The sequence below is a fragment of the Streptomyces sp. 891-h genome (genome assembly GCF_022760275.1).
Taxonomy (GTDB): Bacteria; Actinomycetota; Actinomycetes; order Streptomycetales; family Streptomycetaceae; genus Streptomyces; species Streptomyces spirodelae.
In genome coordinates this window covers 4836625-4892632 of the sequence record NZ_CP050693.1, presented here as the reverse complement: position 1 = coordinate 4892632, position 56008 = coordinate 4836625, and the positions used below count along the sequence as shown (strand labels likewise).

Genomic DNA, 56008 nt, shown 5'->3' with positions numbered 1-56008 from the left:
GCCACCGGGCTGGCCCAGGGCTGTGTGGACGAGTCGGTGCGCTACGCCAACACCCGTACGGCCTTCGGCAAGCCCATCGGTGCCAACCAGGCGATCCAGTTCAAGATCGCGGACATGGAGATGCGGGCCCACACCTCGCGGCTGGCCTGGCGGGACGCGGCCGCACGGCTGATGGCGGGAGAGCCGTTCAAGAAGGAGGCGGCGCTGGCCAAGCTGTACTCCTCGGAGAGCGCCGTGACCAACGCCCGTGAGGCCACGCAGATCCATGGGGGCTACGGCTTCATGAACGAGTATCCGGTCGCCCGTATGTGGCGGGACTCGAAGATCCTGGAGATCGGCGAGGGCACCAGCGAGGTGCAGCGCATGCTGGTGGCCCGCGAGTTGGGGGTCGGCGAGTGAGGACACCGCGAGCGGCGGCGGCCGGACCGGGGGTGACCCCTGCGCTCTGAGGCTAAATAATCGGAGTATGGCGGAAATCCTCCAGCGGGCCGGGGCATGGACCTTCGACGGGGAGACCGTCAGGATCGTGCCCGGCACCGACCGTCAGGTGCACCAACTGCGCAAGGCCCTGGGAGAGGTCACCGTTCCTCTGGGTGCGGTGGCCGGAATCGCCTACGAGCCGGGCGGACGCAAGGGCGGCAGGCTCCGCCTGCGGCTGCGGGACGGCGCCGACCCGCTCTCCCAGGTGGCCAGCGGAAGGCTGCCGGACGCGGCCGACCCGTATCAACTGGCGGTGGAGAAGGACCGCACGGGGGTGGCCGAGTACTTCGTCGAGGAGGTGCGCAACGCCCTGCTGCTGGCGGAGGTGCCCGACACCCCGTGCGACCGCTATCTGCTGCCGGGGCCGCCCGTCCCGCTGACCGCCACCGGCACGGACGGCACCGCCGCCTTCGACGGGGAACACATCCAGTTGGAGTGGAACTGGATGGCCGAGCAGAGCAAGTCCTCGGCCGGTCCGCGCCGGTTGCTGCTCCAGGAGCTGGAGGGCGTGGAGTGGACCCCGGCGCTCGGCTGGGAGAACGGCAGCCTCCGCTTCCGTCCCAAGGGCACCTACCCGGCCCTCAAGCCGCAGCACGACCCGAACTGTCTGCTGCTGTGGGGCGTGCGGCAGACACGGGAGACGGGCGGCGCCGTGCTGCTGGCCGCCGCCGTGGTCGCCCGGCTGCCGCACCCGCTGGCAGGGCACGCGGCGGAGGGAGCCACCGGGGCGGGTGCGGGGGCCGGAGCGGCGGCACCCGAGTTGAGCGCCCCCACCCCGTTCCCGGCCGCGGCGGACCACGACGGACTGCTGCGGCGGCTGCGCGAGCTGGGTGAGCTGCACAGTGCCGGCGTGCTCACGGATGACGAGTTCGCCCTCGCCAAGAAGGCGATACTCGACCGTTTCTGACAGCCGGCCGGGCGAACGCGGGCCCCGCGCTCGTCCGGCCCGGCAGCAGTTCACCGCGGCCAGGGCACCTGCGGCGACCGGTAGTAGTTCACTCCCATCAGCTCCCAGCGCGGCGCCTGCTGGGCCAGCCGCTCCCGGTAGCCGTCCCAGTCGTGGGTGGCGGCGGGCGACCAGCCCACCTCGGCCACGCCGGGCAGCCGGGGAAAGGCCAGGTACTCGAGCTGGTCGCTGGTGGCGATGGTCTCCGACCACAGCGGGGCCTCCACGCCGAGTACGGCCCGCTCGGGCACCCCCTCCAGATATTGGCCCGGGTCCCAGTCGTAGGCGCGCCGGGTGGGCACGTAGCCGGCCCAGGACAGGCCGAGCGGGGTGTCCTTGTCGTACTTCATGTCCAGGTAGGCGCGGTCGGCCGGGGAGAGCACCAGCTTGGTGCCGCGCCGTGCGGCCTCGGCCACCTGGGCGCGCTCCTGGGGGCCGGTGCGGTCGTATCCCCAGTACTGGGCGACGGTTCCCCGGGCCGGGGCTGCGGTGATCTGGTGCCAGCCGATCGCCTTCTTGCCGTACTTGGCGACGAGGGGCTGTACGCGCCGCATGAAGGTGACGTAGTCCTCGTGGCTGGTGGAGTGCGCTTCGTCCCCGCCGATGTGGAGGTAGGGGCCGGGGGTGAGGGCCGCCAGTTCGCGGAGCACGTCGTCGACGAAGTCGTAGGTGCGCTCCAGCGGTACGCACAGTGAGCTGAACCCGACCTCGGTGCCGGTGTAGCGGGGCGGTGCGACGCCGTCGCAGTTGAGCTCGGCGTAGGAGGCCAGCGCCGCGTTGGTGTGGCCGGGCATGTCGATCTCGGGGACGACGGTGAGGTGGCGTGCCGCCGCGTAGCGGACGATCTCGCGGTAGTCGGCCTTGGTGTAGTGGCCGCCGGGTCCCCCGCCGACCTCGCTGCCGCCGCCGTAGGTGGCCAGCCGGGGCCAGGAGTCGATGGCGATGCGCCAGCCCTGGTCGTCGGAGAGGTGCAGATGGAGGGTGTTGATCTTGTAGAGGGCGAGCTGGTCGATGTAGCGCTTGACCGCGGGGACGGGGAAGAAGTGCCGGGAGACGTCCAGCATGGCGCCCCGGTAGGCGTAGCGCGGCGTATCGGTGATGGTGCCGCCCGTTATCCGCCAGGGGCCGGGCTGCTTGTCGGAGGCCTCGATCGTGGCGGGGAGGAGCTGCCGGAGGGTCTGTATTCCGTGGAAGAGTCCGGCGGGCTCGCGTGCGGTGAGCCTGACGGCCCGTGCGGTGACATCGAGCCGGTAGCCCTCGGGGCCCAGTCCGCGGTGGCCGCCGAGCCGCAGCTGGATGCCGTCGCGGCCGGGGCTGGTGGTGACGGGCAGCCGGTAGCCGGTGGCGGGTCGCAGCAGCTCGGCGAGGTGGTCGGCGACCTGGCGCACGTCTTTGCGGGCTCCTCGCCGCTGTCCGTGCCGGTGGTGGTCAGGGTCGCCGTGCACCCGGATCACTGTCCGGGGGGTGATCGTGTACGGCCGGCCCCGCTCGCGTACCGAGGCGGGTGCGGGTATCACCTGATCGAGTGGCCGCGGGGAACGGGTGGTGGCCGCGTCCTCCGCGCCGGTGCCGGTGGCGGTCACCGGTGCGGTGCGCGGCGAGGCGGTGGCGGGTGGCGAGGCGGTGGCGGCGAGCAGCGAGGCACACAGGACCAGTAACGGGCCGATTCGTCGTCCCATCAGCGCTCCCTCCGGGATCGCTCCGATCCCTTCGAACGAGTGTTCATGGAGGTCCGGGTCGCGCACTCTCAACGAAAGCCATGTTCAGGACACTTCGCCATAATGACCGCCTCGGACCGGGTCGGGAAGACCTCGGCCGGGAGTATCCGGGAGTATTTCTGTGCCGGTTCCGCCACACGGTGCCCGCTATCGGGCAGATTTCTTGCGATCGAGGCGCTGAGACCGCAGTATCAACGGGTGCTCGACACCACGACGCCGGTCCACGAGGACCTCATCGACCACCTGGTCCGCACCACGCCGCTCCAGCGCGGCGAGGCGGCCCGGGTGGTGCTGGACGTGCTGTCGTACTTCGATGAGACGGCCACCGAATTCGTCCGCCGCCGGCACCGCGAGCTCCAGGCCAAGGGCCTGACGAACCCGGAGATCTTCGAGCGTATCGAGGCCGAGCTGCCGCACCGCGCCGTGGCGCCGCCCCAGCTGTCCCTCAGACAGCTCCGCCGCATCGTCTACGGCTGACAGAGCGCAGACCGCGGACCGCAGAGCGCACCGGCATCGAGCGCCCGGCACCGAGCATCGAGCACCGAGCACCCAGAGGTCGGACTCCAGAGAAGTCGGACTCGGAAATCAGAAATCAGCACAGCACGACGGAGAGGCAGGGCATCAGCAGTATGTGCGGAATTGTCGGGTATATCGGTAAGCGTGACACCGCCCCGCTCCTGCTGGAGGGCCTCCAGCGGCTGGAGTACCGCGGCTACGACTCGGCGGGCATCGCCATCCAGGGCGGTACGGGCGGCAAGCCGGGCGGCCTGAAGACCGCCAAGACCAAGGGCCGGGTCCGCGACCTGGAGGAGCGTATCCCCAAGCGCTTCACCGGCACCGCCGGCATCGCCCACACCCGCTGGGCCACCCACGGCGTGCCCAACGACGTCAACGCGCACCCGCACCTGGACGCGGCCGAGAAGGTCGCCGTCGTCCACAACGGCATCATCGACAACGCCGCCGAGCTGCGCGCCAAGCTGACCGCCGACGGCATCACCTTCGTCTCCGACACCGACACCGAGGTGCTGACCCATCTGATCGCCGGTGCCCAGGCCGAGCGCCTGGAGGCCCGCGTCCAGGAGGCGCTGCGGCACGTCGAGGGCACCTACGGCATCGCCGTGCTGCACGCCGACTTCCCCGACCGCATCGTGGTGGCCCGCAACGGCTCGCCCGTGGTGCTGGGCATCGGCGAGAACGAGATGTTCGTCGCCTCGGACGTCGCCGCGCTGGTCTCGCACACCCGCCAGGTCGTCACCCTGGACGACGGCGAGATGGCCACCATCAAGGCCGGTGACTACCGCACCTACACCACCGAGGGCTCGCGCACCTCCTCCTCGCCGGAGACGGTGGAGTACGCCGCCGAGTCCTACGACCTGGGCGGCCACGACACCTATATGCACAAGGAGATCGCCGAGCAGGCCGACGCGGTGGACCGGGTGCTGGCCGGGCGCATCGACGACCGGTTCGCCACCGTCCACCTGGGCGGCCTCAACCTCGACCCGCGCGAGGCGCGCGCCGTGCGCCGGGTGAAGATCCTCGGCTGCGGCACCTCGTACCACGCGGGCCTGATCGGCGCCCAGATGATCGAGGAGCTGGCCCGCATCCCCGCCGACGCGGAGCCCGCCAGCGAGTTCCGGTACCGCAACGCGGTCGTCGACCCGGACACGCTCTACATCGCCGTCTCGCAGTCCGGTGAGACCTATGACGCGCTCGCCGCCGTCCAGGAGCTCAAGCGCAAGGGCGCCCGGGTGCTGGGCGTCATCAACGTCGTCGGCTCGGCCATCGCCCGCGAGGCGGACGGCGGGGTCTATGTGCACGCCGGGCCCGAGGTGTGCGTCGTCTCCACCAAGTGCTTCACCAACACGGTGGTCGCCTTCGGCCTGCTCGCGCTGCACCTGGGCCGCATCCGCGATCTGTCGGTCAAGGACGGCAAGCGGATCATCGAGGGGCTGCGCCGGCTGCCGGGCCAGATCGCCGAGATCCTCAAGCAGGAGCCGGAGATCGAGAAGCTTGCGAAGCAGTACGCGGACGCACGCTCGATGCTCTTCATCGGACGGGTACGCGGCTACCCCGTCGCGCTGGAAGCCTCCCTCAAGCTGAAGGAGGTCTCCTACATCCACGCGGAGGCGTACCCGGCCTCCGAGCTCAAGCACGGGCCGCTGGCGCTGATCGAGCCCGCGATGCCGACGGTCGCGATCGTGCCGGAGGACGACCTGCTGGAGAAGAACCGGGCCGCGATGGAGGAGATCAAGGCCCGCAGCGGCCGCATCCTGGCCGTCGCGCACCAGGAGCAGGAGAAGGCCGACCACACCATCGTCGTGCCGAAGAACGAGGACGAGCTGGACCCGATCCTGATGGGCATCCCGCTCCAGCTGCTGGCCTACCACACGGCACTCGCCCTGGGCCGGGACATCGACAAGCCCCGCAACCTGGCCAAGTCGGTCACGGTGGAGTAAGAGGGAGCCACAGCGCCGCAAGGCGCGAGGATGGGCGGAATCCCACGCGGGCCACCAACCGCGCGGGATTCCGCCTCCCCTGTACCGGCGTCGCCCATTACGCCGGCGGGTGGGCTGCCGTGCGGGACCGTCACCTCCCGTTCAGCAGCGCGCCCTCGGGTCCTGTCCACCCGTCGTGTTGTCTGTATGCCCCTCACAAGCGCACAACCCACCTCTTACGGGTGGGTAGATTTGTCGATGTGCGGAAGCTGAATTCCCCGCAGCCGTAAGGGCCTTGCCCGGCGGAACCCGCCCGGCCCGCCCGACGGGCACCTGCGGGCTCAGGTGGCTGCCCTATGGAACGACGATCACCGGACGCTGGGCGCGCCGGGCCAGCCGGCCGGCCACCGAGCCGAAGATCCGGCCCACCAGTCCGTGCGTGGAGCCGACCACGATGGCGTCGGCCGCGTACTCGCTGCCGACCTCTTCCAGCTCGTGGCAGATGTCCCCGCCCCGCTCCACCAGGATCCAGGGCACTTCGGCGAGATGGTCGGCGCAGGCCAGTTCGAGCCCGAGCACCTCGGTGCGGTGGTCGGGGACGTCGACGAAGACCGGCGGCTCGCATCCGGCCCATACGGTGGTCGGCAGCCGGTTGGCGACATGGACGATGATCAGGCCGGAGCCGGAGCGGTGGGCCATGCCGATGGCGTAGGCCAGGGCGCGCTCGCTGGAGACGGAGCCGTCGAAGCCGACGACGACGCCGTGCTGGAAGGCCGGATCGCAGGAGTGGCGCGTCTCGTCCGCCGCTTCGGGGATCGCCGTCGAGTCGGCGACCTGCCTGCGGTCTGCTGGGTCAGGGATCTCGTGTCCTGCCATGACTTGTCTCGGCGAAGTGAGTCCTCTGTGCAGAGGGATGTCGGACGGCTTGCGCTCTCTGTGATCGGCTCGGTCGAAAACTGCTGGATGCCTGCACGGCCTGCTCGATGAAGACCGGGAATCGTCTTCCCAAGTCCCTTACCCACAGGGTACGGCCGCACTCCCCTCTTGCCCAGGTAATGCGTGGCGGCCGCCCGAGGCGGTTGACCCCGGAGCATGCCTGAGCGCGGGCCACAGCGCAATGCCGCGTTACGCCCCTTACGCGCCTCCTTGACAGGCGCGGAGGGCGGCCCCTGGCCCGGAAGAACCGCTGAACAGGCCGCGTCGACGGCCCGTGCACGCCTCGTACGCCCCTCGCACACCCCTCGTACCACTCCGGTCACACACGGTGGGAACGGTTCAGCGTGGCGGCCGGTGACCTGGGCGGTGACAGGGGGCGCGTCGGAGTCGTCCGGTCCTGATCGTTGCGATGGCGCGAGACGATCGCTCGGGGCGCACACCGGCACACACCAGCGCGCACAGAGTCACAAAAAGTCACGCACTGTTTCCGGCCGCGTACGCCGGGCGCACCTCAGACGCCCCATACACCCCATGGACCTCCGGAGCCCCGGACGTGGGCCGGGCCGGTGACTGGATCGCACGTCTGACCCCCCGCGAATTTCAGCCAACTTGCCGCCCCGCCACAACCCTTGCCCCGCCCAGCACCAACCCCCCTGCCACCAGGGGCGAAAGGAGCGGCGCGCGGGTGTGCACCCTACGTTGATGGGGCAGAGAGGGCATGCGTACTTCCCTGTAGCGCCGTTGAGTGAAACGCTTCGTGATCGAATGCTTCACGCCAAGTTGCCATGTCGACATAGCGCCGGATGCCGAACTTGCACCGCCCACCTCATCCGACGCAGTAGATTCGATCTTGGCTTTCGCTGCGGGGGAGAGCGGGGGAGATCTGCATGGACCGAGAGGAACACAACGATTGAGGGGGGCTTAGTTCCAATGAGCCAGGACTCCACGAACGGCCCAGTCGAGACCCGCAAGCTGGCCGCGCGCCGCCGGCGCGAGATCGTGGCGGTGTTGCTCTTCAGCGGTGGTCCCATCTTCGAGAGTTCCATCCCGCTCTCCGTCTTCGGAATCGACCGCCAGGACGCCGGAGTTCCGCGCTACAGGCTGCTGGTCTGCGCGGGCGAGGACGGGCCACTGCGCACCACAGGCGGGCTCCAGTTGAGCGCGCCGTTCGGGCTGGAGGCGATCTCACGCGCGGGCACCGTCGTGGTGCCCGCCTGGCGCTCCATCACCCAGCCACCACCACCGGCCGCACTGGACGCGCTGCGCCGCGCGCACGAGGAGGGAGCCCGGGTCATCGGGCTGTGCACCGGCGCCTTCGTCCTCGCGGCCGCCGGGCTGCTCGACGGCCGCCCGGCCACCACGCACTGGATGTACGCCCCGACGCTGGCCAAGCGGTATCCGGCCGTCCACGTCGATCCGCGCGAGCTGTTCGTGGACGACGGGGACATTCTCACCTCGGCGGGCACGGCAGCGGGCATAGACCTGTGCCTGCACGTCGTACGTACCGACCACGGGGCCGAGGCGGCCGGGGCGCTCGCGCGCCGGCTGGTCGTACCGCCCCGCCGCGGGAACGGCCAGGAGTCCGGCGGCCACCCCCGTCACCTGGACCGCTCCTTACCAGAGGAGATCGGCGCCGACCCGCTGGCCGAGGTCGTCGCCTGGGCGCTGGAACACCTCCACGAGCAGTTCGACGTGGAGACGCTCGCCGCGCGCGCGTACATGAGCCGCCGCACCTTCGACCGGCGCTTCCGGTCTCTTACTGGGAGCGCTCCACTGCAGTGGCTGATCACCCAGCGCGTGCTCCAGGCGCAGCGTCTGCTGGAGACGTCGGACTACTCCGTGGACGAGGTGGCGGGCCGCTGCGGCTTCCGCTCGCCCGTCGCGCTGCGCGGCCACTTCCGCCGCCAGCTCGGTGCCTCCCCGGCCGCCTACCGGGCCGCGTACCGGGCGCGCCGGCCGGATGGGGAGCAGGGGCACGAGGGCGCGGGCGCAGCGGGCGGAGCCGGGGGCGGAGCGCCGGGCTCCGGTGGCCAGGCGCACGGCCCGGGTCCTGGCGGTCCGGGCGCGGGCGCGGAGAACTCGCTACGGCTGCCGCACCAGTCCCACCAGCCCCAGCAGGGCCACTCGGGACACCCTGGCCATCCGGGTCACCCCGGCCATTCCGGCCAGTCCGGCCCGGCCGGGCACCCCGGGCACGCGTCGGGCGGCCATCCGGGGCCTGCCGGGCACCCGGGAGCCGGCCACGAGCCGGGGGCGGCGAACGGGCCGTCGGCGTACGGCACCAGGCAGGAGACCCGTCATGAGCCGAGGGAGCACAGGAACGCGCAGCAGAACCGCTCCGAACGCCCTGAACAGGGCAAACCGGAGTCGGACACGTTCGCCCCGCGGGTGCCGGGGCAGCGTGGCCGGGGAGCGGGCTGAGCGGGTCCGTCACGTAGTGTGAGGCGCATGAACGATCGCATGGTGTGGATCGACTGCGAGATGACCGGCCTCTCGCTGTCCGATGACGCGCTCATCGAGGTGGCCGCGCTGGTGACCGACTCGGAGCTGAACGTACTCGGCGACGGCGTGGACATCGTGATCCGCCCGCCCGCACACGCCCTGGAGGCGATGCCGGAGGTGGTGCGCGAGATGCACACCGCCTCCGGCCTGCTGGAGGAACTGGACGCGGGCACCACGCTGGCCGACGCCGAGGCCCGCGTCCTGGCGTACGTCCGCGAGTGGGTCCCGGAGGCGGGCAAGGCTCCGCTGTGCGGCAACTCCATCAGCACCGACCGCGGCTTCCTCGCCCGGGACATGCCCGCGCTCGACGGCCACCTGCACTACCGCATCGTGGACGTCTCCTCGGTCAAGGAGCTGGCCCGGCGCTGGTATCCGCGCGCCTACTACAACAGCCCGGAGAAGATGGGCAACCACCGGGCGCTGGCCGACATCCGCGAGTCCATCGCCGAGCTGCGCTACTACCGCGAGGCGGTGTTCGTGCCCCAGCCGGGCCCAGACTCGGAGACGGCCAAGAAGATCGCTGCCCGACATGTGCTGCCTCCGGCCGACTGAGCCTCCGGCTGACCGGGCCCGGCCGACCGGGCTTCCGGCCGGCTGCTGAGCCTCCGGCCGGCCGAGCAGCGCAGGGACCGGGGCGGGTGAGGGGCCGCACCGGAAACCTGGGCGCGAGCACCGCGCCCGACCCTGTACACTCGTAGCGGCCGGTCAGGGAAGATCTTCTCTTCCCCGCCGGACATGGTGGTCGTAGCTCAGTTGGTAGAGCACCTGGTTGTGGTCCAGGATGTCGCGGGTTCAAGTCCCGTCGATCACCCTTACTCGGAGGCCCTGTGGCCGGCGGAAACGCGGACCACAGGGCCTCCGTGACGTATGCACGGTCGGGCGGGGGTTGTTCTTGTGGTCTTGGTCATCGTCTTCGGCGTCGCCCTGCTTGTCGCCGTGCTGCTGTCCGGACTGGCGGCCCGGTCGGTGCTGTCCACCTCGCTGCTGTTCCTCGCGGGCGGCGCGCTGGTCGGGGACGGTGTGCTCGGACTCATCCACGTCGCGCCCGGGAGCGAGATCGTCCGGGTGACGGCCGATCTGGCCCTGTTCGCGGTGCTGTTCACGGACGGCATGCACGTCCGCTTCGCCGAGCTGCGCGAGCGGTGGAAGAGCCCGGCGCGTGCGCTCGGCCTCGGCATGCCGCTGGCCTTCCTCGGTATCGCGCTGCTCACCCACTATCTCGTCGGCTTCGACTGGACGACCTCCTTCCTGGTCGGCGCGGTGCTCTCGCCCACCGACCCGGTGTTCGCCTCCGCCATCGTCGGCCGCCAGCAGGTGCCCGCGCGGCTGCGCCAGCTGCTCAACGTGGAGAGCGGCGTCAACGACGGCCTGGCGCTGCCCTTCGTGCTCATCTTCATCGCGGCTGCGGCCCCGAGCGGGCACAGCGAGCACGCCTCGCTGGGCAGCATCGCCCTGGAGCTGGTGCTCGGCGTGGCCTTCGGCATCGCGGCACCGCTGCTCGTCAACGGCCTGACGCGCTTCCGGCTGCTGGGCGCAGAGCCCAAGCTCCAGCCGCTGGGGCCGCTGGCCATCGGCGTCATCCTGTACGCGGTCTGCTCGCTGACCCACGCCAACGCCTACCTGGCCGCGTTCAGCGCCGGTGCCGTCCTGGCGGCGGTCTCGCCCGAGGCCAAGCACGCGTTCGAGCCGTTGGGCGACTCGCTGGCCGAACTGGCCAAGTTCGTCGCCCTGCTGATCTTCGGAGCACTGCTGACCGGCGAGCTGTTCAGCGACCTGTCCTTCGGCGGGTACGTGGTCGCCGTACTGGCGATCGTCCTGATCCGCCCGGCCTCGCTGCTGCTCTCGCTCATCGGCACCTCCTTCGACCGGCGGGAGAAGCTGACGGCCGCCTGGTTCGGGCCCAAGGGCTTCGCCTCTGTGGTCTACGGGCTGCTGGTGCTCCAGGCCGGAATCCCGCGCGGCGAGGAGGCGTTCACCCTCATCGCCGTCACCATCGCCTTCTCGATCATCGCCCACAGCAGCTCGGACGTCCCCATCGCCCGCCTCTTCGACGTCGAGGAGCTCGTAGGAATCCCCGACGACAAACGCGGCCCCCACTGGCCGTTCGGCACGGGCGCCCGGAAGAACCCGCCCAAGGAACCAGCGAAGTCCGCACCACGCACGGACAACGACGGCCAGACCCCCGACGCGTAGCGTCCGGACGGCAAGCGCCCGGACGCGGACCAGCAGAACGCAGCAGCGGAGGCGGGGTGCGGGATCGGCCTGGGACCTGTCCGGCGAATCTTTTGCTGGGTAGGGGCTGCCCCTGAGTGTCCGCCGCAGGCTGCGGCAGCGTCGTGGCCTGGGGGCACCTCCCGGCCGGAGTCCCCCAGCCTCCGGCCGGGAGGTGCCCCCAGGGGAGCGCAGTTCCCCGCGCCCCTCCGGGGCGCAGCTCCCTGGCGGGGATCGCGGTGGCGGGGGTGGAAAACACTGCGTTCCCGGACTCCCTGGGGAGGCGGGAACGCAGTGCTGACGGGCAGGCAGAGCGGGTCTGCCACGGGAGAATGTTCGGGTCAGTCGAGGATCATCGGCCCGAAGTAGAAGAAGTACGAGCCGCTGATGATGTGGTCGTCGTCGGAGACCTTGACCTTCTTCACCGACTCGTACACCGAGTTGCCGTGGTGCCCCTTCGGCCAGGCGGCGGCCGAGCCCACGCCCGCGCCGGCCAGGCCCAGGACCGCGAAGCCAACGGCGACGGAGCGCGCGAGCATACGCATGCGCATGTGAACCTCCAAGGGTTGGTTGGACGAGACACCACGATGGAGGGTGAAGTGTCACTTTTTGGTACAACACGACAACGCCGCCCGTAATGAACCCGGACGGCGCACCCACCCTCGTAATCGAACTAATATTCGGTACGTGAGTGAGTGGCGCGACCGTGCGGGCCCGTGGGCGCGGGCCCGGATGCCGGACGGACAGGAGCTGGACGTGATCGTCACCGGCCGCTCCCGTACGGCCGACGGCCACTGGTGGTACGAGTGCGAGGCGATCCTGCCCAGCCGCTACGAGCACCCCGACGGGCGCGCCGAGCCCAAGAGCGCGCCGACCGCGATCAGCGTCGCCGCCGAGAACATCACCCCGATCCCCGGCGAGAACTACCAGGCGGTGCCCACGGCCGGGGCCGTGGCGGGCCGCCAGTGGCTGGCCGTCCGGGTGCGGGGCGTCGGCGAGACGGGGCCGTGGTGGTGCGTACACCGCCGGGACTGCTGGCAGGCCAGGGACGGCTGGCTCACCCGGCGCATCACCTCCCGCGAGGCGGTGGAACTGCTGGCGCGGACGGCCGAGGCGCGGGTGTGCGACGTCTGCCGCCCGGACCGGGTGCTGGGCCGGCCCGGGCGCTGAACCCGCGGAGCTGCGGAGCTGCGGAGCTGCGGAGCTGCGGAGCTGCGGAGCTGCGGAGCTGCGGAGCTGCGGAGCTGCGGACAGCCTCGCCCCGCCCGGGTCGACGCCTGGTGTCTCAGCCGAGGCTGACGCCGTGCGCGGCGAGGTAGCGGACCGGGTCGATGTCCGAGCCGTAAGAGCGACCGGTCCGCACCTCGAAGTGCAGGTGCGGGCCCGAGGAGCGGCCCGTGTTGCCGGAGAGGCCGAGCCAGGTGCCGCCGCCGACCGTCGCGCCGTCCCCGACGTAGATCTCCGACAGATGGGCGAAGAGGGCGTACTTGCCGTCGACCATCCGCACCGTCACCGCCTTGCCGTAGGCGCCGGCCCACCCCGCGGAGACGACCGTCCCCGGTCCGACGGACCGCACCGGGGTGCCCACGGGCACGGCCAGGTCGACACCGGTGTGGTAGCCGGCCGCCCAGCTGCCCTTGGCGCCGTACGGCTGCGAGATCCGTACCTGCGACGCGACCACCGGTGTGACCCAGCGGCTCGCCGCCCCGACCCCCGCTCCCTGCCCGGCTTCGGAGGAGGAGGGCGGGGAGGGCGGGGAGGGCGGGGACGAGGGTGAGGGCGAAGGTGGGGACGAGGGCGTGGGCGAAGACGGTGAAGAGGGCTGGGACGAGGGCTGGGGTGGCTCCGGGGCCGGGGGTGAGGACGCGGCAGGAGCGAGAGGCGTTGCCGCGGGCTCCGGGGTGGGCGTCGCGCGCGCCGTCGAGGGGTCGGACGCGGGTGGCAGTGACGCCGCCGGAGGGCCGGGCGCGGGCGTCACCGGGGCCGCCGAGGACGCGGTGGTGTCCGGTTCCGGCGTGGCGAGAGCCGCAGCGGGGGCGAGCAGCAACGCGCCTGTCAGGGTGAGGCCGAGCAGGCGGCGGACACGGCGTCCCAGTGCCTTGCCCGTTCGTGCCGTCGTACCCGTCCCTGCCGTGCCTGTCGGTGTGCCGGTTCCGGTGCGCGCCATGCCTGTGATCCAACGGCCGGTGCGGGCCGGGCGCACCCGGAGCAGGGCTCACGGGGTGACGTGATCCCTCGTCAGGAGGAGCCGCGCCGCACCAGCTCGGTGGGGAGTACGCGGTGCCGGGCGTCTCCCTCTCCCGGCGCCGGCCCGGTACCGCCCGGGGTCCACTTGCCCAGCAGCTCCAGCAGCACCCTGGCCATCTCCCGTCCCATCGCGGCGATCGGCTGGCGGACGGTGGTCAGCGGCGGGTCCATATGGCGGGCCACGACCGAGTCGTCGAAGCCGACCAGCGCCACATCGTCCGGCACCGAGCGGCCCGCCTCGCGCAGCGCTCGCCGGGCGCCGGCCGCCATCACGTCCGAGGCGCAGAAGACGGCGTCGAGTCCGGGGGCGCGGTCCAGCAGCTCCCGCATCGCGCGGTCCCCGCCCTCCTCGGTGAAGTCGCCGCACGCCATCAGTTCCGCGTCCTGGGGCAGGCCCGCCTCGCGCAGCGCCTGACGGTAGCCGTCGGCGCGGCAGCGTGCCGCGTACACGTCCGCAGGGCCGGTGACCGTGGCGATCGTGGTGCGCCCGCGCCCCAGCAGATGGGTGACGGCCGACCGGGCGCCGCCGGTGTTGTCGCAGTCGACGTACGGAACCGGTTCGGACGCGCTGCGGCGGCCGCCCAGTACGGCGGGTATCTCGGCGCGGGCCAGCAGGTCCGGCAGGGTGTGGTCTTCGTGTACGGAAACCAGCAGCACGCCGTCGATGCGGTGGGCCGCCGCGTACTGCGCGAAGCGGTCCCGTTCCTTGCCGCCGTGCAGCAGCGTGAGGAGCAACTGCATGTCGGCTCCGGCGAGTTCGGCGCTGATGCCCCGCACGATGGCGGGGAAGTAGGGCTCGGTGAAGAACCGGGACTCCGGTTCGGGCACCACCAGTGCGACGGTGTCGGCGCTGCCGGCCGCGAGCGCACGGGCGACCCGGTTGGGGACGTAGCCCAGTTCGGCGACGGCTTCCTCGACGGCGGCGCGCGTGCGGTCGCTGACCCTGGGCGAGCCGTTGATGACGCGGGAGACGGTGCCGCGGCCCACCCCGGCTCGGCGCGCCACTTCCTCCAGGGTCGGCCTGGACTGTGCGGTTCCGCGGGGCCGTCCGCCGCGCACTGCTGCCATGGTGCCCTCCCCGTGCTGCGAGCCCCGGCCCCGTGGGGCCCGGGCGAGGAGAACATTCAACTACAACGGCCCCGGCAGCAGGAGGGGCAGGAGCCGAGGCGGCGCGGGAGCCGGGGCCGGTTTGCCGAGGCGGGCCGGTTGCCGAGGCGATGCGGGAGGAGGCGGGGCGCGACGGCGGTGTGGGGGGTGATGGTGCCGTCGCGCCCCGCCGGTGGGGGGTGGCCGGAGGTGGCTGGTGTGGCCGGCCGGTGGCCGGCAGCGGCCGGCGCGGTCAGGTCAGCCGGTGAAGGCCCTGCTGAACTCGTCGGGGCTCTGCTCGATGCTGGAGCAGGTCGGGTCCGCCTGGTCCTTGGGGCCGCCGGGGCAGGGCTTGTCGCGGGTACCGGACCACATGGACAGCCAGCCCAGGCCGTGCTCGTCCGCGAAGGCCCGCAGCTCCTTGGCGTCCTCGGGTCGGAAGACCTCGACGTTGACGTCGTTGACGCCGATCATCGGGGTGACGGCCAGCGCCTTCCAGGCGGCGTCGTCATCGAGGCCGAGGGCTGTCGCGACCTGCTTGTGGGACGCGGTGGCGGCCTTGGTGGCGTACTCGCCCATGTCTCCGTCGTAGGAGGGGCCGTAGTCCATCGCCATGATGTTGACGGCCGAGACCTCGACCCCGTTCTCCTTGGCGTTCTTCAGCAGGGCGACGCCGGGTTCGGTGAGGCCCTCGGGCATCACCGGCAGGGTGTAGGAGACGTCCAGGTCCTGATGGCTCTTCTGGAGCGAGGCGATGGCCTTGGCGCGCCGCTCGTTGGCCTCGGTGTCGGGCAGCGCCGCGCCCTCGATGTCCAGGTCGATCTTCTTGAGGTCGAAGGCGTCGACGACCTTCCCGTACGCCTTGGCCAGCTCCTCCGCCGAGTCGCAGGCCAGTGCGAGCTCGGAGCCGTTGGCGCCGCCGAAGGAGACCCGTACGTCACCGCCCTTGGCCCGCAGCTCGGGTATCTGCCCGGCGACCGGGTTGTCCGTCAGCTCCTGGCTGCCGCCCCACTTGGGCACGCAGCCGCCGCCGCTGGTGACGAAGGCGAGGTTGTACTCCTTGACTCCGGTCCTCTCGGCGCTCTTCAGCAGGTCGTAGGAGGGCTGGAGCGAGGTGTCGACATACGGCGCGAAGGGGGTGCCCGCGGAATCGGCCGGCTGCTCCTCGCCCGCCGTCGCGTTGCCGGCGAGCAGGAAGCCGCCGCCGGCCGCGAGCGCCATGGTGACGGCGCCCAGGGCCGTCCTGGTGGCGCGGCCGGCACGGCGGCGGTGGCCCGCTGAGTTCGTCATCTCGTTGCTGCCTCGTCCTGTGGGGGATGGGAACGAGCAGCACGGTACTGACGGTGAATCGGGCAAACGCCGTGTTGCGGACTTCTGCCGTCGGCCTTAGGGAGCTCTTAAGGAAGCCGAAAGGGCCTCCTCAGGAGACGGCCCCGGACTCCGGCCGCGCGGCGGACGCGGCCCTTCAGCCGTGCTGTTGCTCCATTCGCCGCACAGCCCGGCCACTCCGTGGAGTGAGGGAGCGGCGCTGGTCGGAAAGTCACAACGACCCAGCCCGGACCCCTGTGCCTGGATGGTGGCAAGTTGTCTGTCTCCTGGAGGAAGAACACCATGCTCCGTTACGTGACCACGGCGGCCTGCGCCGCCGCCCTCGCCCTGGGTGGCGCCTCCGCCGCCGTCGCCGACTCCGGTGCCCAGGGTGGCGCCGCCAAGTCGCCGGGTGTGCTCAGCGGCAACGTCGTTCAGGTGCCCATCCACATTCCGATCCAGGTGTGTGGCAACACCGTCAACATCATCGGCCTGCTGAACCCGGCCATCGGCAACACCTGCGTGGCCAAGTAAGCGGCGGCACGCCCCGCGACGCCGCCGGGTCCGGCCCGTCCCACGGTCCGGACCCGGCGGCGTTCCCTGTGCCGCCCGACGGCCGGCGAGGTGCCGCTCAGCGGCGCACCCAGCGGCGGGCCCGGCGGCGCAGACGGTGGTTGCGGCGACGCCCGCCCGTCGGCCGCAGCGCGAGCCACATCCGCACCTCCGTACCGCCCAGCACCGAGCGCCCCAGCCGTACGTCGCCGCCGGTGGACTCCGCGACCCGGCGCACGATGTCCAGACCCAGCCCCGTCGAGCCGGGGCCGCCCGCGCCGTGGCCGCGCCGCAGCGCCGCCTGCGGGTCCTCGATGCCGGGGCCCGCGTCGGAGACCAGCACGATGACGGCGTCGCTGCCGGGGCCGCCGCTGTGCAGGTCGACGGAGAAGGCGGTGCCCTCCGGTGTGTGCCGGAAGACATTGCCGAGCAACGCGTCGACGGCGGCGGCGAGTTCGGCCCTGGCGACCGGCACCCGGGCCGACTGCTCGACCCCGGCGACCCGCGCCTCGCGCCCCTCGTCCTCGGCCAGCGCCGACCAGAAGGCCATCCGTTCGCGGATCACCTCGGCGGCGTCGGAGACGGCCGAGTGCGCTGCGCCCGGCGACTGGGCGCGCTGCTCGCGGGCCGCGCCGATGATGCGGTCCACCTCGCCCTCCAGCTGGGCGACGGCGGCCCGCGTCTGGTCGGCCGCGTCGCCCTCGCCCAGCGAGGCCGCGTTCAGCCGCAGCACGGTCAGCGGGGTGCGCAGCCGGTGCGAGAGGTCGGCGGCCAGCTCCCGTTCGTTGGCCAGCAGTTGGACGACCTGGTCGGCCATGGAGTTGAAGGCGACGGCCGCCGACCGCAGCTCCGTGGGCCCCTCCTCGGGCACCCGGACGTCCAGTTCGCCCTCGCCCAGGTCGTGCGCGGCCCCGGCGAGCCGTTCGGCGGGCCGTACCATCCGGGTGCCGAGCCGGTCGGCGACCGCGACCGAGCCGACGACCAGCGCGACCCCGACACCGGCGAGCACCATCCAGGAGGTGGCCACCCCGCGGGTGACCTCCTTGTCGGGTACGAAGACCTCGACGACCGCCACCTTGCCGCCCGCCACCGCGGTGGGCCGCAGCAGCGCGTATCCGCCCTCGACCTCCACGGTCGAGGCCCGCCCGAGGCGTCGCGCCGCGGCCACCCGGTCCTGTGGCGCAAGACTGTGCCCGACCCGCAGCTCGCCGCCGGAGCCGGAGTCGGAGCCGCCGGACTCGGCGGATCGGCCGGACTCGGCTGTCCTGCCGGACTCGGCGGTCACGCCGGAGGGCAGGTGTACGGCGATGCGGTCCTGGGCGCCCGCCTGGGTGACGGCGACGACGCGCTGGAGCTCGCGGTGGTCGCGGGTGATGGCCAACGCGGGGCCGATGGCGGAGGCCTGCCGCTCGGCGCCCGCGAAGGCGCGGTCGCGTGCGGTCTCCTTGACGACCAGTGCCAGCGGTACCGCGAAGGCCACCACGACCATCACCGTCACCGCGAGGCAGACCTTCACCAGCGCCCACCTCACGCGGGCCCGCCTCGCACGCCGGGGCCTCTCACGCCGGGGCCTCTCACGCCGGGCCGCCGCTCATCGTGGCCCGCCCTCCTCCTGGGGCGGTTCCAGCTTGACGCCGACCCCGCGCAGGGTGTGCAGATAGCGGGGCCGGGCGGCCGTCTCCCCCAACTTCCGGCGCAGCCATGACAAATGCACGTCGATGGTCTGGTCGTCCCCGTAGGAGAGCTGCCACACCTCGGCCAGCAGCTCCCTGCGCGGGACGACGACGCCCGGCCGGCTCGCCAGAAAGGCCAGCAGGTCGAACTCCCTGCGGGTGAGGTCGAGCGCCACTCCGTCCAGCCGGGCCACCCGGCGCAGCGGGTCGACCACCAGGCCGCCGACCCGCAGGACGCCGTCCCCGGCGCTCTCCCCACCGCCTCCGAACTCCCCTGTGCGCGTACGGCGCAGCACGGCAGCCATCCGCGCCGACAGGTGCGCCACCGAGAACGGCTTGACCAGGTAGTCGTCCGCGCCGGCGTGCAACAGCCGGACGATCTCGGCCTCGTCGTCCCGCGCGGTGGCGATGATCACAGGGACGTCCGTGACCCCGCGCAGCATCTTCAGCGCCTCGGCGCCGTCCAGATCCGGCAGTCCCAGGTCCAGCACGACCACGTCGAATCCGACCTGCGCCACCTCGCGCAGGGCCTCCAGCGCCGTACCCACACTGCGGACCGTGTGGCCGGCCTCTGTCAGGTGCCGGATGAGAGCGGAGCGCACGAACTGGTCGTCCTCGACCACGAGCACACTTGGCATGGGCGGAACCGTACGACATTCCAACGGCCTCTAGGCTGACGGGGATGCAGCGCCCAAGTAGCCTCCCCGGACCCCGCTGGCTGCACGTCGGCGCGTGGCTCCTGGCCACCGGCGCCGCGACCACGCTCTCCTGGTTCGGGGTCCACACAGTGCTGAACGAGACCGCCGAAGCGCCGCCCCGGGCCCTGCCCGTCTCCGGCGGGAGCCCCGACCGGGTCACGCCCCGGGCCTCCTCCACCCACCGGCCCAGGCCGAGCCCCTCCCCCTCCCCCACCCCGAGTCCCTCGAAGACGGCCACGCGGACGCCGCAGCACACCGGCTCCGCCGACTCGCGCCCCGGCGCCGAGGAGCCGAGCCCGGACGGCCACCACACCGGGAACGTCAGGGGCGCGACCGTACGCGGCGGCCGGGCTGTCTTCGACCTGAGCGGCCGGGAGGGGGCCCTGGTCTCCGCGACCCCCGATCCGGGATGGGAGATGCGGATCTGGGAGACCCCTGGCCTGATCCGGGTGACGTTCACCAACGGCGCCGTCTCCTCGTCGGTCTTCTGCCGCTGGGACAACGGCCCGCCGCGGATCGAGACGTACGACGGGTAAGGGGTGCCCCTGGCGGGGCGCGGTCCCGCGCTAGTCGAACGTGCCCTCGGGCGGGGGCGGGGAAGCCGTTGCGGTGGCGTCCGTCACGGGGGCGGCGCCGGCCGTGAAGGCGTCCAGCTCGCGCCCCGCCTCGACCCGGCCCGGGTGCGGGTCGCCCGCCGTGCGCCGGGTCAGCTCGGCGACGGGCAGCTCCCCCTCGGCGGCCAGCAGCACGCCGTTGCCGAACCGGCGGCCGCGCAGCACCGCGGGGTCGGCGAGCACGCAGCGCTGCGGGAAGACGGCCCCGGCTGTGGCGATCTGGGCGCGCAGATGGCGCAGTGGCGCTCCGTCGGCGATGTTGGCCGCGTACCACCCGGCGGGCCGCAGCACCCGCCGCACCTCGTGCAGGAACTCGACGCTGGTGAGGTGTGCCGGGGTGCGGGCGCCGCTGAAGACGTCGGCGATGACGAGGTCGGCCCAGCCCTGCGGCAGCCGCTCGAGGCCGGCGCGCGCGTCACCGCCGCGTACCCGGATGCGCCAGCCGCGCTCCAGCGGGAGGTGCTCGCGCACCAGCCGGGTCAGCTCCTCGTCCACCTCGATCACCTGCTGGGTGGAGCGCGGCCGGGTGGCGGCGACGTACCGCGCCAGCGTCAGCGCACCGCCGCCCAGGTGCAGGACCCGCACCGGGTGGCCGGGCGGCGCGATCAGATCCACCAGGTGGCCGAGGCGGCGCTGGTACTCGAAGCCGAGGCGGGTGGGGTCGGCGAGGTCCACGTGGGACTGCGGGGCTCCGTCCAGCAGCAGTGACCAGGAGTGCGGCCGGTCGGGGTCCGGCACCAGCGAGGCGGTCCCGCCGCCGACCCGGGCCGTGACCGGATCCCTGTCACGGTTCCTGGCGCGGTTCCTGGCGCGGTTCCCGGCGCGCTCCGCGCCGCGGTCCCTGGCGCGCTCGCCGTCGCGCCCCTTGTCGCGCGGCTTGTCACGCCGTCTGTCGCCCCGTGCCATACGCCCATTGTCCGGCACCTGGCGCAGGTCACCCACACGGACGGTTTTCCGTCCCGCGCCGCGCGCCCCTCGGGGCAATTGCCCCACGTCCGGTAGGGTCCGGGGCTCTTGCCCGGAGTTCCGTGCATAAAATATGTGAAGTGCGGAATACTTGCTTTCGGCATTTGCTGCCATTGATTCTCTTTTCTGTCGCTCCCGAAGTGGGCGACCGGCTCTGTCGGCCGTGCGACTGAAGAAAGAGAGAAGGAATGAAAGTTCGGAATTCCCTGGCCGCGCTGGGAATGAGCGCGGTGCTCGCGCTCGGCGTGGGCGGCGCTGTGGCTCCCGCCGCCCAAGCGGCCACCCCCGGCACCCCGGTGACCGACGTGGCGGCGAACGCCGACTACAAGAGCAAGGATCTGAAGAACGGCCGTACGAAGACCGGAAAGGCAACGCCTGCGGGCAAGGCCGGGCAGGCACGGCCCCCGGCGCGCGCCTCGCTGCGCTGCTGGAGCCCCTATCTGCGGGGGCGGGTCTTCGCGATCTCCTGCTCGGGAACGGCGTTCCGGGTCTTCGTGGACTGCTCCAACCGCGTCCGCTACGTCACACCCGTGCTGTCCGGCAGCAAGCGCGTGACCCTGGTGTGCCCGTCGGGCACCAGGGCGCTGCGCGGCGGCGCGTTCGGCCGCTGAGCCGACCCGTGGGACCGGGGCTGCCGAGCGTTCTCCCGCACAGGGCGCTGGGCAGCCCTTCGGCATGCCGCACCGGCCCTCGATGCGGCCCCGGCTACACCCGGCTGGCGGCGGCGATGGTGCGGGCCGCCTCACCGAGGGCCGCGCGGAGCTCGGCGGGCTCGGTGGCGCGCGCGTAGGCACCCTCCGGCGGCACCAGCCACCCGGTGCCCGCCACCGGCGGCTCGCCCGAAGCGCCGCGTGCCCCTTGCCCGTTGGAGCCCGCGACCGTCTCGCACGTCTGCGTACAGGCGCTGCCGGGCAGATCCCAGCAGTCGGCCGTGCCGGGCGGGACCAGGAAGCCGAGGGTGTCACCCGCGCGGTCGTGCAGCACCGGGCCGACGCCGTCGCGGAGCCGGAGGATGTCCACGGCCTCGAGCCCGTGCCGGGCGGGCACGGTCACCAGGTCGCAGGGGCCGGGAACGCGCCCGGCCGGAGTGCTGTTGCCTACGCCAGTGTCCAACAACTCAGACCCCTCCTCGCGGTCGCTGTGCAACGTTCAACGGCTGTCCTTGTCAACGGCTACGGTGGCGAACCAGCGCATTGGATGGCGTTTCATGGCAGAAGCAGGGTGAGATATCCCGTTTGTAGCCAAACCCTGGGTGTCGGACCCGTCACAGCCGGTACGTTTCAGCCATGGCGTCGTCACCCTCAACGTCACCAGCACCGCAGCACCGCCCCAACACGGCTTTCCGGGCACTGAGGGGGCATCTCTCTCCGGGGGAGTTCGCGGCGAACGTGCGCCGTTCGGCTCGCGAGATCGGCGAACAGGTCTCGTGCGACGCGCGCTACATCGGCCGCGTCGAGTCCGGTGAGATCAGGTGCCCCAACTACGCCTACGAGCGGGTGTTTCTGCACATGTTTCCGGGCTACTCGCTCACGGACATGGGCTTCGCACCCCGGGAGTCCGTACGCGGTCGTGCGGCGCGCGCTCGCGGGGCGCGCAGCGATGGACAAGCGCCTCAGCAGTCCACCGCGCGCTGTGACGGCCCCGCACTGCCCCAACTGCCCCCGTTCACCGACCATCCCGACAGCCCCGGTCTCACCGCATTCCCCAACTGTCCCGAGTACGACGAGGAGAGCGACGTGCTACGTCGCGCTTTCATGACGGGCGGCCCGGCCGCCCTTGCCACCGCTTCGCTGGGCGGCGCCGCGCCCAGTGCCTGGGCCGCCCACCCGGCACCCCCGGCCGCCCCCGCCCACGCACACGTGGGAGACACCGAGGCCAGTGCCGTCGAGAACGCCGTACGCCGAATCCGGCTGCTCGACGACCGGCACGGCGGGGCCGGGCTCTACCAGCAGGCCACCGGCTCCCTGCGCGCCGCCTACGGCCTGCTGGACACCGGCGCCCACCGCCAGTCGGTGACGGACAGACTGCACTCGGGCGCGGGTGAACTCGCCATCTCCGTGGGCTGGCTGGCCCACGACTCGGGCCGCTACAGCGACGCCCGCTCCCACTACGCCGAAGCGCTGGCCACCGCGCGGGTGGCGCAGGACCCGGCCCTGGAGGCGCACGCCTTCTGCAACACCGCCTTCCTCGCCCGGGACGCGGGCCGCCCCCGCGAGGCCGTACGCGCCGCGCAGGCGGGCCAGCACGCCGCCAAACACCTGGGCTCCCCGCACCTGCTGTCGCTGCTCGCCCTGCGTGAGGCGGGCGGCTGGGCGGGGCTCGGTGACCGCGCGGGCTGCCGGCAGGCGCTGGCGCGGGCCCACCAGCTGTTCGCCAAAGGGCCGTGCGACGGCGACCCGGAGTGGATGAGCTTCTTCGGCGAGGCCGAGTTGGAAGGGCTGGAGGCCCAGTGCTGGTCGGCGCTGGGGTTGTGGGACCGCGCCGCCGAGCACGCGGAGCGGGCCGTTCGGCTGCAGAACCCGCACTTCACCCGGAACCGCGCCCTGTTCACCGCGGAACTCGCGGGTGACCTGGCGGCGCAGGGCAAGCCGGAGGAGGCGGCCTCGGCGGGGTCGCGTGCGCTCGACTTCCTGGGACCGGTCCAGTCGACGCGGATCAGCACCATGTTGGACGCGGCGGCGAAGCGGCTGCGCGGTTTCCGCAGGGTCCCGGGGGTCGCCGCCTTCCTCTCCCGGCACGCGGCAACGGCCTGACCCGGCAGTTCGCGTGCCCCGTAAGGGGCGCGGGGAACCGCGCGAGCAACCACAACGGCGCCGCAGTCCGCGACGGGCGGGCAGGGGCACCCCCTCCCCGCAAGGCAGGGACACCCCCTCCCCGCAAGGTCCGGTCAGTCCAAGTGGCCCGTGTCGTTCCAGCGTTCGACGGCCGGGTCCCCGTACGCCCAGCCGAGAATGGAGAGCGAGGCGGGGTCCAGGCGGAGACGGGCCGCGAAGGAGGGGTCGTAGCCGAGCCACCGCGCACCCAGCACCCGCAGAATGTGGCCGTGGGCGAAGACGAGCACGTCGCGGTCGGCCGACCGCGCCCACCGCACCACCTCGTCGGCGCGGGCGCCGACCTCGGCCAGGCTCTCGCCGCCTGTCACCCCGTCCCGCCAGATGACCCAGTCGTCCCCGGCGCGCTCCCGGATCGACTGCGTGGTGAGGCCCTCGTAGTCGCCGTAGTCCCACTCCATCAACGCGTCCCACTGTTGGGCGCCCTCGAAGCCCGCCAGTTCGCAGGTCTCGCCGGCACGGACGAGCGGACTGGTGCGCACCTCGGCGCCTGGCAGCCCGTTCCACGGCGCGCGGTGCAGCCGCTCGCCGAGCAGCTTCGCCGTCCGGCGGCCCTCGTCCAGCAGCGGTACATCGGTCCGGCCGGTGTGCTGTCCGGTCACCGACCACTCGGTCTGACCGTGCCGGACGAGAAGGATGCGCGCTGCCATAGGGACCTCTCGGACGTGCTCGAGGGTGCTCCGGTGTGTCCGGAACACACCGCTCCATCTTCGCGCAGGCCGTGACGGCGCGACCGGGCGGGGGCACGTTTCGGCAACGGGAGGCGCGTTGTCAGCGGAGGATGCGAGACTTCGGCGGGTACCGCACCCTCCCCCGAGGCCACAGCCGATGACTAGCTCCTCGCTACCGAAGCAGACCCCGCCGCAGGGCACCGCACCGGCCGCCGGGCCGGACGGCCGGCAGGCCACGCCGCAGCGGCTCGCCGAGCTGCGCGGCGGGCCCGATGTGCCGCAGCGCCCCCTCGACGCGCGGGCGCTCGCCGCGCTGGCCGCCAACCCCGGCTGCCGGCGCCGTGCGCTGCTGGACGGCGCGGGTGTCGACAAGGGCGCGGTGGCCGAGGCCCTGGGCTCGCCGGCGCCGTTCGGGCAGTCGCAGTTCGCGCTGGTGCGGGGCAACGCGTTCGAGGCGCGGGTGAAGGCGGACGGCGGCGAGGTGCTGCTCGCACTGCTGTGTGAGCACACCGGCACGACCCCGCCTGATCCGGCCGAGGTCGCCGTCCCCCAGCTGACCGCCGACGGCCCTGCCGGGCGCGCCTTCCGCACCCGGCAGGCGCTGGCAGAGGCGGCGGAGGGCGGATGGACCCTGCTGGACCATCCGCTGCTGTCGCTCCAGGTGGCCGGATCGACGGCGTATCTGGAGCCGGACGCGCTGGCCGTCCATCCGGACGGCACCGTGACCATCATCGAGATCAAGTCCTTCGCGATCCTGGACGGTTCCGCCGACCCGGTGAAGGTCGGCGCCGCAGCCCGGCAGGCGGCTGTCTACGCGCTCGCGCTGGAGGATGTGCGGACGGTGCGCGAGAGTGCGCTGCTGGTGTGTCCCAAGGACTTCTCCAACCTGCCCACCGCAGGGCTGCTGCCGCTGCGCAAACAGATCGCCGCGACCCGGCGCCAGCTGAGGCGGCTGACCCGGCTGGAGGAGATCGCCGCCGGGCTGCCCGAAGGCGTCCACTTCGCGCCGGACCAGGAGCCCGCCGCGCTGACGGCGGCCGTCGAGTCGGTGCCCGCCAGCTACGCGCCGGAGTGCCTGTCCACCTGCGAGCTGGCCTTCCACTGCCGCGACCGGGCCCGCGAGTCGGGCGATGTGGTGGCACTGGGCCGCTCGGTGCGCGGCGAGCTGGGCGGGCTGACGACGGTCTCGGACGTGCTCGCGGCGGCCTCCGGCGACCCGGAGAGCCCGGCCGCGCAGGACCCGGCCGCCACGGCACTGCGCAGGGCCGCCGCGCTGCGCGCCGAGGCCCTGGAGGCCGCACACGACGCACAGGCCGCCGCGGCAGCGCACGCCGCGGCGGCGGAACAGGCCACACCGGCAGCACAGGCCCCAGCAGCCACGTCTGCCGTTCCGTCGGCTCGCCCGGCGGGGACGGAGGCGCGCTGATGTCGCTGCTGAGTGCGCTGGCGCGGATGGAGGCTGCCGCCTGCGGGCGCGCGCGGCCGGTGGCGACCGTGCGCCACCGGCATCTCGCCGAACGCCCGCTGGTGCTGGTCCCGTTGACGACGGCCGGTGAGAACGGAGCGCCCCTGGGGGCGATGCTGGGCACCGACCGGTCGGCGCCCGAGATCTTCACCGTGCCGCAGCCCAGGGACCGCGACCTGCGGTTCGCCTTCCTGGGACGGCTGGCCGAGGCGATGCTGCCGCATCTGGAGTCCTGCCAGGACGAGGTGGAGCTGGTCGAGCGCAAGGAGACCGACCCGGAGACCGGCAAGCGCGTCACCGTCGAGGCGGAGCTGTGCGCCGAAGCGCCGCAGGTGCTGGTGCCCACCGGACCCGGCGTGGATTTCGTACGGCTGCTGGGGCGCTCGATGCGGTTCCGGCGCACCGCCGAGGAGGACCCGGGGGCCGAGCACCCGGTGCCGCCGCGGGTGCCGCTGCTGGGCCGCTGGCTGACCCACTACGGCGAGCGCGCCCGGGTGCCGGGCTCCTCGCTGCTGCTGTCGATGACGGGGCTGCTGTCGCGGCACTGGGCCACGGGCCAGAGCCGGCTGGAGGACCAGCATCTGGGAGCGCTGCTGGCGTGGCTCGCGCCGCCGGACGGACTCGACGGGGCGCAGGCGGCGCTCCGGGCCGAGCTGGGCCGGGACGCGGACGGGCAGCTGCTGGTGCCCCCGGCGGGCCCGGCGACCGACCCGGCGTTCGACAACGACCTGCTGGCCCCGGCCATCGCGCGGTACGACAAGGGGGTGCCGGGCGCGGCGCGGGAGGTGCACGAGCTGGTGGCCGCGCAGCTGCGCCCCACCTGGGAGGCGATGTGGCAGGGCGTCGAGCTGCTGCGGGCCCTGCCCGAGGCGGCGCACGTGCCCGACAGATGGCGGCGCGACCGCCAGTCCTACACCCACCACCGGGACCGGCTGCGGGCCGGCGAGCCGCCGCAGCCACGCCGGGACGACGCGGTGACCGCCGCGCGCAAACTGGCCATGCGCGAGCAGCGGCAGGCGGAGCTGGACGCGCAGGAGGCGCTGGACGACCCGCTGGTGATGGCCGTACGGCGGCTGGCGGGCGAGGCGTTCCTGGCGGAGGTGCTGGAGGTGGAGATGGCGTACTCGGAGGGCAAGCGGCCCTCGCCCCGCCCGCTGGTGACGGTGCACACCCAGGACACCCCGCTGCTCTCGGACGGCGACAAGCTGCACCGGCAGCTGCCGACCGGCACCCAGCAGCGGGCCGAGCTGGCGGAGATGGCAGGCCCCGGGGAGTATGTGCTGCGGCTGGTCAGCGGGATGGGCCGGGCCAAGGAACCGGCGGAGGGGACGGTGCCGCGGAAGGGCGACCTGGTGTCCTGGACGCTGTTCGAACACGCGCCGCGCGGTGGCCCTGGGCTGCCGGAGCCGGAGGAGACGCCCTGGACACACGGCGGTCCGCCGGGCGAGCCGAGCGCCGAGCTGCCCGACCCGGTGACCGCGGAGGACGTGCTGTGACGGCGGGTGTGGAGTCGCCGGAGCGGCCGCCGTCCAGCGGCCCGACCCCCGCGTCGGCGGCTGCCGCGGCCACCGAGGCGATCCTGGCCGACACGCTGGGCGGCGCGCACCGGGGTGTGGTGGTGGACTCGCCGCCCGGCGCCGGAAAGTCCACGCTCGTGGTGCGCGCGGCGCGCGAGCTGGCCGCAGCCGGGCATCCGCTGATGGTCATCGCGCAGACGAACGCGCAGGTGGACGACCTGGTGAACCGGCTGGCGACGGCCGATCCCGAGCTGCCGGTCGGGCGGCTGCACAGCAGCGAGCCCCATCCGTACGACCCGGTGCTGGACGGGCACCCCTCGGTGCGGACGTCCGCCAAGCCCGCCGAGCTGGCCGGGCTGGACATCGTGGTCTCCACGGCGGCCAAGTGGGCGTGGGTGCGCCCGGACGAGCCCTGGCGGCACGCGATCGTGGACGAGGCGTACCAGATGCGCTCGGACGCGCTGCTGGCCGTGGCGGGGCTGTTCGAGCGGGCGCTGTTCGTGGGCGACCCCGGCCAGCTCGACCCGTTCAGCCAGGTCGGTGTGGAGCAGTGGGCGGGCCAGGCGCACGACCCCTCGGCCAGCGCGGTCGGCACGCTGCTGGCGCACAACCCGGGGCTGCCGCAGCACCGGCTGCCGGTCTCCTGGCGGCTGCCCGCCTCGGCGGCCGAGCTCGTCTCGGACGCGTTCTATCCGTACACGCCGTTCCGCAGCGGCACCGGCCCCGGCGAGCGCCGGCTGGCCTTCTCGGCCCCGGCCGACGGTTCGCCTCTCGACGCGGTGCTGGACGAGGCCGCCGGGGCGGGCTGGGGGCTGCTGGAGCTGCCGGCGGCCCGTACGCCCCGTACGGACCCGGAGGCGGTACGGGCGATCGCGCGGCTGGTGCACCGGATGCTGGAGCGGCGGGGCCGCACGCACAGCGAACGGGACAGCGGCGGCGACGGCCGAGGGGCGCCGCTGTCCGCCGACCGGATCGCCGTGGGCACGGCGCACCGCGACCAGGCGGCGGCGGTGCGGGAGGCACTGGCCGAGGTGAGCGGGCCGCAGGGCCCCGCGGCGCAGGTCACCGTCGACACCGCCAACCGGCTCCAGGGCCGGGAGTTCGATGTGACGGTGGTGCTGCACCCGCTGTCCGGGCGGCCGGACGCGACCGAGTTCCATCTGGAGACCGGCCGGCTGTGTGTGCTGGCGTCCCGGCACCGGCACGCGTGTCTGGTGGTGTGCCGGGAGGGGGTCGCCGAACTGCTGGACGACCATCCGGCGACCGAGCCGGTGCGGCTCGGTGCTGTTTCACCCGCGCCGGACGGCTGGGAGGCCCACCAGGCGGTGCTGGCCCGGCTGGCACGGCACCGGGTGCGGCTGGAGTGAGCCGCCGGGCCGCGGAGCTGCCGGGCCGTCGAGCCGTGGGGCGGTGGGCGAGCTCGCGGCCCGTGCGGGTGTGGGGGTGCGGAGCGCACAATGGGGGGCGGCCCACGACCTTGGAGGTATGTACACATGGCTGAGCCGCACTCGGCTCCGGACCCTTCGCGCTCCTCAGCCCAGGGGAGCGGTGCCGGTGGCCCGCACTACCGCCGCCCCGCGCCGCTGCTGTTCGAGCCGACCGAGGCGGCCCCCGACGACGAGCACTTCTTCGGTCTGGAGTCGCTCACCGACCCCAAGGAGCTGCTGGACCGCGCCACGGAGCTGGTGCACGCCTTCCGGGCCGCAGCCGACCGGGCGCAGGAGTATCAGGCGGCGGCCGCCGCGCAGCTCGCCGACCCCAAGAGCTTCGACAAGCTGCCGGACGACGCGATCGCCGACCGCGGCGGCTGGACCGAGGAGTACGCACGCAAGATGATCGAGTTCGGCCGGGATCTGCTCAAGGACCGGGTGCCGGGCACCCAGCCACCGCCTCAGCACTGAGAGTGCAGGTCGCAGGGGTGGCGTCCGGAATATCGATTTTCGCTTCACCGGATCGTGGTGTTAAGGTCTAGGACGTCAGCAGGCGCCGCTAGCTCAGTTGGTTAGAGCAGCTGACTCTTAATCAGCGGGTCCGGGGTTCGAGTCCCTGGCGGCGCACAGACAGTCGGAGGCCCCTCGCGAAAGCGGGGGGCCTCCGGTGTTTCCGGGGCGCTAGGGGGTGAGCGGCACCGCGGCACCGAGGGCGCCCACCGTGGCGGGGGCGCCGAGGTGGTGGACGCGGGCCGGCGGCAGGTTGGACAGGATCAGCCGCTCCTCCAGCAGCCAGGGCTCGATGGCGGCGCGCACGGCGCGGCGCGCGGCGGTTCTGCGCGAGTCGGCGCCCTTGAGGGCCCGTCCGCCCGCGTAGCTGAAGAAGGAGAGGGTGCCGCCGGGCCGCAGCGCGGCCAGCATCCGCGAGAAGACGGCCGTCACCGCCTCCGGCGGGAAGTTCGCGAACGGGAGGCCGCACACGATCGTGTCGTACTCCCCCAGTTCCCGCTCCTCGACCTTTCCGTGCCACAGCCGGGTGCGGTCGGCGACCGGGGCCAGGGCCGGGTCGGTGCGCAGGGCTCTGCCGAGCCGGGTGACGAAACCGGGGCTGGACTCGACCAGATCGAGGCCGTCGCGCGGCCCCAGGCGGCGGACCAGGTGCCGGGTGACGGCCCCGGTCCCCGGCCCGACCTCCAGGACCGTACGGGGCTGGTCCGGGCCGCCGGGGCGCACGTGGTGGGTCAGGGCGCGGGAGAGGGCGGAGCCGCTGGGGGCTATGGCTCCCGTGGTGCGGGCGGCGGTGAGGAATGCGCGGACGAAGACGAGGGTGTCGCGTGTCATTGGCGAGGCTCCGTACCCAGCGCGGCGGAACGCAAACCGCCGACGGCTGGGGCGTATGAGGCTGAGGGGGCGAGTGGTGCGGCGGCCGTGGCGCGGACATACGTCCTCCCGAGAAAGTAGATAGTAGATAGCGCCACTACCGATAGTTGGACTATCTATCATGATTGAGGGAGGGTGCAAGTGCCGTCCTGCAGAGCGGAGAAGGGAAACGGATGCGCATCGCGGAGCTGAGCCGACTCAGCGGAGTGCCCGCGCCGACGATCAAGTACTACGTACGCGAGTCACTGCTGGCGCCCGGCGAGCGCACCAGCCGCAACCAGGCGCAGTACGACGAGCGGCACGTGACCAGGCTCCGGCTCATCCGCGCCCTGCTGGAGGTGGGCGGCCTCTCGGTCGCCGCCGTACGCGATGTCATCGCCGCGCTGGACAGCCCGGAGACCGGCACCCACAAGGTGCTGGGCGCGGCCCAGCAGACCGTCACCGCCACCGGGGTCGCCGGCCACCACGACGAGCCGGGCCACCAGGAAGCGGTCGCCGAGATCCGGGCGCTGGTCGAGCGGCAGGGCTGGGAGGTCTCCGAACACAGCCCGGCGCTGACGGCCGCGGCCGAGGTGCTGAGCGCCCTGCGGCGGCTGGGCCAGGACGACTTCGCCGACCAGCTCGACGCCTATGCGCGCGCGGCGGACGCCGTGGCCGCCGTCGATCTGGAGATCGTCCGCAAGCGGCCGGATGCCGACTCCATGGCCGAGGCGGTGATCCTCGGCAACATCCTGGGCGACGCCCTGCTGGCCGCCCTGCGCCGCCTGGCCCAGATCCACCGCTCCGGAGAGCTCTTCGATTAGGAGCGTGGCGCCCCGAAGGGGCGCGGGGAACGGCGCGAGCCCACCACAGCAGCGCCGCAGCCCCCGACGCACGACCAGGGGCACCCCCTCACGGCATCCCGCCCTCACGGCATCCCGCCCTCACGGCCTCATTCCCTCGTGAGCCGTACCTCCCAGTCGCCCTCCGCCGTGCGGCCGGTGACCTGGACGCGGAGCGCGTCGCGGGGGTCGGACCAGCTCTCGCCGACACCGAGCGGCGCGTCGGCGAGCCGGCTGTGCACGGAGGTCTCCCGGCAGCGGGAGGTGCCCGGGTGCCCGTCGATCACCTCAACCGGGCCGTGGGTGGAGGGGGTGTCGCTGTGGACGCGGTAGATCAGCAGTCCCTGGGCGCACGAACCCCGGTCGTTGCCGGTGCGCTCGCGGACCTCCATGGCCAGCGCCTGCTGCGCGCCGGTGCGCAGGACCAGGAGCCGGACGCCGTCGGGCCCCGCGGCGGCGGGTGCCGCCGCGGAGCGCCGCACCACCTGGTGGAGCGGTGCCCGGCGCGCGGGCGCCGTCAGCGGCCGCAGGGTGTACTCGGCGTGTGGCGGCCCGCCCCGGGCGGCGCGGGCCTCGGGGCCCGCCGCGTCCCCGGTCAGCGGGAGGCAGGCCACATTGGACCGCGCCAGCCAGCCCAGCTTCCACTTGTGCCAGCCGAAGGGCTCGGGTGACAGACCGAACTGGCTGCCCATCAGGTCCCAGTCGCCGACCCTGGTGTCCCAGTCGGCCTTGCCGTCCGAGGGGCGCTGGTAGAGGTCGGGCAGGTCGAAGAGGTGTCCGGTCTCGTGGGCGAGGACGTTGCGGTCCGGTGGACTCTGTTCGAACACGGTGACCAGACGGTGGAGTTCGGTCCCGTCCGCGGTGAGCGGCTCGTCGAGGTTGACGACTTTTGTGGCGTCGGGGTCCACACCGGGCGCGTCCGGGTCCGCGACGAGGTATACGACGTCGTAGCGGCTGAAGTCCACATGCGGGTCGGCGGCGGTCACGGCGTCCGCGAGGTAGGAATCGCGCAGGTCGGAGTCCCAGTCGCGCTCCATGCCGTAGTCCGTGGCGGGCCGGGGAAGTTCGATCCAGCGGTCCACAGGTCGCGGCCGCAACCGGAACTTTCCGTAACTCGCCCGCTCGAAAAAGTCGGATGTGGCAGGGAAATGGTCGTTCACAAGCTCCCGAGGGGTGGCCATGGGGGTCGCATCGGGGAAAGAGAGAAAGAGAAGGGCGGCATCGAGCGTCCCCTCGGGGCGCGGATAGGAGGCGTTCCAGGTGTCCAAACCCAGCGAGTGGTGCGCGTCGGTGCGAGGCAGAGCGCACGACATGTCCGCCGCAACGGAATGCACGGGACCGGCCACGAGCCCGAAGCCCATGAAGGCGGTCAGCGCCATCACGACGGCCCCCACCCGGTGCCGGACACCGGGCCCAAGGCAGTTCGCGCCGCGCCCGGGGCGACGCGGGGGAGGGTTTTCAACTCCCCCGTGTTCCGACACACGCACCACGCGAAGACCTCACCGGAAGAGGAGGGGCGGACCCTCTCCAGACTCACCCCGTATGTCCGGCTTTGCCCTGTTTCAGTAGACCGGATGAGTCAACCGCAATATGACTACTCCCAGTAACAGCCGGTCGTTAGCGGTCACGGCGCTCTCAGCCCTGGAGCAGAAACGGTCACCCTCGCGCGCGAGCCCGTCCACCGGCCGCCCGAACGACCGGAAGCCCCAGCGGAGACACTGGCTCCGCTCTTGCGCCAACCTCTATGATCGGCACATTTCCAGCGCGGATCCTCCCCTGGGCGGCCCACGGCAGCCGGCCGACCGATCCGCACGAGACGAGCCCCCCGCGGAGCGATCGGTGAACGGACCCCTCGAAGGACCGGGCAAAGACTCCGGCGAAGCCCTCGTAACCCAACCCCAAACCATCACGGAAAGTAGCCACAAGCGCTGGCGACGGCGCGCGCACCACGGGCACAGCGAGAGCGACTTCCGGGCCGCCTTCCACGCGGCACAGCTGCCGATGGCCATCGTCGACCCCAACGGCCGGGTGCTGACGGCCAACCGCGCGCTGGGCGCGCTGCTCGGCGCCGAGGCGCACCGGCTGACCGGCCGGCCCATCGCCGAACTGGCAGGGCTGGGCCTGGACGGGCGGGTACGCAGCGCCTACCACGAGGCGCTGCAGGGCCGCACCGACCGGATGTCCTGTACGCGCAGGCTCAAACACGCGGACGGCCACACCCTGTGGGCCGAGATCACCGTGACCCCCACCTCGCGCGGCGGCGAGGCCCTGCTGTCCATCGCGGACATCAGCGAGCGCCGCGACCTCCAGGAGCGGCTGCGCCACCTCCAGATGCACGACCCGGTCACCAGGCTGCCCAACCGGACCCTGTTCTTCGAACGGCTGGCCGGCGCGCTGGCCGAATCGGCGACCGGCAGGACCGGGCTGTGCTACATCGACCTGGACGGCTTCAAGGCCGTCAACGACACCCTCGGACACCGCATCGGCGACAGCCTGCTGGACGCGGTGGCCCAGCGGCTGACCCAGTGCGCCGAGGCCGGCGGCGAGGAGTGCGGCGGCCATCTGGTCGCCCGGCTCGGCGGCGACGAGTTCGCACTGCTGGTCGAGTCCTCCACCGGGACCGAGCAGCTCACCCAGCTCGCCCAGTCCGTGCTCGCCGCGCTCCAGCGCCCGTTCGACCTGGCAGGACAGCGGCTGGCGGTCTCCGCCAGCATCGGCGTCGTCGAGCGCGAGACGGCGGGCACCACACCCACCGAGCTGATGCAGGCGGCCGACACCACGCTCTACTGGGCCAAGGCCGACGGCAAGGCACGCTGGACCCTCTTCGACCCCGAGCGCAACGCGCACCGGATGACCCGGCAGGCCCTCTCCTCCACCCTGCGCAGGGCCGTGGAGCGTGGCGAGTTCGTGCTGGAGTACCAGCCGATCGTGGGCTTCGCCGACGACATGCTGCGCGGCGTCGAGGCGCTGGTGCGCTGGCGGCACCCGCAGTTCGGCACGCTGGGGCCCGACCGGTTCATCGGCCTCGCGGAGGAGAACGGCGCCATCGTGCCGCTGGGCCGCTGGGTGCTGGAGGAGTCCTGCCGCCAGGCCCGGCGCTGGATGCGGCAGCACCCGGGGCCGCCGCTGTATGTGAGCGTCAATGTCGCGGTACGCCAGGTGTGGGACTCCGACCTGGTGCGGGACGTGGCCGACATCCTGGAGGAGACCGGCCTGCCCGCCGGGCTGCTCCAGCTGGAGCTGACCGAGTCGGCGGTGATGGGCTCGGCCGGGCGGCCCCTCCAGGCGCTCCAGGCGCTGTCGGAGATGGGCGTACGGATCGCCATCGACGACTTCGGTACCGGCTACTCCAACCTCGCCTACCTCAGCCGCCTCCCGGTGCGCGCGCTCAAGCTCGACGGCACCTTCGTCCGCGGCTTCCGTACGGCCCGGCACCACAACCCCGCGGACGAGACGATCGTGACGGCCCTGGTCCAGCTCGCCCACAAGCTGGGCCTGACCGTCACAGCCGAGTGCGTGGAGGGCCCGGCCCAGGCCGAACGGTTGCGCAGGATCGGCTGCGACACCGGCCAGGGCTGGCACTACGCCAAACCCATGGAGGCCGACCGCATCGCCGAGCTGCTGGTGTGGTCCCCGCCGGCGGCGGGGAGCGCCTGACCTGCCGGGCGTCGTCCACGACGGCCCCGGCAGCGGCCCTCACAAGCCGTAGGCGTCGGCTATCAGCTCCAGGGAGCGCACCCGGACCTCGGGCGTATGGGCGTTGGCGGTCAGCATCAGCTCGTCGGCGCCGGTGCGTTTGACGAGCGCGTCCAGGCCCTCGCGTACGGCGTCGGGGGTGCCGTAGGTGACATTGCCGAGCCAGCTGTCGACGAAGTCGCGCTCCACGGGGCTGAAGGGGTACGCCTCGGCCTCCTGCGGGGTGGGGATCAGCCCCGGCCGGCCGGTGCGCAGCCGCACCATGGACAGGGCCCCCGTCAGCACCTGGCGGTGGGCCTCCTTCTCGTCCTCGGCGGCCAGCGCTGCGGCGCCGATGAGCGCGTACGGCTCGTCCAGCACCGCGGACGGCCGGAACGTCTCGCGGTAGAGGTCGAGGGCCGGAAGCGTGTTGGCGGCCGAGAAGTGGTGCGCGAAGGCGAACGGGAGGCCCAGCTGCCCGGCGAGCTGGGCGCTGAACCCGGAGGAGCCCAGCAGCCACACCGGCGGCCGGTGCGCGGCGGCCTTCGCCGCTGAACCGCGTGCCTGAACAGGCCCGGGAACGGCGTGGATACGGGCATAGCGGTGGCCGTCGGGGAAGTCGTCGTCCAGGAACCTGACCAGCTCGGCGAGCTGCTGCGGAAAGTCCTCGGCGCCCTCGCGCAGCCTCTCGGTGCGGCGCAGCGCGGCCGCCGTCGCCCCGTCGGTGCCCGGAGCGCGGCCCAGGCCCAGGTCGATCCGGCCCGGCGCCAGCGCCTCCAGCGTGCCGAACTGCTCGGCGATGACCAGCGGCGCGTGGTTGGGCAGCATGACCCCGCCGGAGCCGAGCCGGATACGGCCGGTGTGCGCGGCGAGGTGGGCGAGGATCACCGCGGGCGAGGAGCTGGCGACGCCCGGCATGGAGTGGTGCTCGGCCACCCAGTAGCGGGTGAAGCCGCGGCTGTCGGCCAGCGCGGCCATCCGGGTCGAGGCCGCCAGCGCGTCCCCTGCGGTGTATCCCTCGCCCACGTTCACCAGATCGAGGACGGAGAGCGGCACGGGGGCCGTGCCCCGCGCCGTGCCCCGGATGGTCCCGGTCGTCGGCTGCCCGCTGTGCCGCGCGCCCGTTACCTGTGTTTCGGCGCCCTGTGCGTCCTCGTCCGGCTGGCTCACGATCACTTCGCCCTTCTCCCGCGTTCCGGTGCGCGGCCCCGGCCCCCGGAGTGCGGGGCGGGGCCACGAGCCGGTTCAACGCGTCAGGGGCCCGCTCTCTTCCCGACGGCCGCCGTTGCCTGTGCGGCGGTGCTGATGAGGGGCTGCCCCCTGGCGGTCCGTTGCAGTCTGCGGGTGCGCGGTGGCTTCGGGGGCGCCTCCCGGCCGGAGTCCCCCAGCCTTCGGCCGGGAGGCGCCCCCAGGGGAGCAGTTCCCCGCGCCCCTGACATGGCTGCTCCGCAAGACCCGCCGGGCGCCCCCTGGCCGCACCCGTCAGGAGAAGAGCTTGCCCAGGGCTGGGCAGTGGACCTTCAGGTCCAGGAGGCGGAGGCCCTCCTTGGCGGTGACCTGGTTGGCGGTCAGCACGGGCTTGCCCAGCTCCGCCTCGAGGGCCGGAATGTACGCGGCGGTGTGCAGCGCGGTGTCCGGCAGCAGCACCGCCTGCGCGTCGGGGTGGTCACCGCCGCGAGCCAGTGCCAGCACCTCCTCCTCGCCCCAGGTGCCCACCTCGGCCGCGGTGATGATGCCACTGCCGCGCATGGCGACCACCTCGGCGCCCGCCGCCTTGAGGAAGCCGGTGAACAGCTCGGCGACGTCCTCCGGGTAGGTCGCGGCGATGCTGACGCGTTCGACACCGAGGTCGCGCACGGCGTGGGCGAAGGCGAAGGACGTGCTGGAGGCGGGCAGCCCGGCCGTCTCCCCCAGCTCGCGCACCTGCTCATGCGCGCCGTCCCAGCCGAAGACGAAGCTGGCGCTGGTGCAGGCCCAGACCACGGCCTGGATGCCATGGCCCTTGACCTCCTCCACCTTGGCGGCGAGCCGCGCGGCCGAGCCCATCTCCAGCAGCGCGTCCACCCGGTGGGCGTCCTCGCCGATGTCGGTGTGCACGAGCGGCAGCCGTACCTCGGCGCCTGCCTCGGCGAGGATTCGCTCCAGCCTCGGGTAGTCGTCCTCGGCCGAGTAGCCGGGGTAGAGGAATCCGACCGCCGGTGCCGATGCCGCCTGTGCCATCTACGCCTCCTGTGCGTGCTCAGAGCTGGGTGGTGGGGGTGTGTGTGCCGGGTGGGTGGGAGAGGAGCGGGCACGCGCGCACCTGGCGTACGCGCGTACCTGGGCCGCCGTACTGCCGGTGGCAGTACGGCGGTTGGGCCGTTCGGAAAAACGGAAGGACGGAAGGGCTGGAGTGGGGTGCGGCTCAGGCCGGGGGCTGGGGGCCGCCCCACTCCTCCGGATGACCGGGCTGCCCGTAGCCGAGCTCCGAGGTGCCCTCCAGCGGCTCGGCCGACTCGGTGCCGGCGCCCGCCAGCGCGGCCTCCGGCTCGTGTTTCTGCTGCTCCTCCGGCTCGACCAGCCCGTCCGTCTCATGGGCCACCGGCTGGCTGCCGGTGGTGGACGTCATGGCGGCCGGGCCGCGTCGGGCGACCGGGTCGAGGAGCGCCTGGTAGGGGCCGACCGCCTGTTTGCCGACCGACCGCAGCGCCGCCCACATGGTGACCTGGTTGGCCGAGAGCACCGGCATCCGCAACTCGGCCTCGAGCTGCGGGATCACGTCGTAGGTCGGCAGGTTGGTGCAGGAGATGAACAGCGCGTCCGGCGCGTCCACCACCGCCTCCCGCGCCATGTCGACCACGTCCCGGTAGGCGACCCGCCAGATCTCCCTGGTGAGCCCCATGTAGCAGCGCCCGGTGATGCCGATGCCGGCCTCGTCCAGGTACTCCTCGAGGGAGTCGGTGACCGACTTGGTGTACGGGGTGACGATGGCGATGCGCCGCGCGTCGATCTCACGCAGCGCGTCCAGGAGCGCACCCGAGGTGGTGAGCGCCGGTACATCACCGGCCTCGGCCATGGCCGCCGCCATGGCCCGCTCGCCGGCCGTACCGCCCACGAAACTGCCCGACGTACAGGCGTAGGCCACCACCTCGGGAGCCACCGCCGTCAGGGCCCGTACCGCCTCGCGCAGCGTCTCGTGCTCGCTGACCAGGCGGGCGAGGTCCAGGCTGACCTCCACGGGAACGAAGGGAGTTCGAGTCAGATGCAAGGACACGTCGTCCGGCACCCAGCGCCAGAGCTCACGGTCCAGTGCGAAGTCGAAGGGAGCGACGATTCCCACGCCGCGCTGCGGCAACGGTCCGCCGAGGAAGGAGACGTCCATTTCGGGCCCCAAAAGAACGGAGGGGAAGGCTCATGGCCAGAAGGCCCCTGAGTCAAGGGAAGTCAGAGGAAAAGCAAAGCCGGTCAGAAGCCGGGACGCCGGGACAGATGTCTTTGTTGACGAAGGTAGTTTCTGCTCCCTACCGTGGTCAATCCCGCCAATGAGGCTGGTTCCCGTCCCTCCCCCGGCTCACTCGCTCAGCCAACCGTCCCTGCGTTTCGAAACGGTTTCCTGCCTATGTCCGAAACCTGCGTTCTTGTCCTCGACGCCGAGCCGCTTCCCCGGCTCGACCGACTCGCGGGACGCGCGCGCGTCATCCATGCCGACGAGAAGACTCTCGCCGGCCAACTACCCGAGGCCGACGTCCTGTTGGTCTGGGACTTCCTCTCCGACGCGGTGCGCGAGGCATGGCCGGGAGACGGCCCGAGGCCGCGCTGGGTGCATACGCCCAGCGCCGGAGTCGACCGGCTGCTCCCGGAGCTCGCCGACGGCCGGGACACCGTCATCACAAATGCACGAGGCGTCTTCGACCGGCCCATTGCCGAATACGTCCTCGGGCTCGTACTGGCCATGGCCAAAGACTTCCGTGGCACATGGGAATTGCAACGACAGCGGCGCTGGCGGCACCGGGAGACATTCCGGGTCGGCGGAAGTCGCGCCACGGTCGTCGGCTCCGGGCCGATCGGCCGGGAAATCGGGCGCGCGCTGCTGGCACTCGGTGTCAAAGTCGACCTCGTCGGCCGGACGGCCCGCGACACCGACCCGGAATTCGGGCAGGTCCACGCCACCGCCGCGCTGCCCGGGCTGCTCGGCGAGGCCGACTGGGTCGTGTGCGTGGCCCCGCTGACCCAGGAGTCGACGGGCATGTTCGACGCCGGGATGTTTGCTCGGATGAAGCCCGAAGCGCACTTCGTGAACGTCGGCAGGGGGGCGCACGTGGTCGAGGAGGACCTGGTGGACGCGCTGCTCAAGCACCGGATCAAGGGCGCGGCGCTGGATGTCTTCGCCGAGGAGCCGCTGCCTGCCGACAGCAAGCTGTGGGACGTGCCCGGGCTGCTCATCTCGCCGCACATGAGCGGCGACACGGTCGGCTGGCGCAACGACCTCGCGGAGCAGTTCCTCGACAACTTCGACCGCTGGGAGGCGGGCGAGCCGCTGCTCAACGTCGTCGACAAGCACCTCGGCTACGTGCCGACGTCCCCGGCGGCACCGGCGAACTGACCCGCCGGGCGACCGGGCGACCGGCCGGGGGCACCACGGCGCCCCCGGTCGGTTCACCCCACCGGGAGGAGCTCCCGGTCGTCACCGGCCACCGTCACCGACTCACACCGGACCGGTCACCGGCCCCCGGTTCCTACCGGACCGGCCACCGGCCCCCGGCTCTCACCGGACCTCCGGCGCCGGCCACCAACCGGTCCCGGCTCACCGGATGACCCGGCGTCTCACCGGGTCGTCCGGCACCGGCTACGGCCGATGCCGGAGGTCCGGGTCGTTTCTTCACGTCTTCTCGCCCTTGGGTGCGGTGCGGGCCCGGGGCACGTCGTCCTGTGGCAGTCCGCCTCGCGGGTGCCCTGGTCTCTCGGGAGGTTTCGTCATGTCCGATCTCAACGCCCTGACCGCGACCCAGCTCGTGGCGGGGTACGAAACGGGGGACTTCACCCCCGTGGAGGTCACCCGGGCGGCGCTGGAGCGCGCGGCACAGACCCAGGAGCGGGTCAACGCCTTCGTCCGTATCGACGACGAGGACGCGCTGCGGCAGGCCGAGGAGTCAGCGGGCCGCTGGCGGCGCGGCGAGCCGGCGGGCCCGGTGGACGGGGTGCCGGTGACCGTGAAGGACATCCTGCTCCAGCGCGGCGGGCCCACCTTCAAGGGTTCCTGGGCTGTGGACGAGACCGGGCCCTGGGAGGAGGACGCGCCCTCGGTGGCCAGGCTGCGGGAGAGCGGCGCAGTCTTCCTGGGCAAGACGACGACGCCCGAGTTCGGCTGGAAGGGCGTCACCGACAGCCCCCGGCACGGCGTCACCGGCAATCCGTACGCGCCGGACCGCACAGCGGGCGGCTCCAGCGGGGGCAGCGCAGCGGCCGTCGCCGCCGGGGCCGGGCCGCTGTCGCTGGGCACCGACGGCGGCGGGTCGGTGCGCATCCCCGCCTCGTTCTGCGGGATCTTCGCGCTGAAGCCCACCTACGGGCGGGTGCCCATCTACCCGGCCAGCGCCTTCGGGACCCTGGCCCACGTCGGTCCGATGACGCGGGACGCGGAGGACGCGGCGCTGCTGATGGATGTGATCAGCGCGCCGGACCCGCGCGACTGGTCGCACCTGGGCCCGGTGCCGCACAGCTTCCGCGGCGCGCTGGCCGCCGGAGCCGAGGGGGTGCGCGGGCTGCGGGTGGCCTTCTCGCCCGACTTCGGCGGCCGGGTGCGGGTCGAGCCGCAGGTCGCGGCGGCGGTACGGGCGGCGGTGGCGAAGCTGGAGGAGCTCGGCGCTGTCGTGGAGGAGGCCGATCCCGGCTTCGCCGATCCCGTGGAGTCCTTCCACACGCTGTGGTTCAGCGGTGCGGCGCGGGTCACACAAGCTTTCAGCCAAGATCAGCGCAAGTCTCTGGACCCGGGTCTGCAGGAGATCTGCGCGGACGGCGCGTCCCGCAGCGCGCTGGACTACCTGGCAGCCGTGGACGAGCGGATGGACATGGGCCGCCGGATGGGCGCCTTCCACGAGCGGTACGACCTGCTGGTGACGCCGACCATGCCGATCACCGCCTTCGAGGCGGGGGTCGAGGTGCCGGAGGGCTCGGGGCTTCAGCGGTGGACCGGCTGGACGCCGTTCTCCTACCCGTTCAACATGACGCAGCAGCCGGCCGCCTCCGTGCCGTGCGGCGTGGACGAGGCGGGTCTGCCGATCGGGGTCCAGCTGGTGGGGCCCCGGCACGCGGACGCCCTGGTGCTGAGCGCTTCGCACGCACTGTACGAGGCGGGGGTCGCGGCGCAGGTGCCCTCGGCGCTCGGCTGAGTCACCGGACTCGGGCTCCCGGGCCCGTCGGTGGGTTCCGGGCCCGTTGGGGGTTGTCCCCCAACGGGCTTCACCGGTCGGCCGATCAGTTCGGCCGACCGGTCGACTCACTCAGGCGCGGCGGAAGTTGAGCGTCTCGCCGATGGCGCCGGAGCGCCACAGGTCCTGGCAGGCCTCGGCCATGTCGTCGAGTCCCTCGACGATCTGGCCCCAGACGATGCCGGGGACCCATCCGGCGTCGCCGTTGATCAGGAGGTTGTTGCGCTCGTAGAAGAGCGCCAGGTCGACGACGGTGGAGTGCTCGACGTGTGCCGCCTGCGCCCCTTGCTGTTCCGCCGCGGCCTCGTACCCGTATCCCGGAGTCGCCAACTGGGTGCTGGTGAAGGTGAAATAGCAGAGGTCACCTGGGATGGGGGTAATGGTCGGATTCTCCAGCGGCGGCTCCTGGGGGGCGAAGGGGGGAATGAGGGCATAGATCTCGTTACGCGCGTACTTCGCGTGGTAGACATCGCCGCCCAGCGGCAGTGCGTCCCACACCGCCGCGCAAGTGATCGGTGCGCGGTCGTCGAGCAGCTTTGCCGTGCAGCTCACTCCCCGCTTGTCCAACGACACTTCAATGAAGCGCTCAGCCATCGTGCCTCCGCACCAGGGTGGTCATTTACCCGCTAATGGTGACGCAGATGTCACCCCGAGCGCGACCCCATAACGGCTTGAAAATATCCGCATATCTTCAGCACGGCTGGGTATGCGCGCGCCCATGGCTCCACCACTGAGGAACAACACGGCAGGTGCCGGGAGACGTTTGAGCCGTCGGTCGCTGCTCGCTGGAGCGGCGTCCTTGAGTGCGGTGAGTGCGCTCGGCGCAACGACCGCATGCAGCCGGGTGTCCAGTGCGGACACCGAGAACGGGGGAGATCTTCTGGAGCGGCTGAGGGCCCAGGGAACGGTGAAACTGGGCCTCGCCGGTGAACAGCCGTACAGCTACATCGACAAGGACGGCGAGCTGACCGGGTCCTCGCCGGCGATCGCGCGCACCATCTTCACGAGGCTGGGTGTCGAGCACGTCCAGCCCTTCCCGACCGAGTTCAACTCGCTGATCCCGGGTCTCAACTCGCAGCAGTTCGACGTGGTCGCGGCCGGTATGTACATTACGCCCGATCGGTGCAAGCAGGTCCTGTTCGCCGACCCCGAGTACGAGATGCGCGACGCGTTTATCGTGCGCAAGGGGAATCCGAAGGACCTGCACAACTACGAGGACATCAAGAAGAGCGGCGCCAAGATGGCCACCGGCACCGGGTACGCGGAAATCGCGTACGCGGCCGAGGTGGGTATCAAGGAGTCGGAAATTCTTCTGCTGCCCGACCAGCTCGCCGGACTCCTTGCCGTGGAACAGGGCCGCGCCGATGTATTCGCCGGTACGGCTGTCACGGTTCGCAACGTCGTCAGGCAGACCAAGAGCCGGAAGGCCGAGTTCACCGACGCTTTCACTCCGAAACTGGACGGAAAGCCCGACCTCGGCACCGGCGCGTTCGCGTTCCGTAAGACGGAAACAAAACTCCGGGACGCGTTCAACCGCGAGCTGCGCAAGATGAAGGAGAGCGGTGAACTCCTCCGCCTCATGAAGCCCTTCGGCTTCCTGGAGGACGAGATGACCGAAAAGACCGCGAAGGAGCGTTGCGCATGACGGACCTCACCGCGGGCTTGTGGGGACTGCTCTTCAAGGGCGTCTGGGTCACCGTCCAGCTCACCGTCTTCAGCGCGGCGCTGGGCGCGTTCGTCGCCTTCGTGGTGGGCGTCGCCAGGACGCACCGGCTGTGGATAGTCCGGTTCCTCTCCGGCCTGTACATGGAGATATTCCGGGGCACCTCGGCCCTGGTACTGATGTTCTGGATGTTCTTCGTGCTGCCGATGGCCTTCGGCTGGCAGCTGGTGCCGATGTGGGCCGCGGTGCTCGCGCTCGGCCTGTCGTACGGCGCCTACGGCTCGGAGATCGTGCGCGGCGCGCTGGCCGCCGTGGCGCCCGCTCAGCAGGAGGCGGGGATCGCGCTCAGCTTCTCGCCCTGGCAGCGGCTGACGAAGATCCTGCTTCCGCAGGCGTGGCCGGAGATGATCCCGCCCGCCAACAACCTGCTGATCGAACTGCTCAAGGGCACCGCGCTGGTGTCCGTGCTGGGCGTCGGCGACATCACCTTCGGGGCCGCTCTGGTGCGCAACGCGCTCGGTGAGAGCGCCCCGGTCTACACGATCATCCTGGTCATGTACTTCGTCCTGGCCTTCCTGCTGACGCGTGTGATGCGCGCCGTCGAGCGCAAGGCCAAGGCGGGCATCGGCCAGGCCCCGGAGAAGGGCGTAGGTGTGCTGCGCAAGCTCAACATCCGGCAGCAGACGGAGACGTCCGGCGACTTCTCCAGTGCGGGAGGTGCCTGATGACGTGGGACTGGTCCGCTGTCGGTGACTTCATGCCGCGCTTCTGGGACGGCGTGCTCGTCACGCTCCAGGCGCTGGTACTCGGCTCCCTCATAGCCTTCGCTCTCGGCCTGATATGGGCGATGGCCCAGCGCTCGCCGCTGAAGGTGGTGCGCTGGCCCGTCGTGGCCGTCACCGAGTTCATCCGCAACACCCCGCTGCTGGTGCAGCTCTTCTTCCTGTTCTACGTACTGCCGGAGTGGGGCGTGACGCTGTCCGCGCTCACCACCGGTGTCGTCGGCCTCGGTCTGCACTACTCGACATACACCGCCGAGGTCTACCGCGCCGGTATCGACGGGGTCCCGGTGGGCCAGTGGGAGGCGTGCACGGCACTGAGCCTGCCGCGCGGCCGCACCTGGGGCGCCGTCATCCTGCCGCAGGCGATCCGGCGCGTGGTCCCCGCGCTGGGCAACTACGTGATCGCGATGCTGAAGGACTCGCCGATGATCGCGGTCATCGGCGCGCTCGAAATGCTCGGCCAGGCCCGGCAGTTCACCGCGACCACCTTCCAGCCGACCGAACCCATCACCGTGGTCGGTATCGCCTTCATCCTCATCGCCTACCCGGCTTCCCTGCTGATGCGAGCCCTGGAGCGTCGTCTTGTCCGCTGAGAAGAACCCGAGCACGACCGCGAACGGCGGTACCAACCCCGCCGTCGACGGCAGCGAACTGATCAAGTTCGACAACGTGACCAAGCGCTACGGCAGCAACGTGGTGCTGGACAACCTGTGTTTCGACGTGTCGTCCGGCAAGCACGTCACCCTCATCGGCCCCTCCGGCTCCGGCAAGACCACGATCCTGCGGCTGCTGATGACCCTGGTGAAGCCCGACGAGGGCACCATCAAGGTGGCGGGCGACTACCTCTCCCACGAGGAGAAGAACGGCAAGCTCGTGCCGGCGGGCGAGCGGCACCAGCGCGAGGTGCGCAAGAACATCGGCATGGTCTTCCAGCAGTTCAACCTCTTCCCCAACATGAAGGTGCTGCGCAACATCACCGAGGCGCCGGTGCATGTGCTGGGGCTGGGCAAGGACGAGGCCGAGCAGCGCGCCCGTGAGCTGGTGGAGATGGTGGGTCTGACCGACCACCTCGACAAGTACCCCAGCCAGCTCTCCGGCGGTCAGCAGCAGCGGGTGGCCATCGCCCGCGCGCTCGCGATGCGTCCGCAGGTGCTGCTGCTGGACGAGGTCACCTCCGCGCTCGACCCGGAGCTGGTGGCCGGGGTGCTGGACGTGCTGCGGGACATCGCCCACTCCACGGACATCACCATGCTCTGCGTCACGCACGAGATGAACTTCGCGCGGGACATCTCCGACGACGTGCTGATGTTCGACGCGGGCCGGGTCATCGAGTCCGGCGCTCCGGAGAAGATCTTCACCGACCCGGAGCACGAGCGGACCAGGGAGTTCCTCAGCGCCGTCCTGTAACCGGCGAGCCGGTGTTCCCGGTCGCCACGCCCCCACGGCTGTACTCCGAGCCCGCGCCGCACCTGCGGTGCGGGCTCGGTGCCGGAAGTACCGGAAACGCCTCGAAAGCCCGGCGGGGGCGCACCGGGGGGCGCGTCAGGGGGCGCATCCAGCCGTCTGGCATATGCCGATAGCGGTAACAGCCCCGTTCCGGCACCGGGTTGACCGCTATCGTGAGATATGAAGCCGTGACCGCACGAAGCGGTAACGGTACAAACGGTCACAACCTCCAGGGGGACACCGTGGCGCTACTCCAACCGCCCTCAGGCCCGTCCGAGGAGCCGGGTCGGGAGCCGGTCACAGCCTTCGGCTCGGTGCGGCACGCCCTGCGGGTGCTGGAGACCGTCTCCCGGTACCGGGACGGCATCGACGAGGACGCGATAGCGCGCCGGACCCAGCTGCCAGCCGGCCAGTTGGACCAGCTGCTGCGGATGCTGTGCCGCGAGGGCTATCTGGCCCGGCTCGAGGACGGCTCCTATGTCGTCGGGGAGGCCCTGGTGCTGCTGGGCTCGGGCGTGGACCGGGCCCGTGCGCTGCGCGAACGGCTCCAGGCCACCCTGGACGAGTTGCGCGACACCGTGGGTGCCGCCGTCTACTTCGGCCGCTATCAGGACGGTGAGCTGGAGAGCACCCAGGTCGCCGACGGCCCCACCACCCCGGCGGTCAACCAGTGGGTGGACTTCCGCTCGGCCGCGCATGCGACCGCGATCGGAAAGTGCCTGCTCAGCCAGCTCGACCACGACCGCAGACTCGACCATCTCTCCCGGCACAAGACCCCGCGCCTCACCTCGCGGACGATCACCGACGAGCGGCTGCTGCTGACGGCGCTGGACCGGCAGCCACCGACCGTTCCGGTGCTCGACCTGCAGGAGTACGCCGTGGGCACGGTCTGTGCGGCGGTGCCGGTCACCGCGGGCTCCGCGGTGAGCTGTCTGGCGCTCTCCCTCCCGGTCGCCCAGGCGCACCGGCTGCGCAGAGCCGCGGAGGAGCTGAGCCGGCGGGCAGCGCCGGTGATGCTGTCGCTGGCGATCTGAGGCCCTCGGTGCTCTCGCGGGCGCATACGCGCGTGCTCTCGCGGGCGGGCGCATACGACGGTCGCCCCCTTGGAAACCAAGGGGGCCACCGTCTTTCTGTACGCCGCCAGGGACTCGAACCCCGGACCCGCTGATTAAGAGTCAGCTGCTCTAACCAACTGAGCTAGCGGCGCCCGTCGCCGTTTCCGGCTGACGACAGAAATACTACCCCCTCCGAGAGGGTGCTGATGACCACCGCCGGGCGGCCCCGCGCACGGCGCGCCCCCACTGTGAGCCGTCTCACAGCAGCCGTCTCACAGCGGAAGCGTCAGGCCGGGCTCCCTGCGCCGCAGCGAGCCCGCCAGCAGCAGTACGGCGCCCGCCAGCGCCCAGCCGCCGAGCACCAGCAGCGGGGTGCCGAGCGCGTTGCCGGAGAAGTAGACGATGTTGCGTACGGCAGTGGTCCCGGCGCCGGTGGGGATCCAGTCGCCGATGGCCCGCCAGAACGAGGGGATCAGGTGCTTCTGGAAAGCGCCGCCCGCGCTGGGGTTGCCCAGCACCACGAAGATCAGCACCGCCACCCCGATACCCACGATCCCCAGGAACGCCTCCAGCGCCAGCGTGCACGCCGCGGTGCCGAAGACCAGCAGGGCGCCGACCCACCACAGCGATACGAAGTGCCCGGGCAGGGCGTGCAGCACCGGGTCCACGATGATCGCCCCGCCGAGCCCCGAGAGGACGGCGTACGCCGCCGCGCCCACCAGCCGCAGCGCGCCCAGCTCCGGGCGGGCCGGGCGGGTCCCGGCCAGCACCCCCATCAGCGACGCCAGCAGATAGCCGCCCACGAGCCAGCCGACGATGAGGTAGAAGGCGGTCAGGCTCTCGTAGTCCTGCTCGCCCGCCGGCGCGATGTCGACCACCTTCAGCCGCCTGTCCTGCTCGGCGGCCACCCGCTCGCCGACCCTGCGCAGCGCCTGGGCCTGCGGGCCGCCCGCGCCGGAGGCGACCAGCAGGGTGTCCCTGCCGCCGCGCGGGTTCATCAGATAGGCGCCCTCCGCCTCGCGCTCCCGCACGCGTTCGCGCGCGGCCCGCTCGTCCTCGACGACGGTGGCGGACAGCGGGTTCCCGGGCAGCCGGTCGAGCCGGTCGGCGGCCTTCTGGGGCGCGACGACGGCGATCGGGATGCCCTGCGGCTGGGGATGGTGGAAGGAGCCGATGTAGGAGAGCAGAAAGCCCAGCTGGACGGCGAGCACCCCCACGACGAGCGCGAGGGTGCCGGGCGTGAGCGCGCCGCGGCCGCCGGCGCCGGGGGTTGCGTGGTGCATGGACGACATGGAAAGCATTCCCTTATCGATCCCTTTGGGAGCAAGAGCCTCCATCCATACCGCATCAGCCGCTTCATCCCCCGCCGTTGGGGTTCCGGGCGCGCCGTACCGCGGCGTCGCGTGGCGCGGAAGGGCGCCATCGGCCAGACTCATGGCCATGCCAGAACTCCTGACCCGTCCGGCCCTGGGCCGCGCCCTGCTCGCACGCCAACTCCTCACCGAACGCGCCGAGATGCCGGTGCGGAACGCGGTCGAGCACCTGGTCGGCATCCAGGCGCAGGCGCCCAAGCCGCCCTACTTCGCGCTGTGGAGCAGGCTGGACGGCTTCGACCCGCAGGAGCTCTCGCTGCTGCTGGAGGGCCGCGAACTGGTGCGGCTCAGCGTGATGCGCGGCACCGTCCACCTGGTCAGCGACCGCGACGCGCTCCAGTTGCGCGCGCTCACCCAGCCGCTGCACGAGAGGGCGGTGCTGACCGACCACGCCAAGCGGCTCGGCGGCGCGGACCCCTGGCAGGTGGCCGAGGCGGCCCGCGAACTGCTCGCCGAGCAGCCGTTGACCGGCAGCGAACTCGGCGTCCGTCTCCAGGAGCGGTGGCCGGAGGTGGAGGCCCGTGCGCTGGCGATGACGGCGCGCTATCTGCTGCCGCTGGTGCAACTGCCGCCGCGCGGGCTGTGGGGGCGCTCGGGGCAGCCGGTGGTGGACACCGTCGAACGGTGGCTGGGCCGACCGCCTGCGGCCGAACCGTGTGTGGAGACGATGGTGCTGCGCTATCTCGGCGCCTTCGGCCCCGCCTCCGTACGGGACGCGCAGGTATGGTCGGGGCTGACCCGGCTGGGCGAGGTACTGGAGCGGCTGCGCCCCCAGTTGCGGGTCTTCACCGACGAGGCGGGCCGCGAGCTGTTCGACCTGCCCGACGCGCCCCGGCCCGGACCCGAACTCCCGCTGCCCGTGCGCTTCCTGGCCGAGTACGACAACATCATCCTCTCCCACGCCGACCGCTCCCGCATCCTGGACGAGCCGATCCGCCGCGCCCTGGCGACCAAGAACGGCCAGGTACCCGGCACCTTCCTGGTGGACGGCCGGGTGCGCGGCACCTGGAAGGCGGACACCAGCCGCCGGGCGGCGACCCTCACCCTCACCCCCTTCGGCCGGCTCGACGACGAGACGGCTCAGGCGCTGGCGCGGGAGGGCGAGCGGCTGCTGGCATTCGCCACCGACGGCCGCCCGGGACCGCACCCGGTCACCTTCGCCGCACCCCACCCGGAGGGGCCCGCGTAGGCTGACGCCGAAGGGCGGTGCGGGCCCGGGGACGGGGCCCGGGGGCAGGCCCGGGTGAAGGAGGCACAGGGTGCGCAGCCGGGGAAGGCTCGGGGAGATCCAGGAGCGGATCAAAAGGCTGATCATCGAGGAGCGGCTGCCGCCCGGCGCCCCGATGCCGACCGAGACGGAGCTGATGGAGCGGCTCGAGGTCAGCCGCAACTCCGTCCGCGAGGCGCTCAAGGCGCTCCAGGCCATGGGGATCGTGGAGATCAGACACGGCTTCGGCACCTATGTGGGCGCGATGTCCATGGCTCCCATGACCGAGGGCCTGTCCTTCCGCACGGTCGCCGGGCACTACCGGGGAGAGGACAGCCTGCTGCAACTGCTGGAGCTGCGCGAGGCGGTGGAGACGGGGTTGATGGCGCGGCTGGTCGCCGAACGCGGCGGCCGGGGAGCCGGAGCCGAGCAGTTGGCTCAGCTGGAGCGGCTGGTCGACCGGATGCGGCAGGAGGCCGAGGCCGGGCAGGTGCGGGCCGAGACCGACCGGGCCTTCCACTCGGCGCTCTACGCCGGGCTGGGCAACTCGCTGCTGAGCGAGGTGCTGGACGCCTTCTGGGACGCCTTCCACCGGGTGCGGACGGATCTGGCCGAACTGCGCCCCGACCCGAGGATGACCTGGCAGCAGCACGCCGCGATCCTGGACGCCGTCCGGGACGGTGACATGCCGCGCGCGGAGGAGGCCGTCCGCGCCCACTTCGGCAACATCCGGGAACGGCTCCGGTCGAGCACTTCGGACGCCGCCACGCGGCAGCCACAGTTTGATGACTCCTCCATCACATCTGCCGCTTCCATAACGCCCCAACGGCGTTAAACCGCCCCTTCCGCACTTGCGTTCATGTGCCAAGTTGTAGAACCTGACGTGCGGTTACCGATCGGTCCGTACCGTGCTGCGGGGACACGGGACACGGAGACCGGATACACCGCGCCCTGAGCGGGGGGCCAGGACAAGGCGCGGGTTCGGCACGAGAGCACGCCGTACACGAGCGTGCGGGGGGACAGAAGCATGACCACGCCGCGCATGAGCGGCCCGCAGCCGCAGGGGCCCGACGACCAGGACGACCCGACGCGGACGGCACAGCTGCGCATACCCAAGCCGCCGATATACGACGGCGGCCGACCCTCGCAGCGTTTACTCACCCCGCACCGCACCCGCTCCCGCAGACCCTCCCAGCACCCCTGGGAACGCGCGGCACCCCGCTACGACTACGAGCACTACAGCCGGCTGGCCGGCCCGCTCACCCGGCCGGAGCCCGGCAAGCCCTACCGGGTGCGGTACCGCAGCCTGCTGGCCGACGAGCCGCACCGGTTCCGCGCCGGTTTCCTGCTCTGTCTGGCCCCGCTGCTCTCCGCCGGGCTGCTGATCTGGCTGATGCAGCCCGACCACTGGACGCGCCGCGACGCGGGCGAGGTCTCCGACCTCGTACTCAAGCTGGACGTCGTCATGCTCGTCTCGATCGGTCTGATCGAGCTCTTCCGCACCCTCAACGTGCTTTCCAACGCGCACGCCACGCTGGTGGCCCGCGACCCGGTGCCCGTGGTGCCCGAGACCGGCACCCGCGTCGCCTTCCTCACCTCGTTCGTGCCCGGCAAGGAGCCGATCGAGATGGTCACCAGGACCCTGGAGGCGGCCGTACGGGTGCGGCACCGCGGCACCATGCACGTATGGCTGCTCGACGAGGGCGACGACCCCGAGGTCAAGGAGGTCTGCCGGCGCCTGGGCGTGCACCACTTCTCCCGTAAGGGAGTCGCCAAGTGGAACACCGCCGAGGGCGCCTTCCGGGCGAAGACCAAGCACGGCAACTACAACGCCTGGCTGGACGCGCACGGGGACGACTACGACTTCTTCGCCGGGGTCGACACCGACCACGTACCGCTGCCCAACTATCTGGAGCGGATGCTCGGTTACTTCCGCGACCCGGATGTGGGCTTCGTCATCGGACCGCAGGTCTACGGCAACTACGACAACTTCGTCACCAAGGCCGCCGAGAGCCAGCAGTTCCTCTTCCACGCCCTCATCCAGCGCGCCGGCAACGCCTACGACGCGCCGATGTTCGTCGGCACCAGCAACGCCGTGCGCATCACGGCGCTGAAGTCCATCGGCGGCCTGTACGACTCCATCACGGAGGACATGGCCACCGGCTTCGAGATGCACCGCCACCGCAACCCGGCCACCGGCAACAAGTGGCGCTCCGTCTACACGCCCGACGTGCTCGCCGTCGGCGAGGGGCCCAACGCCTGGACGGACTTCTTCACCCAGCAGCTGCGCTGGTCCCGGGGCACCTACGAGACGATCCTGAAGCAGTACTGGCGCGGCCTGGGCTCCATGCCGGCGGGCAAGCTGTTCAACTACACGCTGCTGATGCTCTTCTACCCGGCCTCGGCGCTCAACTGGATCCTGGCCGCGCTCTCCTGCGCCCTCTTCCTCGGCATGGGCGCCTCCGGTGTGCAGATCGACCCGACCATCTGGATGGCGCTGTACGGCAACGCCACCGCGCTCCAGATCGGCCTGTACATCTGGAACCGGCGGCACAACGTCTCCCCGCACGAGCCGGAGGGCTCCGGCGGGCTGGCGGGGATGCTGATGTCCGCGCTGTCGGCGCCGATCTACGCGCGCTCCCTCTTCGACACGGTGCTGCGCCGCAAGAGCAAGTTCGTCGTCACCCCCAAGGGCGACTCGGCCAGCCCCGACACGCTCTTCGGCACCTTCCGGGTGCATCTGTTCTTCATCGCGGTCTTCGGCGGCTCGCTCGTCGGCTCCCTCTTCCTGGGCCACGACCATCCGGCGATGCTCACCTGGGCCGCACTCGCCCTGCTGATCACTGCGGCGCCGATCGTCGGCTGGCGGACCACCGTGCGCGCCGAGCAGCGGCGCCGTACCTCTCGCGGGCGACGCCGCAGAAGGTCGGCACCCGCGCCCGGACCCGCACCTGTTCCTCCGCACGACCAGCACCTGCACACCGCGCTTGGGGGGCACGAGAGATGACATCCCGACGGAGCCGCCGCCGCGCCGCGAGCGCCAGGAAGCGGCGGGCCCGGCGCATAGCCATCGCCACGGCAGTCGTCCTGCTCATCGCCGGGTTCAACGGCCCGGCGCTGTGGGGCTTCGCCTCGGCGAAGTACCACGAGTACGAGATCAACCAGCCCGAGTACAAGGCGGCGAAGGGCCACTGGCAGATCGTCGACATCCCCGAGAAGTACCGGATCAACACCATCCACGCGGCGCTGCTGCACACCGGCAAGGTGCTGCTGGTGGCGGGCTCGGGCAACGACGCCAAGAACTTCAAGGCCAAGAGCTTCCGCACGGTGCTGTGGGACCCGGTGAAGAACACCTTCAAGAACATCCCCACCCCCAACGACCTGTTCTGCTCGGGGCACAACCAGCTCCCCGACGGCAAACTGCTGGTCGCGGGCGGCACCCAGCGCTACGAGACGCTCAAGGGTGATGTGAAGAAGGCCGGCGGGCTGATGTTCCTCTACAACGAGAACCCCGACGACCCGAAGACGATCAAGGAGGGCACCCGCTTCACCGGGCGCAAGAGCGGCAAGACGTTCGTCGCCCAGCACACCGTCCTGCTGCCGCGCGCGAAGAAGGTGAAGGACCCCGAGACCGGCAAGGTCGACACCGTCCACAGCGTCACCCGGGTCTACGCCGAGGCGGCGGAGGAGGGCCGCAAGTACCAGACGGGCACCGAGGACAAGTACACGGTCGACGGTCTGACCGGCGCCTGGAAGAAGAACGTCTACGGCATCGCCCAGAAGATGTCCTTCGACAAGAAGGACTTCCAGGGCATCAAGGACGCCTACGAGTTCGACCCCGTGGCCGAGCGGTACATCACCGTGGACCCGATGCACGAGGCGCGCTGGTACCCCACTCAGCTCACCCTCCAGGACGGCAGGGTGATGACCGTCTCCGGACTGGACGACATCGGCCAGGTCGTGCCCGGGAAGAACGAGATCTTCAACCCGAAGACGAAGAAGTGGCACTACATGCCCGAGACCCGCTTCTTCCCCACCTACCCGGGGCTGCACCTGATCGGTGAGAACCGGGTCTTCTACAGCGGCACCACCGCCGGCTACGGCCCCGCCGACAAGGGCCGCACCCCCGGCATCTGGAACCTGGAGACGAACAAGTTCACCAAGATCCCCGGCATGAGCGACCCGGACGTCCTGGAGACGGCCATGTCCGTGCCGCTGCCGCCCACCCAGTCCCGGAAGTTCATCGTCCAGGGCGGCGGCGGGGTCGGTGAGTCCGACAAGACCACGGACAAGACCCGCATCGTGGACCTGTCCTCCGACACCCCCCGCTTCCACGACGGCCCCAAGCTGTACGACAAGGTCCGCTACCCCAGCAGCGTCATCCTGCCGGACGACACCGTACTGACGACCAACGGCTCGGGCCGGTACCGGGGCAAGAGCGACAGCAACGTGCTGAAAGCCGCGATCTACAGCCCCAGGACCAACAAGTTCAAGGAAGCCGCCGCACCGCTGGTCGGCCGCAACTACCACTCCGGTGGACTGCTGTTGCCCGACGGCCGGGTGATGACCTTCGGCTCGGACTCGCTCTACGCCGACAAGGCGAACACCAAGCCGGGCACGTTCGACCAGCGGATCGAGATCTACACGCCGCCGTACCTGCACAAGGGGAAGCCCCAGCCGCAGTTGCGGCTCGCCGACGGCAACCCGGAGAAGCTGATGCCCGGCTCGCGGCTCACCCTCAAGAGCAAGGACGCCGCCTCCCTGAAGCGGCTGCGGCTGGTGCGGCCCGGCTCCTTCACCCATGTGACGAACGTGGAGCAGTCGTCCGTGGCGCTGAAGATGAAGCGGTCGGCGGATGGAACGGTGACCACCACCATCCCGGACGATCCGTCGCTGGTGACCCCGGGCTGGTGGATGGTCTTCGGTGTGGACGGGGAGGGCGTGCCCTCGAAGGCCCAATGGGTCCACGTGGGCATCGACCCCGACGCGGCCCACGCCCCCGTCACCACGGGCGACCCGAAGTAGCCGTTCCGAGTAGGGGCTGCCCCTGGCTGCTGTTCCCGGGCTGCAGGCGCGTCGTGGCCTGTCGCGCAGTTCCCCGCGCCCCTGGCGGGGCGCGCACCCTCCCGCTGTGCTTGCCAGCCCCCCAGGCCGGGTACGCGGGATCAGGTCTCAGAGTTTCGGGCCAGTTCCAGGGCATAGGACGGCCACCAGGCACCGGCCTTGGGCCCACCCCGGCACTCGCCGTCCGACTCACCGGGCCGTTTGACCCACAAATAGGCGTCCACCGCCTCGTCCCCCGTCCGGGTGGTGGGCGCCTCACCCAGCGCCCGCCCGGGCGGATTGCACCAGCTCTCCTCGCCGCCGCCCTTCAGCGGCCCGTTGCCATTGCGACTGGTGTCGACAACGAAGTGCTTGCCGCCGACCATCGAGGACAGCCGTTTGCCGTAGGCGACGTTCGAGGCGGTGGTCTGGAAGTTGGAGACGTTCAGCGCGAACCCGTCGGCCTCGGCGATCCCGGAGCGCTTGAGCGGCTCGACCAGCGCGCCGGGGTCGCGGACCCAGTCCGGGTTCCCGGCGTCCAGGTAGACCTTTGTCCGGGGCAGCCCCTTCAGCTTGGTGACGGCGGCGTCGAGGAGCTGGAGGCGCTCCTGCCGCAGCCGTGGCGAGGCGCAGTCGCCGGACACCGTGTGGGCGAGCGCGTCGGGCTCCACGATCACCGTGGCGCTCCGCTCGCCGATGCCCTCGGCGACCCCGTCCAGCCAGTCGCGGTACGCCGCAGCGTCCTGTGCGCCGCCCTTGCTGTACTGCCCGCAGTCGCGGTGCGGCACGTTGTAGAGCACGAGCAGCGCCTCGCGCCCCGCGTCGGCCGCGGCCTCGGTGACACGGGCGGTGTGGCCGCGCGGGTCCTTCGCGTCGATCCACTCGGCCACCGGCTGCGCTGCGATCTTCTTCAGCTGCGCGGCCTGCGCGGACTTGCCGTCGTCCGCGTAGGTCCTGGCCTGCTGGGCGGCGTTGCTCTTGGGGTCCACCCAGTAGGGGGTCACGGACTTGGGGCGCTGCCGCACCGTGGGACCCGGCTGTGTGTCGCCGTCGTCCGGGCCACCGCCCGACGACGAGCAGCCGGCCAGCAGCAGGGCTCCTGCCAGCACGCTCCCCGCGAGGGCCCGGGTGCGGGCGCACGCCGTACGCGCCCCGCGCGCAGTGCGCGCCGTGCGTGCCGCCCGCGCGCCGTCGTTGGCGCTGCCGTACATCCACTCCCCTTCGGCTGTACTCAGCTGTGTTCCCGGCCACTCCGACCGGGTCTTATCGTGTCACAACTCCCCTCTCGTACAGCTTCGTTCGGCCCATGACCACACCCGTTGTGACGGAGCCCTTATTGACAGTGCGCATGTCAGGCTGGGAGCCTCCGGGACGGCACACTTCCATATTGAGGCGACAGAGCTCAGGAACCCGGTGCGACTCCGGGACGGTCCCGCCACTGTGTCCGCGGCCCGGAACGGCCGCGGGAGTCAGGAACTGACCTGTCGCTTCTCCACCGATGGGGCGTGGAAACCCCAGGAGGAGGCATGCGGATGTCCCCGCACACCGCCGGCACGACCGTCGCACCCGAGACCGCCGCCGCACACCCGGCGACCGTCAGGACCCGCGACTGGCTCATCGTCGCCGCCGCCGCGATCGTCGCACTGATCGCCCTGTACGCCGTCTTCGTCGACAACGGCAACCTCGTCTCCGCCACCGGCTCCTATCTGCACGAGTTCTCGCACGACGGCCGTCACCTGTTCGGCGCCCCCTGCCACTGACCGATCGGGGGTCGCCCGTCATGTCCGTCTCCGCACAGCCAACTCCCTACCCCCTGCTGCCCATGCTCGGCCGCGGTCTCGCGGCCGGCGGGGTCGCGGGGCTGGCCTCGGGCCTGTTCTCCCTGCTGCTCGCCGAGCCGCTGATGGACCGGGCCATCCGGCTGGAGGAGAAACGCGCGGCGGCCGAGACCGCCGCGCACACCCACTCCGGGCACTCGGGGCACAGCCACGCCGCCGAGGCCGAGGAGCTCTTCAGCCGGGGCACCCAGCACCTCGGGCTGGTGGTCACCGCCGTGGTGGCCGGTCTCGCGCTCGGGGTGTTCTTCACGCTCGCCCACGCCCTGGTGCACCGCTCTGCGCCCCGGGACGACGGCCGCGCATGGCAGCGCGCCATGGGTCTGGCCGGTGCGGGCTTCCTCGCGCTGTCCCTGCTCCCCGCGCTGCGCTACCCGGCCAACCCGCCAGGTGTCGGCGACGGCGGCACCGTCGCCGAGCGGCAGGGACTGTGGGTGGCCGCACTGGTCATCGGTGTACTGGGAATGGTGCTGGCGCACCAGGTGCACCAGCGGCTCGGGCAGGCCGGGCACGGGCTGCCGGTACGCCAGTTGGGCGCAGCGGCGGCCGTCGTCGCCACCCTGGCGGCGCTCTTCCTGCTCCCTGACAACCCGGACGCCGTGCCGGTGTCCGCCACCTTGCTGTGGGACTTCCGGGTGCTCTCGCTGGGCGGCCATGTGGTCCTGTGGGCCGTGCTGGGTGTCGCGTTCGCGGCTCCGGCCCTGCGCGGGCAGCGGCGGGCCGACGGCGAGAAGCCCGTCGCGCGGCAGACCGCGGCCTGAGGCGCGGGCGCTCCCCCGCCTGCCGCGCGGTCCGGTCCTGCCGTCTCACCGGCCTTCCGGCTCAGGGCGCCATCGTGACCCGTGCGGTCGCGGTGGCGCCCGAGCCGTTGCGGCGGGTGCCGAGCACGCGGTGGCGCGCTGCCGTCCCGTCCGCCCGCCGTACGGTGACCCGGGCGCCCTCCTCCAGTGCGCTCAGGGCCCGGACGGCCGGGCGGTTCCTGGCTGTGGCCACCAGCACCGAGCCGTCCCGCGCCTGAACGGTACGCAGCCGGAC

Annotated in this window: 51 protein-coding genes, 3 tRNA genes and 1 riboswitch (2 of these 55 running past the window's edge); of the genes, 33 read left to right on the top strand and 21 right to left on the bottom strand. The window is 71.9% G+C overall.

Going from position 1 to position 56008, the window contains the following annotated elements; genetic code table 11:
• On the top strand, positions 1–399 hold the final stretch of the coding sequence (locus tag HC362_RS21475) for an acyl-CoA dehydrogenase family protein (RefSeq protein ID WP_243085628.1). 768 nt of this gene lie to the left of the window's left edge; only the last 399 of its 1167 coding nucleotides appear in the window; its start codon lies beyond the left edge, outside the window; its stop codon occupies positions 397–399.
• Positions 400–466: 67 nt separating this feature from the next.
• Positions 467–1387 carry a DUF4429 domain-containing protein gene (locus tag HC362_RS21470; protein WP_243085627.1) on the top strand — a complete coding sequence of 307 codons (921 nt, stop codon included), beginning with the start codon at positions 467–469 and terminating at the stop codon, positions 1385–1387.
• A gap of 50 nt (positions 1388–1437) precedes the next feature.
• Here HC362_RS21470 and HC362_RS21465 read toward each other — a convergent pair whose 3' ends face one another.
• On the bottom strand, positions 1438–3105 hold the full coding sequence (locus HC362_RS21465; protein WP_243085626.1) for a beta-N-acetylhexosaminidase: 1668 nt from the start codon (positions 3103–3105) through the stop codon (positions 1438–1440).
• Positions 3106–3342: 237 nt separating this feature from the next.
• On the opposite strand from HC362_RS21465, the gene HC362_RS21460 reads away from it, so the two are divergent.
• Together HC362_RS21460 and glmS are read left to right on the top strand one after the other, a co-directional pair.
• Positions 3343–3621, top strand: coding sequence for a hypothetical protein (locus HC362_RS21460; protein WP_243085625.1), 279 nt, complete (start codon positions 3343–3345; stop codon positions 3619–3621).
• A 152-nt stretch (positions 3622–3773) separates the two neighbouring features.
• On the top strand, positions 3774–5600 hold the full coding sequence (glmS, locus tag HC362_RS21455; protein WP_243085624.1) for a glutamine--fructose-6-phosphate transaminase (isomerizing): 1827 nt from the start codon (positions 3774–3776) through the stop codon (positions 5598–5600).
• 333 nt (positions 5601–5933) lie between these two features.
• On the opposite strand, the gene HC362_RS21450 is transcribed toward glmS, so the two are convergent.
• Complete coding sequence (locus HC362_RS21450) at positions 5934–6455, bottom strand: universal stress protein (protein ID WP_209212707.1); 522 nt, start codon at positions 6453–6455, stop codon at positions 5934–5936.
• Between the two features lie 990 nt (positions 6456–7445).
• Between HC362_RS21450 and HC362_RS21445 the strand changes: the two genes are divergently transcribed.
• From HC362_RS21445 to HC362_RS21430, 4 genes are all read left to right on the top strand, one after another.
• Positions 7446–8936 carry a helix-turn-helix domain-containing protein gene (locus HC362_RS21445; protein WP_243085623.1) on the top strand — a complete coding sequence of 497 codons (1491 nt, stop codon included), beginning with the start codon at positions 7446–7448 and terminating at the stop codon, positions 8934–8936.
• 27 nt (positions 8937–8963) lie between these two features.
• A complete protein-coding gene (gene orn, locus HC362_RS21440) occupies positions 8964–9569 on the top strand; it encodes an oligoribonuclease (RefSeq protein ID WP_243085622.1) in 606 nt (201 codons plus the stop codon).
• 186 nt (positions 9570–9755) lie between these two features.
• Positions 9756–9828: transfer RNA gene (locus HC362_RS21435), tRNA-His, on the top strand.
• An 83-nt stretch (positions 9829–9911) separates the two neighbouring features.
• Positions 9912–11210 carry a cation:proton antiporter gene (locus tag HC362_RS21430; RefSeq protein ID WP_243085621.1) on the top strand — a complete coding sequence of 433 codons (1299 nt, stop codon included), beginning with the start codon at positions 9912–9914 and terminating at the stop codon, positions 11208–11210.
• A gap of 359 nt (positions 11211–11569) precedes the next feature.
• Here HC362_RS21430 and HC362_RS21425 read toward each other — a convergent pair whose 3' ends face one another.
• On the bottom strand, positions 11570–11779 hold the full coding sequence (locus HC362_RS21425) for a hypothetical protein (RefSeq protein ID WP_243085620.1): 210 nt from the start codon (positions 11777–11779) through the stop codon (positions 11570–11572).
• A 136-nt stretch (positions 11780–11915) separates the two neighbouring features.
• Between HC362_RS21425 and HC362_RS21420 the strand changes: the two genes are divergently transcribed.
• Positions 11916–12398: a DUF6233 domain-containing protein gene (locus tag HC362_RS21420; RefSeq protein ID WP_243085619.1), complete on the top strand. Its 483-nt coding sequence runs from the start codon at positions 11916–11918 to the stop codon at positions 12396–12398.
• A gap of 115 nt (positions 12399–12513) precedes the next feature.
• On the opposite strand, the gene HC362_RS21415 is transcribed toward HC362_RS21420, so the two are convergent.
• From HC362_RS21415 to HC362_RS21405, 3 genes are all read right to left on the bottom strand, one after another.
• Positions 12514–12909, bottom strand: a complete 396-nt coding sequence (locus HC362_RS21415) for a M23 family metallopeptidase (protein ID WP_279240130.1) — start codon at positions 12907–12909, stop codon at positions 12514–12516.
• A gap of 557 nt (positions 12910–13466) precedes the next feature.
• A complete protein-coding gene (locus HC362_RS21410; RefSeq protein WP_243085618.1) occupies positions 13467–14543 on the bottom strand; it encodes a LacI family DNA-binding transcriptional regulator in 1077 nt (358 codons plus the stop codon).
• A 276-nt stretch (positions 14544–14819) separates the two neighbouring features.
• Positions 14820–15851 (bottom strand): chitinase, encoded by a 1032-nt coding sequence (locus HC362_RS21405; protein WP_347568461.1) that lies wholly within the window; start codon positions 15849–15851, stop codon positions 14820–14822.
• A gap of 321 nt (positions 15852–16172) precedes the next feature.
• Here HC362_RS21405 and HC362_RS21400 point away from each other — a divergent pair, with 321 nt between their 5' ends.
• The gene (locus HC362_RS21400; RefSeq protein ID WP_243085617.1) at positions 16173–16403 is read left to right on the top strand and encodes a chaplin; all 231 of its coding nucleotides are present in this window, start codon (positions 16173–16175) and stop codon (positions 16401–16403) included.
• A 97-nt stretch (positions 16404–16500) separates the two neighbouring features.
• Here the strand turns inward: HC362_RS21400 and HC362_RS21395 are convergent, their stop codons facing one another.
• Positions 16501–17952: a HAMP domain-containing sensor histidine kinase gene (locus HC362_RS21395; RefSeq protein WP_243085616.1), complete on the bottom strand. Its 1452-nt coding sequence runs from the start codon at positions 17950–17952 to the stop codon at positions 16501–16503.
• A 60-nt stretch (positions 17953–18012) separates the two neighbouring features.
• Entirely contained in the window at positions 18013–18732 is a 720-nt protein-coding gene (locus HC362_RS21390; RefSeq protein WP_243085615.1) for a response regulator transcription factor, read from the bottom strand.
• A 44-nt stretch (positions 18733–18776) separates the two neighbouring features.
• Here HC362_RS21390 and HC362_RS21385 point away from each other — a divergent pair, with 44 nt between their 5' ends.
• Positions 18777–19328, top strand: a complete 552-nt coding sequence (locus tag HC362_RS21385) for a hypothetical protein (RefSeq protein WP_243085614.1) — start codon at positions 18777–18779, stop codon at positions 19326–19328.
• Positions 19329–19358: 30 nt separating this feature from the next.
• Here HC362_RS21385 and HC362_RS21380 read toward each other — a convergent pair whose 3' ends face one another.
• Positions 19359–20312, bottom strand: a complete 954-nt coding sequence (locus HC362_RS21380; RefSeq protein WP_243085613.1) for a fused MFS/spermidine synthase — start codon at positions 20310–20312, stop codon at positions 19359–19361.
• A gap of 248 nt (positions 20313–20560) precedes the next feature.
• Between HC362_RS21380 and HC362_RS21375 the strand changes: the two genes are divergently transcribed.
• A complete protein-coding gene (locus tag HC362_RS21375) occupies positions 20561–20983 on the top strand; it encodes a hypothetical protein (RefSeq protein WP_243085612.1) in 423 nt (140 codons plus the stop codon).
• A 94-nt stretch (positions 20984–21077) separates the two neighbouring features.
• Here HC362_RS21375 and HC362_RS21370 read toward each other — a convergent pair whose 3' ends face one another.
• Positions 21078–21488: a hypothetical protein gene (locus HC362_RS21370; RefSeq protein WP_243085611.1), complete on the bottom strand. Its 411-nt coding sequence runs from the start codon at positions 21486–21488 to the stop codon at positions 21078–21080.
• Positions 21489–21658: 170 nt separating this feature from the next.
• Between HC362_RS21370 and HC362_RS21365 the strand changes: the two genes are divergently transcribed.
• Complete coding sequence (locus HC362_RS21365) at positions 21659–23125, top strand: tetratricopeptide repeat protein (protein WP_243085610.1); 1467 nt, start codon at positions 21659–21661, stop codon at positions 23123–23125.
• Positions 23126–23259: 134 nt separating this feature from the next.
• Here HC362_RS21365 and HC362_RS21360 read toward each other — a convergent pair whose 3' ends face one another.
• Positions 23260–23853 (bottom strand): histidine phosphatase family protein, encoded by a 594-nt coding sequence (locus HC362_RS21360; RefSeq protein ID WP_243085609.1) that lies wholly within the window; start codon positions 23851–23853, stop codon positions 23260–23262.
• A gap of 178 nt (positions 23854–24031) precedes the next feature.
• Here HC362_RS21360 and HC362_RS21355 point away from each other — a divergent pair, with 178 nt between their 5' ends.
• From HC362_RS21355 to HC362_RS21335, 5 genes are all read left to right on the top strand, one after another.
• Complete coding sequence (locus HC362_RS21355) at positions 24032–25300, top strand: hypothetical protein (RefSeq protein WP_243085608.1); 1269 nt, start codon at positions 24032–24034, stop codon at positions 25298–25300.
• Positions 25300–26835 (top strand): hypothetical protein, encoded by a 1536-nt coding sequence (locus HC362_RS21350; protein WP_243085607.1) that lies wholly within the window; start codon positions 25300–25302, stop codon positions 26833–26835. The genes HC362_RS21355 and HC362_RS21350 overlap by 1 nt, the downstream gene beginning before the upstream one ends.
• Before the next feature lie 8 nt (positions 26836–26843).
• Entirely contained in the window at positions 26844–28223 is a 1380-nt protein-coding gene (locus HC362_RS21345) for an AAA family ATPase (protein WP_243088748.1), read from the top strand.
• Positions 28224–28349: 126 nt separating this feature from the next.
• Positions 28350–28757 carry a hypothetical protein gene (locus HC362_RS21340; protein WP_243085606.1) on the top strand — a complete coding sequence of 136 codons (408 nt, stop codon included), beginning with the start codon at positions 28350–28352 and terminating at the stop codon, positions 28755–28757.
• Positions 28758–28839: 82 nt separating this feature from the next.
• A tRNA-Lys gene (locus tag HC362_RS21335) sits at positions 28840–28913 on the top strand.
• A 54-nt stretch (positions 28914–28967) separates the two neighbouring features.
• Here the strand turns inward: HC362_RS21335 and HC362_RS21330 are convergent.
• Positions 28968–29627, bottom strand: coding sequence for a methyltransferase domain-containing protein (locus HC362_RS21330; RefSeq protein WP_279240129.1), 660 nt, complete (start codon positions 29625–29627; stop codon positions 28968–28970).
• 212 nt (positions 29628–29839) lie between these two features.
• Here HC362_RS21330 and HC362_RS21325 point away from each other — a divergent pair, with 212 nt between their 5' ends.
• A complete protein-coding gene (locus HC362_RS21325; protein ID WP_243085605.1) occupies positions 29840–30469 on the top strand; it encodes a MerR family transcriptional regulator in 630 nt (209 codons plus the stop codon).
• Positions 30470–30597: 128 nt separating this feature from the next.
• On the opposite strand, the gene HC362_RS21320 is transcribed toward HC362_RS21325, so the two are convergent.
• Positions 30598–31866 (bottom strand): M6 family metalloprotease domain-containing protein, encoded by a 1269-nt coding sequence (locus HC362_RS21320; RefSeq protein ID WP_243088746.1) that lies wholly within the window; start codon positions 31864–31866, stop codon positions 30598–30600.
• A 622-nt stretch (positions 31867–32488) separates the two neighbouring features.
• On the opposite strand from HC362_RS21320, the gene HC362_RS21315 reads away from it, so the two are divergent.
• Complete coding sequence (locus HC362_RS21315; protein WP_243088745.1) at positions 32489–34144, top strand: EAL domain-containing protein; 1656 nt, start codon at positions 32489–32491, stop codon at positions 34142–34144.
• Between the two features lie 39 nt (positions 34145–34183).
• On the opposite strand, the gene HC362_RS21310 is transcribed toward HC362_RS21315, so the two are convergent.
• The 3 genes from HC362_RS21310 to HC362_RS21300 form a co-directional block, all read right to left on the bottom strand.
• Positions 34184–35248: an LLM class flavin-dependent oxidoreductase gene (locus HC362_RS21310; protein ID WP_243088744.1), complete on the bottom strand. Its 1065-nt coding sequence runs from the start codon at positions 35246–35248 to the stop codon at positions 34184–34186.
• 396 nt (positions 35249–35644) lie between these two features.
• Positions 35645–36382 carry a decarboxylase gene (locus tag HC362_RS21305; protein ID WP_243085604.1) on the bottom strand — a complete coding sequence of 246 codons (738 nt, stop codon included), beginning with the start codon at positions 36380–36382 and terminating at the stop codon, positions 35645–35647.
• 184 nt (positions 36383–36566) lie between these two features.
• The gene (locus HC362_RS21300; protein ID WP_209263658.1) at positions 36567–37523 is read right to left on the bottom strand and encodes an aspartate/glutamate racemase family protein; all 957 of its coding nucleotides are present in this window, start codon (positions 37521–37523) and stop codon (positions 36567–36569) included.
• Between the two features lie 237 nt (positions 37524–37760).
• Here HC362_RS21300 and HC362_RS21295 point away from each other — a divergent pair, with 237 nt between their 5' ends.
• Positions 37761–38744, top strand: coding sequence for a D-2-hydroxyacid dehydrogenase (locus HC362_RS21295; protein ID WP_243085603.1), 984 nt, complete (start codon positions 37761–37763; stop codon positions 38742–38744).
• A 373-nt stretch (positions 38745–39117) separates the two neighbouring features.
• Positions 39118–40530 (top strand): amidase, encoded by a 1413-nt coding sequence (locus HC362_RS21290; RefSeq protein ID WP_243085602.1) that lies wholly within the window; start codon positions 39118–39120, stop codon positions 40528–40530.
• Between the two features lie 111 nt (positions 40531–40641).
• Here the strand turns inward: HC362_RS21290 and HC362_RS21285 are convergent, their stop codons facing one another.
• The gene (locus tag HC362_RS21285) at positions 40642–41163 is read right to left on the bottom strand and encodes a DUF3830 family protein (RefSeq protein ID WP_243085601.1); all 522 of its coding nucleotides are present in this window, start codon (positions 41161–41163) and stop codon (positions 40642–40644) included.
• Between the two features lie 124 nt (positions 41164–41287).
• Between HC362_RS21285 and ehuB the strand changes: the two genes are divergently transcribed.
• The 5 genes from ehuB to HC362_RS21260 all read left to right on the top strand — a co-directional run bounded on the left by ehuB (position 41288) and on the right by HC362_RS21260 (position 45494).
• Complete coding sequence (gene ehuB, locus HC362_RS21280; RefSeq protein WP_243088743.1) at positions 41288–42214, top strand: ectoine/hydroxyectoine ABC transporter substrate-binding protein EhuB; 927 nt, start codon at positions 41288–41290, stop codon at positions 42212–42214.
• A complete protein-coding gene (gene ehuC / locus HC362_RS21275; protein WP_243085600.1) occupies positions 42211–42957 on the top strand; it encodes an ectoine/hydroxyectoine ABC transporter permease subunit EhuC in 747 nt (248 codons plus the stop codon). Before ehuB ends, ehuC begins: the two co-directional genes overlap by 4 nt.
• Positions 42957–43607, top strand: a complete 651-nt coding sequence (gene ehuD, locus HC362_RS21270) for an ectoine/hydroxyectoine ABC transporter permease subunit EhuD (RefSeq protein WP_243085599.1) — start codon at positions 42957–42959, stop codon at positions 43605–43607. The genes ehuC and ehuD overlap by 1 nt, the downstream gene beginning before the upstream one ends.
• On the top strand, positions 43597–44421 hold the full coding sequence (ehuA, locus tag HC362_RS21265) for an ectoine/hydroxyectoine ABC transporter ATP-binding protein EhuA (protein ID WP_243085598.1): 825 nt from the start codon (positions 43597–43599) through the stop codon (positions 44419–44421). Before ehuD ends, ehuA begins: the two co-directional genes overlap by 11 nt.
• Before the next feature lie 353 nt (positions 44422–44774).
• Positions 44775–45494, top strand: a complete 720-nt coding sequence (locus tag HC362_RS21260) for an IclR family transcriptional regulator C-terminal domain-containing protein (protein ID WP_243088742.1) — start codon at positions 44775–44777, stop codon at positions 45492–45494.
• A 99-nt stretch (positions 45495–45593) separates the two neighbouring features.
• On the opposite strand, the gene HC362_RS21255 is transcribed toward HC362_RS21260, so the two are convergent.
• Both HC362_RS21255 and HC362_RS21250 read right to left on the bottom strand, forming a co-directional pair.
• Positions 45594–45667: transfer RNA gene (locus HC362_RS21255), tRNA-Lys, on the bottom strand.
• Between the two features lie 120 nt (positions 45668–45787).
• The gene (locus tag HC362_RS21250; protein ID WP_243085597.1) at positions 45788–46798 is read right to left on the bottom strand and encodes an SNG1 family protein; all 1011 of its coding nucleotides are present in this window, start codon (positions 46796–46798) and stop codon (positions 45788–45790) included.
• Between the two features lie 157 nt (positions 46799–46955).
• On the opposite strand from HC362_RS21250, the gene HC362_RS21245 reads away from it, so the two are divergent.
• The 4 genes from HC362_RS21245 (at position 46956) to HC362_RS21230 (ending at position 53120) form a co-directional block, all read left to right on the top strand.
• A complete protein-coding gene (locus tag HC362_RS21245; RefSeq protein ID WP_243085596.1) occupies positions 46956–48077 on the top strand; it encodes a winged helix DNA-binding domain-containing protein in 1122 nt (373 codons plus the stop codon).
• A gap of 70 nt (positions 48078–48147) precedes the next feature.
• Positions 48148–48930, top strand: coding sequence for a FadR/GntR family transcriptional regulator (locus HC362_RS21240; RefSeq protein WP_243085595.1), 783 nt, complete (start codon positions 48148–48150; stop codon positions 48928–48930).
• 192 nt (positions 48931–49122) lie between these two features.
• The gene (locus HC362_RS21235) at positions 49123–51102 is read left to right on the top strand and encodes a cellulose synthase catalytic subunit (protein ID WP_243085594.1); all 1980 of its coding nucleotides are present in this window, start codon (positions 49123–49125) and stop codon (positions 51100–51102) included.
• Entirely contained in the window at positions 51099–53120 is a 2022-nt protein-coding gene (locus HC362_RS21230) for a kelch motif-containing protein (protein WP_243085593.1), read from the top strand. The genes HC362_RS21235 and HC362_RS21230 overlap by 4 nt, the downstream gene beginning before the upstream one ends.
• 140 nt (positions 53121–53260) lie before the next feature.
• On the opposite strand, the gene HC362_RS21225 is transcribed toward HC362_RS21230, so the two are convergent.
• Positions 53261–54349 (bottom strand): glycoside hydrolase family 6 protein, encoded by a 1089-nt coding sequence (locus tag HC362_RS21225; RefSeq protein WP_243085592.1) that lies wholly within the window; start codon positions 54347–54349, stop codon positions 53261–53263.
• Between the two features lie 191 nt (positions 54350–54540).
• A riboswitch (cobalamin riboswitch) is annotated at positions 54541–54617 on the top strand.
• A 53-nt stretch (positions 54618–54670) separates the two neighbouring features.
• Here HC362_RS21225 and HC362_RS21220 point away from each other — a divergent pair.
• Together HC362_RS21220 and HC362_RS21215 are read left to right on the top strand one after the other, a co-directional pair.
• A complete protein-coding gene (locus tag HC362_RS21220; protein ID WP_209263645.1) occupies positions 54671–54898 on the top strand; it encodes a CbtB-domain containing protein in 228 nt (75 codons plus the stop codon).
• A 20-nt stretch (positions 54899–54918) separates the two neighbouring features.
• On the top strand, positions 54919–55734 hold the full coding sequence (locus HC362_RS21215) for a CbtA family protein (protein ID WP_243085591.1): 816 nt from the start codon (positions 54919–54921) through the stop codon (positions 55732–55734).
• A 61-nt stretch (positions 55735–55795) separates the two neighbouring features.
• Here the strand turns inward: HC362_RS21215 and HC362_RS21210 are convergent, their stop codons facing one another.
• Positions 55796–56008: the 3' end of a hypothetical protein gene (locus HC362_RS21210; protein WP_243085590.1), read on the bottom strand. It continues 330 nt past the right edge of the window; the window shows 213 of its 543 coding nt (coding positions 331–543); its start codon lies beyond the right edge, outside the window; the stop codon is at positions 55796–55798.

Coding starts and splice junctions, on each gene's coding strand:
- HC362_RS21290 (WP_243085602.1), top strand. CDS start 39,118: ATGTCCGATCTCAACGCCCTGACCGCGACCCAGCTCGTGGCGGGGTAC.
- HC362_RS21330 (WP_279240129.1), bottom strand. CDS start 29,627: ATGACACGCGACACCCTCGTCTTCGTCCGCGCATTCCTCACCGCCGCC.
- HC362_RS21325 (WP_243085605.1), top strand. CDS start 29,840: ATGCGCATCGCGGAGCTGAGCCGACTCAGCGGAGTGCCCGCGCCGACG.
- HC362_RS21380 (WP_243085613.1), bottom strand. CDS start 20,312: ATGGCACGGGGCGACAGACGGCGTGACAAGCCGCGCGACAAGGGGCGC.
- ehuB (WP_243088743.1), top strand. CDS start 41,288: ATGGCTCCACCACTGAGGAACAACACGGCAGGTGCCGGGAGACGTTTG.
- HC362_RS21250 (WP_243085597.1), bottom strand. CDS start 46,798: ATGCACCACGCAACCCCCGGCGCCGGCGGCCGCGGCGCGCTCACGCCC.
- HC362_RS21225 (WP_243085592.1), bottom strand. CDS start 54,349: ATGTACGGCAGCGCCAACGACGGCGCGCGGGCGGCACGCACGGCGCGC.
- HC362_RS21215 (WP_243085591.1), top strand. CDS start 54,919: ATGTCCGTCTCCGCACAGCCAACTCCCTACCCCCTGCTGCCCATGCTC.
- HC362_RS21305 (WP_243085604.1), bottom strand. CDS start 36,382: ATGGCACAGGCGGCATCGGCACCGGCGGTCGGATTCCTCTACCCCGGC.
- HC362_RS21365 (WP_243085610.1), top strand. CDS start 21,659: ATGGCGTCGTCACCCTCAACGTCACCAGCACCGCAGCACCGCCCCAAC.
- HC362_RS21220 (WP_209263645.1), top strand. CDS start 54,671: ATGTCCCCGCACACCGCCGGCACGACCGTCGCACCCGAGACCGCCGCC.
- HC362_RS21285 (WP_243085601.1), bottom strand. CDS start 41,163: ATGGCTGAGCGCTTCATTGAAGTGTCGTTGGACAAGCGGGGAGTGAGC.
- HC362_RS21300 (WP_209263658.1), bottom strand. CDS start 37,523: ATGGACGTCTCCTTCCTCGGCGGACCGTTGCCGCAGCGCGGCGTGGGA.
- glmS (WP_243085624.1), top strand. CDS start 3,774: ATGTGCGGAATTGTCGGGTATATCGGTAAGCGTGACACCGCCCCGCTC.
- ehuC (WP_243085600.1), top strand. CDS start 42,211: ATGACGGACCTCACCGCGGGCTTGTGGGGACTGCTCTTCAAGGGCGTC.
- HC362_RS21235 (WP_243085594.1), top strand. CDS start 49,123: ATGACCACGCCGCGCATGAGCGGCCCGCAGCCGCAGGGGCCCGACGAC.
- HC362_RS21450 (WP_209212707.1), bottom strand. CDS start 6,455: ATGGCAGGACACGAGATCCCTGACCCAGCAGACCGCAGGCAGGTCGCC.
- HC362_RS21245 (WP_243085596.1), top strand. CDS start 46,956: ATGCCAGAACTCCTGACCCGTCCGGCCCTGGGCCGCGCCCTGCTCGCA.
- HC362_RS21425 (WP_243085620.1), bottom strand. CDS start 11,779: ATGCGCATGCGTATGCTCGCGCGCTCCGTCGCCGTTGGCTTCGCGGTC.
- HC362_RS21375 (WP_243085612.1), top strand. CDS start 20,561: ATGAAAGTTCGGAATTCCCTGGCCGCGCTGGGAATGAGCGCGGTGCTC.
- HC362_RS21445 (WP_243085623.1), top strand. CDS start 7,446: ATGAGCCAGGACTCCACGAACGGCCCAGTCGAGACCCGCAAGCTGGCC.
- HC362_RS21340 (WP_243085606.1), top strand. CDS start 28,350: ATGGCTGAGCCGCACTCGGCTCCGGACCCTTCGCGCTCCTCAGCCCAG.
- HC362_RS21405 (WP_347568461.1), bottom strand. CDS start 15,851: ATGACGAACTCAGCGGGCCACCGCCGCCGTGCCGGCCGCGCCACCAGG.
- HC362_RS21470 (WP_243085627.1), top strand. CDS start 467: ATGGCGGAAATCCTCCAGCGGGCCGGGGCATGGACCTTCGACGGGGAG.
- HC362_RS21350 (WP_243085607.1), top strand. CDS start 25,300: ATGTCGCTGCTGAGTGCGCTGGCGCGGATGGAGGCTGCCGCCTGCGGG.
- HC362_RS21360 (WP_243085609.1), bottom strand. CDS start 23,853: ATGGCAGCGCGCATCCTTCTCGTCCGGCACGGTCAGACCGAGTGGTCG.
- HC362_RS21400 (WP_243085617.1), top strand. CDS start 16,173: ATGCTCCGTTACGTGACCACGGCGGCCTGCGCCGCCGCCCTCGCCCTG.
- HC362_RS21385 (WP_243085614.1), top strand. CDS start 18,777: ATGCAGCGCCCAAGTAGCCTCCCCGGACCCCGCTGGCTGCACGTCGGC.
- HC362_RS21390 (WP_243085615.1), bottom strand. CDS start 18,732: ATGCCAAGTGTGCTCGTGGTCGAGGACGACCAGTTCGTGCGCTCCGCT.
- orn (WP_243085622.1), top strand. CDS start 8,964: ATGAACGATCGCATGGTGTGGATCGACTGCGAGATGACCGGCCTCTCG.
- HC362_RS21465 (WP_243085626.1), bottom strand. CDS start 3,105: ATGGGACGACGAATCGGCCCGTTACTGGTCCTGTGTGCCTCGCTGCTC.
- HC362_RS21410 (WP_243085618.1), bottom strand. CDS start 14,543: ATGGCAGCAGTGCGCGGCGGACGGCCCCGCGGAACCGCACAGTCCAGG.
- HC362_RS21315 (WP_243088745.1), top strand. CDS start 32,489: ATGGCCATCGTCGACCCCAACGGCCGGGTGCTGACGGCCAACCGCGCG.
- HC362_RS21230 (WP_243085593.1), top strand. CDS start 51,099: ATGACATCCCGACGGAGCCGCCGCCGCGCCGCGAGCGCCAGGAAGCGG.
- ehuD (WP_243085599.1), top strand. CDS start 42,957: ATGACGTGGGACTGGTCCGCTGTCGGTGACTTCATGCCGCGCTTCTGG.
- HC362_RS21320 (WP_243088746.1), bottom strand. CDS start 31,866: ATGGCGCTGACCGCCTTCATGGGCTTCGGGCTCGTGGCCGGTCCCGTG.
- HC362_RS21355 (WP_243085608.1), top strand. CDS start 24,032: ATGACTAGCTCCTCGCTACCGAAGCAGACCCCGCCGCAGGGCACCGCA.
- HC362_RS21295 (WP_243085603.1), top strand. CDS start 37,761: ATGTCCGAAACCTGCGTTCTTGTCCTCGACGCCGAGCCGCTTCCCCGG.